The organism is Corynebacterium sp. (assembly GCF_022712275.1).
GTDB lineage: Bacteria > Actinomycetota > Actinomycetes > Mycobacteriales > Mycobacteriaceae > Corynebacterium.
Genome location: NZ_JALAGU010000023.1, coordinates 1 through 57,671, shown reverse-complemented (window position 1 = coordinate 57,671; position 57,671 = coordinate 1). Strand labels below are relative to the sequence as shown.

The window sequence follows — 57,671 nt, the reverse complement described above, 5'->3', positions numbered from 1 at the left end:
CGCCGCGGTGCTGAGAGCATCCGTTCCCAGGGCAGGGTCGGGTGCGGGGCAGCGTCCAGGTCCACCAGCAGGTCCACGGCGCGGGCGAGGTGCCGGAGTTCGTAGTTGTGCACCCCGGTGACGGTGTTCCACCCCCGGACCAGGCGCTCCGGATCCAGATTCACCGTCCCGGCCGGGCTCACGCTGCCGGCCAGCACGGCGGTGCCACCCGTCGCCAGGGCATCGACGCAGGTCCGCACCCCTGCCGGTGCGCCGGAGAGTTCCAGGGAGACATCCACGGCACCGATTGCGGCACCGGTGGAAGTACCGGCGTCCTCCCCGGGGCGCAGCGCCCGGTCAGCGCCCGCGGTGAGGGCCAGTTCCCGGGCCGTGTCCGCCGGGTCGACCGCGATGACCTCGGCCGCACCGGCATACCGGGCGGCGGCCACCGCCGTGATCCCGAGCATGCCGACACCGTTGACGAGGACGCTGCGTCCGGCCAGCGGACCGGCCTTCTCCAGCATCGCCATGACTGTCGCGACCGCACAGCCGGCGGTGGCGGCCCGGTCGTCCGGCAGGTCGTCCGGCACGGTCACCACGGCCAGACCGGCCGGGAGCAGCAGGTGGGTCGACCAGGTGCCGGAGAGCGGCCAGTCGCCGTCGAAGGACTCATGGCCGACCTTGCGGACCCGCTCACATTTGGCGGTGAGGCCCCGGCGGCAGGTCGCGCACTCCCCGCAGGAGGCGGTGACGCCGAAGACCACCCGGTCACCGGGGGTCAGCGGGGTGCCGTCGACGGTGGTCCCGCCGTCCGTCGCCACCACTGTCGCGGTGCCCTCGTGGCCGAGGACGGAGGGGCAGGCGGCGGGGCGTCGGCCGAGGACGCTGTGCCGGTCGGAGCCGCACACCGTCGCCGCCCGGACCCGCACCAGGGTCTCACCTGGTCCGGGGGTCGGCAACGGGACGCTGACCCGCTCGAACCGGGTGCCGCCCCGCCACACCGTGGCCGTCGCGGTATCAGTCACGCGTGGGCACCCGTGCCGGCCGTGGGAATCAGGCCGGGCAGGTCGGCCACGGAATCCAGGACCAGGTCCACACCCTCATCCGTGAAGTCCGCGTCGGCGAGGTGCCCGGTGAGCACACCGACGGAGGTGACCCCGGCGGCCTGCGCCGACCGGACGTCGGAGGCGGTGTCGCCGACACTGACCACGGCGTCCGGGTCGGAGACCCCGACCTTCGCCATGACCGCCCGGATGAGGTGGGGCTCGGGGCGTCCGGCGGGGACCTCGTCACCGGCGGCGGTGGCGTCGATGAGCCCGTTGTCCACCCAACCCAGGGTGCCGAGGATGAGGTCGGTGATCTCACGGGAGAACCCCGTGGTCAGTGCGGTCCGGATGCCGCGGTCGTGCAGGATGCGCAGGGCGTCCTCCACACCGGGCAGTGGCACCGGGGGGTGCTGCGTGTAGGTGTCGGCGAGCTCGGCGCGGAACCAGGTCCAGGCCTCCTCGACGGTCTCCTCCTCGGTCCCGACACCGCCGATACGCAGCAGGTTTTCGATGGCCCAGTGCTTCTCGGTGCCCATCCAGCGCTGGAACTCCTCATCGGAGTAGACGGCGCCGGCCCGTTCGGTCGCCTCCCGCAGGACGCGGTACACCTCGTCGCGGTCGTCGATCGTGGTACCGGCCATGTCGAAGACGGCGAGGGCGGGGACGCTGGTCAGGGGTGTAGTGGAGATCACGGGGAAGATCCTTTCAGGAAACAGGGACAGAGGAACAGGGGACGGGGTCAGCGGACGATCCGGCGCAGCCACAGGGACAGCACCTCGACGGCGAGGACGACCGCGACCATGAGCAGGAGGATCATCGTGACGACATCGAACTGGTTGACCCGGGCCGCATTGAGCAGCAGGAAGCCGATGCCGCCGGCGCCGACGACGCCCAGCAGGGTGGCGGAGCGGATATTGGTGTCCAACAGGTACATGGTGTGCGCGACGATGGCCGGTGCCGCCTGGCGCAGCGTCGCACCGAGGAAGACCTGGGTGCCGGTCGCGCCGGTGGCCCGCACGGCGTCCTGCACGTCGGTGTCGGTCTCCTCGAGGGAGTCCGCGACGAGCTTCGAGAGCAGGCCGAGGGCGCCGACGGCCAGCGCCAGGGTGCCGGCCACCGCGCCGAGTCCGGAGATGACGACGAAGATGATCGCCAGGATCAGCTCGGGGATGCCGCGGAAGACGACGATGAGGACGCGGGCGACCGTACGCACCGCCCGGTTGGTCGTCACATTGGACGCCGCAAGGATGCCCAGCGGCAGCGCCGGGATCGCACCGAGCACCGTGGCGGCCAGGGCGATCTTCACGGTGACGCCGAGTTCGGTGAGCATGGCGTCCATCGCCCCACCGGAGGACGGCGGGAAGAACAGGGCGAGGGTGTCCGGCAGGTTCAGCAGGCCGTTCCACAGCGAGGACGCGGAGATGTCGACCTGCCGGACAGCCGCGACGGTGATGACGAGGACCACGGCGATGCTGGTGAACCGGCGGATCCGGTCGGCGGTCCACGGCGGGGTGAGCCGCTCAGGGGCGCCCTCTGCGGCGTCCTGCTGTGCCTGCTGTGCCTGCTGTGCCTTCTGTGTCTTCGTGGCGTTCTGCGGCATGTCGGAGGCGGCACTGGAACGCCACAGCCGGTCGGCCCAGGAGGTCCGGCCGGCGCTGCCACCGGTGCGGCCGAGCAGGGCGGCACGGGCAGCGCCGGAGATGAGCTCCAGGACCACACAGGCCAGCAGCACGATCAGGGCGAGGGCCATGCCCCGCTGGTAGTCGAGGGAACGCAGGGCGTCCGCGATGGCCAGGCCGATCCCGCCGCCCCCGACGTAGCCCAGCAGCACCGAGGTGCGCAGGTTGATGTCGAAGCGGTGCAGGGCGGTGGCGATGAGCTGGGGCAGCAGAGGCTGCGGCAGAGCGGCGAGGAACTGCTGGCCACGGGTGCCGCCGGCGGCCTCGACGGACTGCCGGGGGCCGTCGTCGAGCTCCTCCAGGGCGTCGGCGTAGAGCTTGCCGACCATACCCACCGAGTGGATGCCCATGGCGAGCACACCGGCTGCCGCGCCGAGGCCGAAGACGCGGAGGAAGAAGATCGCCAGCACGATGTCCGGGACGGCACGGGCCAGGACGATGATGGTCCGGGCGGTGCTGCGTGAGACCTTCCCCCGGGTGGTGGAGGACGCCGCGGCGAGCGCCACCGGCACCGAGAGCAGTACCGACAGGGCGGTGGCGAGGAAGACGACGGCGAGGGTCTCGGCGAGCAGGCTGGCGGTCTCCCCGAACGACGGGAAGTCCAGCGGGAACATCCGCCGCACGAAGGTCACCGCGTTGTCGAGGGACTGTGCGATCGTCGCCAGGTTGATGCCCAGTGAGCTGACCGACCACAGGCCGGCGACCAGCAGCAGGACCATGGCCACACCGCCGGCCACGTTCGAGGGACGCGGCGCCGGGCGCGGCGGAAGTTCGGGGAGGGCGTCGGCGGGGCGCGGGGCGGTGAGCGTCACCGGACGACCTCCTCCGGCACCGCCGCCGGGGTGACCGCGGAGTAGATCTTCTCCGCCTCCTCGGCCTGCAGTCCGCCGGTGTGCCGGTCGAGGACGAGCCGGCCGGCACGCAGACCGATGATCCGGTCGGAGAAGTCGATGGCGAGCTGGACCTGGTGCAGGGAGCACAGGACGGTGAGGTTGTCCTCGACACAGATCTCCCGCAGCAGCGTCATCACCGATTCCGCGGAGACCGGGTCGAGGGAGGCGACCGGCTCATCGGCGAGCATGATGCGCGGCTTCTGCATGAGGGCGCGGGCGATGGCCACGCGCTGCTGCTGGCCGCCGGAGAGGGTGTCGGCGCGCTGGAAGGCGCGGTCGGCGAGGCCGACGCGCTCCAGGTTGGCCAGGGCCTCCCGGCGGATCTGCTTCGGGTACATCATCAGGCTGATGCGGGGGCCGCGCAGCGAGCCGAGGCGTCCGGTGCAGACGTTCTCCAGCACGGACATCGGGCCGATGAGGTTGAAGTGCTGGGAGATGACGCCGACGTCGCGGCGCAGGGCGCGCAGCCCCTTGCAGTCGAGGTCGGCGAGGTCGGAGCCGAGGACGCGGATGCTGCCGGCGTCCGGGGTCTCGGTGCCGTTGACGTGCCGGAGCAGGGTGGATTTGCCGGAGCCGGAGAGCCCGAGCAGGGTGGTGATCTCGCCGGTACGGACGCCGACGGTGACGTCGTCGAGACCGCGGACGGTGGGGGTGTACTGGCGGATGACGTTGTCGAGCTGGACGGCGTAGATGCCGTCGATCTCGCGCTGGAGTTCAGGCGTGGTGTTCACTGTGATGTCCTCTGGTGGCGTCCGTTATCCGATGTTCTTGCAGGCGTCGGCGTCGGTGCCGGCACAGATCTCACGGATGGAGTCGAAGTCGGCGTCGGTGACCGGGCGGTAGCCCCACTCGATCTCCTCGGGGAGGGTGCACTCCTCCTCCGAGTCGCAGATGCCCTCGGCGACCAGGGCGGGCTTGTTGGCCTTGGTCTGCAGGGCCTCGGTGATCGTGGCGATCACGTCGTCGTCGAGGCTGACGTGGTTCACGGCGATCGGGTCCTCGGTGATCGGGTCGGAGGTCCAGACCGGAGTCAGTTCGCCCTCCTTCACCTGCCCGCCGGACTCGAGGGTGGAGAGCATGGTGTCATGGGCGAAGGCGGCGTCGCACTCGCCGTTCCTCAGGGCGAGGAGGGAGGCGTCGTGGCCGCCGGTGAGCTTGCCGGTGACGTCCTCGTCGAGGGTGAGGCCGGCGTCCTTCAGGCCCTTCATCGGCACGAGGTAGCCGGAGGTGGAGGCGGCGTCGACCAGGCAGACGGTCTTGCCCTTGAGATCCTCGAGACCTTTGATGTCGGAGCCGGCGCGGGTGTAGGCGAGTGCCTGGTAGGCGGGGGCCTCGTTCTCGTCGTGGGTGGGGGACGCCACGGGTGTGAGGTCGATGCCGGAGTCCTTGGCGATGACGTAGGAGAAGGGGCCGTAGGAGGCGATGTCGATCTGGCCGGCGCGCTGGCCCTCGATGACGGCGGCGTAGTCGGAGGCGTTCTGGAACTCCACGGTCCGGCCGGTCTCCTTCTCCAGGAGGGCGACGAGGTTCGCGTAGTCACTGTTCACGGAGGAGGAGGATTCCGCGGGCACGGCGGCGAAGGTGATCGCCCCGTCGGCGTCATCGGAAGAACCCCCGCAGGCGGCGAGGGCGGGCACGGTGGCGGCGGTGAGGAGCGCAGCGGCTGCGGCGCGGGTGTGGCGGAGCATGGCAGTCGGGGACCTTTCGGGTGGGGGTCGGGGTGTCCGGATGACCGGGGTTCCGGCATCTATTGTCGGCGGCGGCGAACAGCCTGTCTATACAAGAATGAAGAGTTCACCGAAGTGTCACCGGGAGGACGGATGGCGGTCGTTCAGAAACCGGAGAGGGACTCTCCGGCGAGTGCGAGCTCGGCGACGCCGAAGGACAGTGTCATGCCGATACCGGAGGTGACCACGAGGACGGTCGTGTGCTCGTCCGGGTGCTCCAGTACGAGGTTGGTGTCGGGACTGTCGGCGTAGCGGCCCAGCCAGCGCTGTCGGACGCGCGGGGTGCCGAGGCCCAGCAGATCGGATGCCCGGTCCAGCAGGAGGCCGGCGATGTCCTCGTCGATGAAGGGCTCCGGGCTCAATGAGTAGGCGTGGCTGTCGCCGATGAACAGGTGGTCGGCAGTGCCGGTGGCCATGAGGTTGGCGACGCAGTCGACGAGGCCGGGTTCTCGGACGGCCAGTTCCTCGCGCAGGGCGGGGGCTGAGGGCATCGCGGCGAAGCCGTCGTAGCGGGCCAGGGAGGTGCCGGAGAGCATCGCCAGGTCGGCGGGGACCCCGGCCGGGCGGTCCACCAGGGACATCGCCAGCGAGCAGACCCTGACCTGCCGCTTCTCGGCGAGGTCGGGGAAGAGGGCGGCGAGCCGGTAGCCGGGACAGACGACAACTCGCCCGGCGTGGAAGTCTCCCCGGTTGGTGACCACGGTCCCGTCGGCGACCTCGGTGACCTGGGTGTTCCAGGTGAACTCCACGCCCTGCCCGGCCAGCCACCGGGCGAGGGCGGGGGCGACCTCCCGCGGGTTGACCCGGGCGTCCTGTGGAAGGACCGCACCGGCGACGGTGTCGAGGTCGGGGTTGCCGAGGGCGACCGCGACGGCATCCCCGGTCAGCAGGGTGACCTGGTCGGTGCCGCGGTGGGCGGCGAACTCGCGCAGGATGTCCGCCTCGGTCTCCGTGACGGCGGGGATGGTGGTGCCGGATTCGGCGATCCAGAAGCCGGCGTCCGCGGCGGCGGCGAGCCAACTGGCGCGGGATCTGGCGGCGACCGGCTGGACGATGTCGGCCTGGCCGGTGAAGCAGGCGTGGCCGAAGTTCTGGATGGAGGACCCGACCGGCCGGTCGGCGCTGTCGATGACGCGGACGGTGCGTCCGTCACGGTGGGCGTGCCACGCGGTGGCGAGACCGAGGATGCCGGAACCGACGACGATGAGGTCGGTGCGGGGTGCTGTGCTGTGCATGGACCCATGCCACCACGCGCCTCCGAGGTCCGCAACACTTGTATATACATTTGCCGCGAGATTCACGGGAAGTTCATGCTCCCGTCATGGTCGGGTCGGCTGGACGCCCGCGGGAAGTGGTGAACTGCGCTAGCCTGTATGGACAGCAAGGACGACCAAGGGCAACAGGAACAACTGGAACAACCGGCCAGCACGGACGGCACAGGCGACCCTGTACGACGCACCCGATGAAGGAGTGACCTGGCCATGACCACCACCCGCCAGCAGCACCAGGAGATCGCCGACTACCTGCGCGCCGCGATCTCGGGCGGGGAATTCGCCACCGGGGACGCCCTGCCCACCGAGTCGGACCTCTGTGCCCGGTTCGGATCCTCCCGGGGGCCGGTCCGGCAGGCTATCGCCACCCTGCGGGCCGAGGGGCTGCTCTCCTCGGGTCAGGGGCGTCGCACCACCGTGCTGGACACCGTCCCGGCGCAGTCCTTCGACGGCGTCATCTCCTACACCCAGTGGTGCCGGCAGTGTGGGTTCGTCCCGGGGCAGGACACCCGGAGTGTCTCCCGTCACCCGGCGGACGCCTCCCTGGCCGCCGGATTGGAGATCGCGGTGGGGGACGCGGTGGTCTCGGTGTTCCGGCTGAGGTTGAAGGACGGTGACCCCGCCATGGTCGAGCGACTAAACTATCCGCTGGATGTGGGCGTGCACCTGCTCACCTTTGACACGGACTCCGGGTCGATCTACCAGCGGCTGCTGGATTCGGGTGTGGACATCGACCACGTCACCCGTACCATCGACGCGGTCGGTGCGGACCCCGACGACGCCGAACTGCTCGGTGTGGCCGAGGGGTCGCCGCTGCTCCGGGTCCGACGGCGGGCCTTCACCCGCGCCGGGACGCCGGTGGAATGCTCCGACGACCGCTATCTGCCCGGGACCGCGAGCTTCATCCTCAACTCCACCCGCGGGAACATCTCCCCGTTGTCCATGGTGCCTTCCCCGGCGGAGTGACTCCGGCCGAGGGACGGGGTCCCGGAGTAGGCCGGGAATGCCGCCGGCCGTCGCCGGGTTGGACGGGGAATGACATCTCTCTTCGACCCGCTGAATGCGGGAGCACTGCAACTGGACAACCGCGTCACCATGGCCGCACTCACCCGGCAACGCGCCGGAGAGGACGGTGTCCCCACCGACCTTCACGCGACGTACTACAGCCAGCGGGCCTCCGCCGGCCTCGTCGTGACCGAGGGGACCTTCCCCGCGTTCAGTAACCGGGCCTTCCCGGGACAGGCCGGGATCGCGACTGACGGGCAGGCCGCCGGCTGGGCCACGGTCGCAGAGGCGGTGCACGCCGCCGGCGGGACCCTCGTCATGCAGATCATGCACGGCGGCCGTACCAGCCACCCCGACCTCCTGCGCGGCGGTGAACCCGAGGCGCCCAGTGCGCTGGGTACCGGTGCGCCGGTCCGCGGCTTCTCCGGCAAGCTCGACGGTGTGGTGCCCCGTGAACTGGGCCTTGAGGAGATCCCGCGGATCATCGCGGAGTTCGTCGCCGGTGCGCGGCGGGCGGTCGATGCCGGAGTGGACGGCGTGGAGATCCACGGTGCGAACGGTTATCTGCTGCACGAGTTCACCGCGGCATCCTCCAACCACCGGACCGACGTCTACGGCGGGTCCCCGGAGAACCGGGCCCGACTGACCGTCGAGGTGGTGCGGGCCGTCGCCGAGGAGATCGGTGCGCAGCGGACTGCGCTGCGCATCTCCCCGGAGCACGGCGTCCAGGGGGTGCCGGAGGACGACCGGGCCGATGTCCTGGCGACCTACGGCGCCCTCATCGACGGCCTGCCCGAGATCGCCTACCTCTCGGTGCTGCACGCCGACATCGACGGTGACCTGGTCGCGCACCTGCGCGAGCGCTTCGGCGGCGCCTTCCTGCTCAACAGTGGTTTCGGACGCGTCACGGAGCTGCCGGAGGCGCGGCACATCGTCGAGGACGATCTGGCGGACGCCGTCGTCGTCGGCCGTGAGCTCATCGCCAACCCGGACCTCGTCCGCCGGTGGCAGGAGGGTCTGGAGCTCAACACGCCCGACCAGCCCACCTTCTACGTCGGTGGGGAGCACGGGTACACGGACTACCCGTTCGCTGGGTCGTCGGAGGCCTCGGAGGCCGCGTCCCTGTCGCCCACCGAGGCCTAGGCGCTCCGGCGTCCCTGCCCGTTCGGCGAGGACACTGGACCGGCCCTGAAAAGTGTTACCACGCCGGTGGTCCGTAAAGTGACATTGTCCCAGGTCGCGAAAAGTGTTACCAGTCGGAACCGGTAACACTTCCGGAGCCTGGCACGGAGCCCGGCCGGAAAGTCGGAGAGAACGGATAACCCCTTATCCATTACTCTCGTCGTCGATCAGGAACGGCTCGAGCGGAAACCGCGCAGCCGCAGCGAGTTCGAGACCACGAATACCGAGGAGAACGCCATCGCCACACCGGCGAGCATCGGGTTCAGCAGTCCGAACGCCGCGACCGGGATGAGGGCCACGTTGTAGGCGAAGGCCCAGAACAGGTTCCCGTGGATGGTGCGCAGCGTACGCCGCGACAGCCGGACGGCGTCCACCGCGGAGCGCAGGTCGTTGTTCATCAGGGTGATGTCACTGGCCTCGATCGCCACATCCGTGCCCGCACCCATCGCCAGGCCCAGGTCGGCCTTGGCCAGCGCGGCGGCGTCATTGACACCGTCACCGACCATGGCCACATTCCTGCCGGCGTCCTGCAGCGAGGAGATCTTCTGGACCTTCTGCTCCGGGCGTACCCCGGCGATGACATTGTCCGGGTCGATGCCGACCTCGGCGGCGACGACCTTCGCCGCACCGGCATTGTCGCCGGTGAGCAGGTACGGGGTCAGACCCAGATCGCGGAAGGCGGCGACGGCGTCGGCCGAGTCCTCCTTCACGGTGTCCCGCACGGTGACGACACCGGCCGGCTCACCGTCGACGGTGACGAGCACCGGGGTGGCACCGTCGTCCTGCGCGCCGGTGAAGGCCTCACGCAGCCCAGCCGGCAGATCGTCGGCGGACGCCGGGCGCCCGACCTCGACGGTGCGTCCTTCCACGGTTCCGGTGACGCCGTGACCTGCGGTGGACGCGAAGTCGGTGACCTCAGGGATCTCGCCCTGCTCTGCCGCGACGGTGACGATCGCCTTCGCGATCGGGTGCTCGGAGCCGGACTCCACTGCGGCTGCAAGGCGCAGGGTCTCGTCGGGACCCGTGACCCCGGTGACCGCCATGACGCCCGTGGTGACGGTGCCGGTCTTGTCCATGACGACCGTGTCGACACGCCGGGTGGATTCCAGCACCTCCGGACCCTTGATGAGCAGCCCGAGCTGGGCGCCGCGACCGGTACCGACGAGCAGTGCGGTCGGCGTGGCCAGGCCCAGTGCGCACGGGCAGGCGATGATGAGCACGGCGACGGCGGCGGTGAAGGCGTTGGTGACATCGCCCTCGACGATGAGGTGGGTAATGAGCGTGAGGACCGCGATGACCATCACGACCGGCACGAAGACCTGCGAGATCCTGTCGACCAGACGCTGCACCGGGGCCTTGGTGGCCTGCGCGTCGGAGACGAGCTTCGCCATCTGCGCCAGGGTGGAGTCTTCACCGGTGCGGGTCACATTCACGAGCAGGCGCCCCGAAGTGTTCACTGTCGCACCGGTGACCTTCGACCCGACGGTGACCTCGACCGGCACCGATTCGCCGGTGAGCATGGATTCGTCGACTGCCGAGGTGCCGTCGGTGACCTCACCGTCGGCGGCGATCTTCTCGCCGGGACGCACCACCACGATGTCGCCGACCTTCACCTGGTTCACGGGGACGCGGATCTCCGCGCCGTCGCGGAGCACCGCGGCGTCCTTCGCACCCATGTCGAGCAGGGCGCGCAGTGCCTCGGAAGAGCGTCCCTTCGCCCGGGTTTCGAACCAACGTCCGAGCAGCAGGAAGACGATGACCACGCCGACGGACTCGAGGTAGATCTCGTCCATGCCGCTGTGGACACCGGAATCGACGGCGGGGAAGAGGTGCATCTCCATCGTCATGCCGGTCATACCGGCGTTGCCGAGGAAGAGTGCCCACAGGCTCCACAGGTAGGCGGCGGTCGTGCCGAGGGACACCAGCGTGTCCATCGTGAAGGAGACGTGCCGCAGGTTGACCAGCGTGGCGCGGTGGAACGGGGCGCCGCCCCAGAAGTAGACCGGGGAGATCAGGGTCAGGGCGGCCCACTGCCAGTTGTCGAACTGGAGGGCGGGGACCATGCTGACCAGCACGACGGGGAAGGCGAGGATCGCCGAGAGGATCGTGCGGTGGAGCAGGTCGGCGGCCTCGGCGTCGCGGGCGGCGTCCACCTTGGCCTGGCCGGTCTGTGGGCCACTCTCCGGGGAGGACGCCGCGCCTACGTTGTCCGTGTCTGTGTCGCTCTCATCGGCTGAGCTGTCGGCCATGGTGAAGGCGTCGTAGCCGGTGTTCCGGACCGTCTGGATGACCGCATCGGGGTCGGTCTTCGACGGGTCGTAGTCCACCTTGGCGGACTCGGTTGCGAAGTTGACGGTGGCGTCCACCCCGTCCATCCGGTTGAGCTTGCGCTCGATGCGGGCGGAGCAGGAGGTGCAGGTCATCCCGGTGACGCCGAGGTCGAGCTGCACAAGGTTGACCGGGTCGACCGGGTCGACCGGAGGGGTGGTCCCTACCTGCTGTGTCATTGCTGGTCAGTCCTTTGTGGGGTGTTACTTGACGATGTCGTAGCCGGCTTCGTCGACGGCGGCGGCGACCTGCTCGTCGGTGAAGCCTTCGCCGGTGACGACGACGGCGCCGGTGGCCGGGGTGGCCTCGACAGCGGTGACGCCCTCGATGGTGCCGACCTCCTTCTCGACAGCCGCCTTGCAGTGTCCGCAGCTCATGCCGGTGACGGTGTAGTTCTTCGTGGCCATGGTGGTGATCCTTCCGTGTTGTGTGGCGTGCGCGGGGCCTGTGTGGTCCTGCCGTTCGTCCGATTCCGACGGTATACCCCTAGGGGGTATATTTCAAGGGCGTCGGGAGGGGTGGGGGTGCCGACGGGCAGAGGTGACGCGCAATGATGGGGGACGTGCGGGGCGCCGCGTTCCGCACCTGACTTCTGAATCTTTCAGACGAGAGGAACATCATGTACGGCGAACCTGCATCTGCCGTTCGCACGACACGCTCCGGATCCGCGCAGAACGCCCGCAGGCGACACGGCCTGCGTCGCAGGGTGGCCGCTGTCTCGGCTGCCACACTGCTCGCAGTCGGTGGAGCGACCGCCGTCGCGCCGTCCGCTGCCGCCCAGGGCCTTCCGGAACCCGTCCAGACCTCGTACGACGCTCTGCCTCCGAGCGCGCAGTCGATCGTCGGCAGCATCGTCTGGAGTGGCCCGCTCGCCCTGGCGGCGCTCTACTATTTCGTCTGGTGCCCGATCGTCAACAGTGACAATCCCACTCCCGGCGTCTGCTCGTTCTGACGGCTTTCCCGGGTGGGAGGGGGAGTCTCTGAGGGGTGCCTCAATACCCCGCGGGGGTATACCATCGGCGGCATGAAGATCTCACGTACCCCTGCCCTGGCATCGCTGGTTCTGGCGTCCGCCCTCACTCTCGCGGCCTGCGGAGACGATTCCGACAGTGGACATGACGGCCACGAGGGTCACGACATGGCGGACATGACCGGCATGACCACCGAGGACGCTGACGACGGTGGTATGGGTGACATGCACGACCACGCCATGGACGGCGGTGAGGCGCCGGCCGGTATCGAGGACGCAGTGAATCCGATGTATCCGGTCGGTACCGAGGTGACCGTGCTGGCCGATCACATGGAGGGGATGGAAGGCGCGACCGGCACTGTGACCGGCGCCTACTCGACCATGGCCTATTCGGTGAGCTACACGCCGACCGACGGCGGCGCACCGGTGAGTGACCACCGCTGGGTCGTCCAGGAGGAGCTGGAGAACCCCGGTGACGCCCCGCTCGCCGACGGCACCGAGGTCACACTCGCCGCCGACCATATGAGCGGAATGGAGGGAGCGACCGCCACCATCGACTCCTCGACGCAGGAGACCGTCTACATGGTGGACATCACCACCGATGACGGGATGACGATGACGAACCACAAGTGGGTCACCGAGAGCGAGCTCGCCCCGGCGGACGCGGAGTAGCGCGGAGTAGCGCGGAGTAGCGCGGAGCAGGGGCCGTCCCCTCGCCTCTTCCCCTCCTTCCGCCTGATGTCCGCAACTCACCCTCACCAGCAGGATGAGCAGCGATTTCTGCTCCGGTGAGGGTGAGTTGCGGGATGTGGAGGAGGCGCATGTCGAGAAAGCACCCCCACCGGCAGCTGAACAGAGTTACGGCACCGCCAGCTTTCCCGTGTATTCGATCGGATAAGGATGTTGGAGGAGAACGCGGCGTCCCCATTCGCGGACGCGGCGAGGTCGGGCTCGATGTGGTCGCTGGTTCGATCAGGAAGTCCAAGCAGTTTGTCCGACCGAGGACCGTCGATCTCGTGGAACGTGGGCTGGTGGAGCAGACTTCCGGAAAGCCGCTGCGGTTCCGGTTGACCGGACAAGAGCGGGAATCGCTGGGGCTCTCAGACGAAGAGTGACCCTGCATGTCGGGAAAGCACTCTCACAGGCAGCCGCCGGGGGGTCGCCGGGGGTTCGACGACTGGTGAGGGTGCTGATTCGACGGTGCTGATTCGACGAGGGGGCGGGCGGGGCGTGGTGCCCCGCCCAGACCGGGTACCGCCCTAGATCGGGAGTTTGCGCACCACGAACTGCGGCAGGTTCTTCAGGATCAGCATCACCCAGCGGAACAGCGGGTGGATCCAGATGACGGTCTTCTTGCCGTCCACGCCGGCGGCGATGGCCTTTGCGGCGTCCTCCTTGTCGACGGTGAGCGGGGCATCGTCCAGCCCCTTCGTCATATTGGTGCGCACCTGACCGGGGCGCACGGTGAGCACGCGCACGCCGGTGCCGCGCAGGGCCTCACCGAGCATGCGGTAGAAGCCGTCCACGCCGGCCTTGGTGGAGCCGTAGACGAAGTTCGAGCGGCGGACCATCTCGCCGGCGACGGAGGAGAAGACCACGATCTGACCGTGGCCCTGCTTCTTCATCCGGTCGGCGAGCAGCACGCCCACCGAGACCGCACCGGTGTAGTTGACCTGCGCGGCGAGGACGGCCTGCTTCTGGTTCTGCCACTGCACCTCGTTGTCACCGAGGACGCCGAAGGCGACGATGGCCAGGTCGATGTCACCCTCGATGGAGTCGATGATCTCCTCGTGGGTGTCGAAGGCAGTGGCGTCGAACCCGACGGTCTCGACCGCGGACGCACCGGCGGCCTCACACCGGGCGATCGGGGAGGACATGTCCTCACCGGCACGGGCGGCGAGCACGACGCGAGCCGGGCCACGCGACAGGAACTGCTCGACGACGGCGAGGCCCATGTCGGACGCACCGCCGAGCAGGAGGATGGACTGGGGCTTACCCACAGCGTTGATCATGGAAAAAGTCTCCTAGTTGAGCTCGAGGCGGCGGGACATGTCGGACGCGAAGACGCCCGTCGGGTCGATGGACCGGCGGGTCTCCAGCCAGCCCGGAAGGCCCGGGTACATCCGGTGGAAGTTCTCCGCGGTGGTGCGGGACTCCTTTGCCAGGTAGAGGCGTCCGCCGAACTCCATGACCTGTTTGTCGAGACGGTCGAGGAAGTCGCCCAGGCCCGGACGGATCGGGAAGTCGACGCAGACGTTCCAGCCCGGCATCGGGTAGCTCAGCGGGGCGCGGTTGCCCGGGCCGAAGAGCTTGAAGACGTTCAGTGCCGAGTAGTGGCCGGAGGACTGGATGTCCTTGATGATCTGCTTGAACGGCTCGACGGCCTCCACCGGCACCACGAACTGGTACTGCAGGAAGCCCTTGGAGCCGTAGCCGCGGTTCCACTCACCGATGAGGTCGAGCGGCTGGTAGAACTGCGTGAGGTTCTCGATCTGGTTCCGTGCCGGCTTGCCCATGGCGTAGTAGGCCATACCCACCGCCGACAGCGTCAGCTTGTTGAGCGTGAAGGACGGGAAGATGTCCGGCACGGTCATGAGCTGGGGGGCGTTGAACTTCAGCGGGTCCTTGGCCAGCTTCGGGGCGAACTCCTTGAGCTGGTCGAGGGTGGCCAGCGAACCACGGGAGATCGTGGAGCGTCCCAGCTTCGGCTCCGGCGAGATGCAGTCGAACCACGCCGAGGAGTAGGTGTAGTTGACTTCGGAGCCGTCCGAGTGCGCGGCGATGGTCTCGTCGAGGGTGTTCGTCCGGTCGACGTCGCAGAGGAAGTACGCCGTCTCGGTCTTCGTCATCTCGATGGTGGCGCGCAGGATGACACCGGTCAGGCCCATGCCGCCGACGGTCGCCCAGAACAGGGTGCCGTCCGGGTCGTCGGAGGAGCCTTCCGGCTCCAGGTGCAGGACGCGACCGTCGGCGACCAGCAGCTCTATCGAGCGGACGTGGTTGCCGAAGGAACCGGCGGAGTGGTGGTTCTTGCCGTGGATGTCCGGGCCGATCGCGCCACCGATGGTGACCTGGCGGGTACCGGGCAGGACGGGGACCCACAGGCCGTAGGGCAGCGCGGCCTTCATGAGCTGGTCGAGGGTCACGCCGGCGTCCACGTCGACGATGGCGGTGTCCGGGTCGATCGAGTGGATCGTGTTCAGCGCCTGCATGTCGATGACGAGACCACCGCCGTTCATGGCGGGGTCGCCGTAGGAGCGGCCCATGCCGCGGGCGATGACGCCGCGCTTGAGGTGGTCGGGCTTGTCGGCGTTACTGTCGGCGACCTGTGCGACGGCGGCGGCGATGACGTCGACGTCCGGGGTGGACAGGACCTCTGCGGTGGTGGGGGCGGTGCGTCCCCAACCGGTGAGAGACTGGGTGTGCGTCTGCAATTCCATGCGGACCACACTACAGCCGGGACCGGACGCCTCAGGGACTCTTCCCGGCGGACGGGTGCGGATAGTGACGCATCTTTCACTGCCGTTGATGTACGGATGCCACCACAGGTATGCCATAGTAAGGACATGCTTGGTTATGGCGGCCTCAGTCGTGCTGAGGGCAGGGTTGCCCGGATCGCCCACGAATGGGAGACGCTGCGTGCGGCACATGCACGCGGCGAGATCCCGGTCCCGGTGCTTCTCAGGCGCTTCACCGCCATGGCCGACGAACTGGCCTCCGTCGAGGCCTCACCGCAGCATCCCTCGCTCACTGCGGCCCGAGAATCGGCGGCTGACCTGCGGCACCGCATCATTGTGCACACGGTCACCCTCGCGCCGCATCCGCTGGTGCTGCCCGGTGTCACGCCGTTGCCGCCTGCCGGGCACCCGGTCAGTGGACTGCCGGAGTTGTGGCACCGGCACCGGCATGATCCGGTGCGGCGTCCGTCCCACCAGGACGCCGTGGGTCATCCCGGGCCTGACGGTGCACCGCTCGACGGGGAAGGCGGACGGCTGACCGATGAGTTCCGCGGCCACTGGGTGGATGTCCCCCTGGCCGCCGCCGCGGATCCGGAGACGTCGCTGGCCGAGATCGACTCCCTCACCGACCGCAGCGTGGCCGTGCTGCGCCGGTACGGGGCGGAGACGGTGGAGATCGCCGGGCTGCGCTCCCGGGTCCTGCTCGCGACGGGACGCCTGGAACAGGCCCGTGAACTGCTGGAACTGGTGGGGGAGACTTCGTGCGGGGCGGAGGAACTGGCGGTGGTCAGGGGGACCGTCGCGCTGCTGCGCGGGGACCTGGACACCCTGCTGCGGGTGCTGTGCCACGGGGAGGACACCGGCCGGGCCGATTCCGTGCAGTGGACGCTGCTCACCGCTGCCTCGCTGGTCCCGCTGGCGCACATGGTCGACACCACCACCACGGTCGACCGGATCGCCGGCATCGTCGCCACCGCCACCGGTGTGCCTGAACTGGTGCCCGCCCTGCTGCATGTCGCCGGCTACCTCGCCCTCGCGGGCGCTCCCGAAACCGCCCTGTCGCTGCTGGTGCGCACCGTCGACGTCGTCGACCCGCCGGCGGTGGCCGCCCCGGTACTGCGCGCGGTGGTCGAGACCGGCTGGTCCGCGGATTCCGCCTCCGATCTGGGAGGACGCCGCCTCGTGACCGGTGGCCCGACGGTCCGCGAGCTGGCCGACGAGCTGTCGGAGCGGCTGCGTGAGCAGGCGGTACGCTGTGATACCCGCAACGGCCGGGCGATGTGGACGACGTTGGTGCCGGAGACCCTGGAGTACCCGGTCCCGCTCATCGACGCCGCCGACCTCGCCGGCATCCCCGCCCTGCGCGGTCTGGCCCTGCCGGCGGCCCTGCCCACCGCCTTCCCCTCTGATCCGGCGGATCTGGCGGAACTGCCCGGTGTCGGACCGGTGGACCTGGCGTCCTTCGATGCGACGGACGCACTGTGCGCCACCGTGATGTACACCCTGCTCGGGCTGACGGACGCCGCGGACTGCGTCGTCGACCGGATGCGCGTCCTCACCGCCGATGACGGTGACCCGGTGGTGCTCGATGTCGCCGCGGAGTTCGTCCGTCGTTCCGACTGCGCCGCAGGCCACGGAGTGGGCTGCTTCGCCTGTGCCCGACAGATCGCCCCCTCCTCCAGCGGACTGCTCGCCGAGGTCGACCGCATGGTGCGGGAGTGCGCCTGCGCCGGTACCGCCCACGACGCCCCGGGTCGGGTACGGAACATGACCCGGCTCCGGTCGGGATCCCACCCCCTGGTCAGACGCCTGATCGACCTCGACATCCTGCTCTCCGGTGCACTCCCGACCCGCCCGTCGGTGGAGTACGCGGTGCAGGGGCTGTGGGCCGTGCTGCGGCTGCTGCCCCGGGCCGTCCCGCTGACCGGTGGTGCCCTGGTCGGGGCGGTGACCGGGGAAAACGATGATGAACCCGGTGTCGGCCGGGGCATCGTGGACGCCACCGTCATCACGGCGGTGACGGCATCCGCCCGGTCCCTGCCCGCCCCGCCCTCGGCGTCCCCGCTGGGTCTGGTCGACCATGTCGCCGACCTCGCGGATCTCGCCGACGCCCTGGCCGTCGCCGGTGCCTGCCATGAGGCGTGCGCGGTCTCCGCCGCGGGACTGGCCGCGGTCGGCGGTAACTGGGTGGACACCGGCGTGGCGTCCGGCTGCGCCCCCGGGGAGGCAGGGGCGGACGACGACGGTCCGGTGCGTCTGCTGCGCGCCCGTTCAGCGGCCCTGTCGGCACTGGGGAACACCGCCGGTGCGGACCGCTGCGCCGAGGCCGCCGCGAAGGCCGCGGAGTACCGCGGGCGCTGGCGGCTGGCCGAAGCCTGTCGTGGGGAGGCGGCGACGAGGCGCAGCTAGAACGCCAGAGCGTCGGAGTTCTAGAGCACTAGAGCACTAGAGCGCTAGAGCGCCATGATCTCGCGGATCTCCTCGGGCAGTTCGCCCACACAGGTGATCTGCGGCTTACCGGCCTCCTTGTGCTCCCGCAGTGCCGCATTGACGATCGAGCGGCTGGTGGAGTCCAGGATCGGCAGTTCCTGGGCGATGAGCCGGCCCATGAACTCGTTGACCGGCGCCTCGATGTGCCGCGCCGCCTCGTAGTGGGCCTCCGGGTCGGTGCCGCCGACCACCGCGGTCTGTGCCATGGAACCGCGTTCGCCGGCGGGCTTGCCGTCGTTGGCCTTGGCGATGTTGCGCCGCATCCGGTCCTTCAGCTTGTCCTGCCCACCGCTGCCGTCGCCGTTGCTGCCTGTGTTTCTCCTGCCGAACATGCAGCTCAGCCTACTCCGGCGCGTACGGCCAGGGAACCTGCAGCGGAACCGGCATTGCGCGGTCAGGTGCGTCCTCTACGCTGGGCTCCATGAGTGCCGCACCAGACCTGAACCGAACGCCCGATCTCGCCGTTCTGGGAACGACGACCGTCGGCTACTACCTCGCCCATGACCTCGTCACGACGCCGTGGAAGCGACGACTCGTCAGCCTCGGGGTCCTGGCCGCCGGCGGTGGGACCGCTGTCGCGACGAACCAGGTGCCCCTCCCTGTTCCGCAGCAGGCCGGCACGGGTGCTCCGGCCGCCACCGGTTACGGCGAGACCCCGGCCGCGGGGGCGGGACTGCGGAAGTACCTCGTCCCGGTGACCGTCGGCATTGTGGCGGTCGTCGTAGGGTCCTGGTTCAATGCCAGGGTCGACCGTGTGGCCACCGGCGTCATCACCCGGACCCTCGGCCGGCTCCCGCTGTTCGGGGGCATCTTCCGCCGCCTGCCGTTCACTGTCTGGGGCATCGCCCAGGTCGGTGCCGTCGCCGTCGTGGCGAGACTGTCGGAGCAGAACCCCGCCGTCGCCGCCGACTCCGGTGCCACCACCGGTGCGAAGACACCGGTGACCTCGACCGCGAAGGACGCGAAGTGACCGCTGCCGAGACCGCTCCCGTTACCACGGAAACCGGTACCCGACCACAGGATCCGCCGGTGCTCGTCGCCGCGACCGTCGGTGAGGTCACCGCGGTCTGGCAGGTCGAGGTCGACGCCCGCGTCGTGCTCGGCGAATTCTCCGGCGCCTGGCTCGTCGACGCCGACGGTATCCGTGGATTCGCCGCCGACGCCGACTGGATCGACCAGCGCGGGTCCCGTGACGGGATGCTGGAACTTCTGCTCGCCCGCCCGACCGTCGTCGTCGGCGAGGGCGGGGAACCGCTCACCGGGGACGCAGCCCGCGACTCCTTCGGTTTCCCCACCGACACCGCCGGGACACTGCGGACCGTCGACGTGGCCGCCACGGTGGCTCAGGCCGCTGAGGCCGTCGAGGAGAACAAGGCCACCTTCGCCGAGGCCAACCCCGGCAAGCGGCAGCCTGGCTGGGGCGGTGCCTGGGCGGATGCCGACTTCACTCCGCAACCCGGCCGTGCCCCCGAGGGCATCACCGGGGACACCGCCGAGGCCGTCGTCCGTGCCATGGCGGCGGCCCGTGGCCTGCGCGATCTGGTGCAGAGCTGGAACGCCCTGGACAAGCTCCGGGTGCAGCGTCTCGGCGGCGAGTTGCGTGCGCTGCCGCTGGTCATGAACTGATACGGCCTCAGAAATCGGTCCGCCGTCCCCGGCGAGCTGTCGCGGACGGCGCTACGCTGGGTCGCATGAATGCCCAGCACCTGCCGCAGCGTCGGGGATCCGGACGGGGAGTCGTCCGCGACACCACCCCGTCCGGCGACCCCGGCGGCCTCGCCGCGGTGCTCGAACTGCCGGGGATCGCCCATGCCGCCCGACCCGTCCCACCGGCGGACGCCGCCGACCATGAACTGACCCTCCTGCTCCTGGCCGAGCACCACGTCCCCGGTCTCGGCTGGTTCACCCGCGCGCTCGGACTCAACGGTGCTCTCTCCGTCGCCGAGACCGTCCGTGCGGTCCTGTTGTCCCTGGACTGGCCCGGGGCGTCCACCATGCTCAACGGCGCCGACGGTTCCGAGGCTGCCGACCGGTTGCCGGCGATCACCACCTGGTCCCTGCAGGCCCGGCGCAACGACCGGCTGCGCGTCTACTCCCGCACCGCCGGTCCGATCGGCACGCCGCTGCGTGAGGCACTGGGTCGCGACGGTACCGGCATCCTCGTCGTCGACGGGTACACCGTCACCGTCACCACGGCCGGTGCGATGCCCCGTGACGACCACACCCCCGACGCGGTCTGCCTCGCCGGTGGTTTCGCGCCCGACGGGGACGCCCCGGCTGATCCTGAGTCCTTCCCCGTCCCCGGCACAGTGGACCACCCCGTCGGACTACCGCGCGACGTCGACCTCGCCGCGGTGAATGTCGCCCTGACCGGTGAGGAGACCGTCGCCGAGATCCTCGGTGAGCTCGGCCCGGAGCTGCGTGCCCTGCTGCTCAGTGGGGACCTGTACGAGTTCACCCCGCTGCTCCAGGCCCTCGATCTGGGGCGTCCGGCCCAGGTGGGGGAGGCGACGCGCCGGGTGCTGTCGGGCTTCCCCGTCGAGACGACCCCGGTAGGACGCGCCGCCGCCTGGTCGCGGGTCGTGGCTCTGTCGACTCTGTCGGACCGGGAGACCGTCGACGAGGTCACCGCGATGCTCATGGCGGCTCTCGGATTCACCCGGGCGGACGCCGGCCTCGGTGCCACCGACGACCACCGGTCCTGCGACCCGTTGAGCGCCGAGGAGATCCGTGACCTGTCACGGGAGTCCGGTCATCTGCTTGCGACCTGCGGTGCCGACGTGTGGGAGGGGACCGCGTCCGCCGTCATCCCGCTGGTGCCGAAATGCAGTCTCGTCGACCGGTTGGAGATGTACCGCTTCCTGCTCCAGGCGTGACGCGCCGGGGAACTGACAGGGACGCGCCGGTGTGACGGTTCGTTGAATCAGGGGGCCGCTGAGTAGCGTAGAGCGGTGATTCCCTTTTCCTGCAGCAAGTGAGGACTCCCGTGACCGATGCCGTCACCGAACGGCCGCCCGAGCAGCCGCCCCGGCCTGTCGGGCGCAAACGCCGCATCCTGAAGCAGTTCATCACCTTCGGGATCGTCGGCGCGTCCGGCTTCGTGGTCAACCAGGGCGTCATGGTGCTGTCGAACAAGTTCACCCAGGCAGTGTGGGATTTTGACCAGTACCATCCGTTCGTGAACCTCTTCGGTTCGGCGTTCCACGTGCGCTGGTACCACGTCTTCAGTGTGCTCGCCTTCATCGTGGCGAACATCTGGAACTTCTTCCTCAACCGGCACTACACCTTCAAGGCGAAGAAGGGGACGCCGTGGGTGCGTCCCATGTTCAGCTTCATGCTGGTGGGCATCTTCGGCCTGCTCATCACCCTGCTGGTGCAGACGGCGCTGGTCAACGATGACTCACCCATCGCCCTGTCCCACGCGATCTGGGATGATTCGACGGGGCTGAGGACGCGGGCCTACTGGGGTAACTTCATCGGCGTGATCGTCGCGATCCCGGCGAACTTCCTGTTCAACAAGTTGTGGACCTTCCGGCACAGGCCCGGGAAGGGAGAGGTGAAGGTGAAGAATGTCGGCTGAGGTGACTTCTGTCGCATCCGGTGAACAACCGGGGACGATGACGGTCAACGTCCCGCTGAAGACGCAGCTCTTCCGCTTCATCTGTACTGGTGTCATCGGTGCGGTCGTCGACTTCGGGTCGACGTATCTGCTGCACCTCGCCGGACTGGGCGACGGCCTGTCGAAGACCATCGGCTTCATCCTGGGGACGCTGACCGCGTACTTCATCAACCGGCGGTGGACCTTCCAGGCGGCTCCGTCGACCAAGCGGTTCATCGCCACGATGTGCTCCTACCTGCTGACCTATGTGGTGCAGCTGGGCCTGTACGTGGTGTGCATCCCCTGGCTGGAGGACAACGACTTCTCCGGCTTCTGGGTCCGAGCGATCAGTTTCGTCATTGCCCAGGGCACGGCGACGGTGCTGAACTTCATCATCCAGCGCTGGGTCATCTTCCGGGTGGTGTGACCGGGCCAGGAAGTCACGGACGTGGGTGCCAGTCCTTCATCGGCCGGTCGGTGTCGATCGCCTCGTCCTCCCGGCGGTTACGTCGCAGCCGCTTGAGCAGGTGGCGCACCGTGTCCGCCACCTCGGTCGCGACATACTCCGGTGCTTTGTCGACGCTGAGGTCGGAGTACCGCAACAGGTGGTAGTCCCATCGTGTCGCCTGGTTCCCTTTGCATCTGTCGTTCGTGAAGGTGGTTCGCCTCGCATTCCCTCCTCCGTGGTAGGTGTAGCTGTCGATCTCGGTGAGGAGCCTGACCTCCGGGATCACGATGTCGAAGCAGTAGCCCCTGACCATCACATTCGTCTCGATCGTGATCTCACCTCTGTCGCGCTCGGCTTTCAATGACTTCCTGATCAGTAGTAACGCCTTCTTCTCCAGCCCGCTGGCCGTGCCGATGACTGATCTGTTCCGGATGCTCTCCAGCTTCGCCCGCCCGGTGCCACTGAGGTCTTCCAGGTCCTCCGTCAGTCGAGCACTCCCCGTCAGCCCGGAGTAACCGGTTTCCAGTACCTTGATCGCAGCGTCCTCATCGTCGGTGACCAGGGACGCCGCGATGGCGGCGGGTGTGCTGACCCGGAGGTCCCCCAGGTCGAGCGAGGGTCTGGGAATGCGGCGACGGATGCGGATGCGTGGATCTCTGCGGGTGGAGCTCGGGTGGTCCGCTTCCGCCGGCCACCGCATCGGACCCACCCCCAGCAGGAAGGACGCAGTGTTCCCCGTGTAGACCAGCTTCGGATACGCCGTCGCGTAGGCGGCGAGAGTGAGCCGTGGGGAGGGATCGGTGACGTACCACCCGTTCATCAACTTGTAGAGTGCCTTCTTCGTGACGGCGGCGGCGATTCTCCGGTCATCCCACCCGGCGTCCTTCAGTTCGGCGGTTGTCCAGATCTGCTTGGTCTGTTGTGTGCCCATGTGTTCCCCTCCGCCACGACCCCCTGCCGCGTGCCTCTGCAGTGTAGCGGCGTTGAGTAGAGCGTTCCAGGGGTAGCTGTGCGGAATGTTGGTCCGATTCGGGCGTTCCGGATGTGTCGGCAGTTCCGAATCGGGGCAGTTTTCTGCACCGGCCCCGGCCGGCCCTGCACCAGCCGCGCGAGGACGCGGCCCGCCTACGGCCGGTAGAACTTCTCCTGCTGACCCTTGCGCAGCAGCCGCAGCCACTCCTTGAAACCCTTGATGTCACGCTGCTGGACCAGGAAGTACCAGCCGAAGCGTGCGTACTCCTGGGGCAGCAGCCGACGCATCCCCGGCTGGTTCATGAGGAAACCCCGGTTCCGGTAGGTGAAGTAGCGCTTGAACTCACTGTCCGGGTACTGGGTGTGCATCTTCCCACCGAGGATCGGACGGAACTCGTCGGAGCCGTCCGGGTGCAGGTAGGAGGTGGTCAGGCAGGTGCCGAAGGGCAGGCCGGACCGGACGATGCGGCGGTGGTACTCGACTTCGTCACCACGGATGAACAGGCGGTAGTCCGGCACACCGATCACCTCCATGGCCCTGGCGCTGATCAGTGCCCCGTTGAACAGGCTGGCGATGCCGGGGAGGAAGTCGCCCTGCAGCTCGGAGAGGTAGCGTCGCCAGACCACACCCTGGCGCAGCGGGAAGGCGAGCCGGGCCGGCTCATCGATGTTGCAGACCACGGGAGAAACTTCAGCAAGACCGTTCGCTTCGGCGACGCTGTAGAGCGTCTCCAGCACGTTGTCGTCGGCGGGGCGTCCGTCATCGTCGGCACACCACACAGCGTCCATCCCCAGGGACAGTGCGGTGAGGAAACCGAGGGCGAAGCCCCCGGCGCCGCCGAGGTTGGTCTTCGACGGGACGTAGACGGCACGGTCGCCGGCCACCTCCTCAACGAGAGCACGGACGGCGTCATCTGCACCGTTGTCCACCACAATCACCTTGTCCACCGGGTGCGTCTGGGAGCAGACGATGCCGAGGGACCCCTTCAGCAGCTCGACCCGGTTGTGGGTGACGATGACCGCGGCGGTGGTGCCGGTGCGGTCCAGGAGTGCTGCTGACGGTTCAGACATGGTGCTCATTGTGCCATGCAGGTGGCGGAGACCAGGTCGCCGGCCGGGTGACGCGGTTCCCACCCGGCCCTGACCCGGAGACAGGGTTACGCTCGGAGAGGTACCAGTTCAGGTTCAGACCACCCGTTTCGGAGGACAGCACCGTGAGCCAGACGCCCACCACCGACCAGCCCATTCTCTACCCGGCCGCCCCGTCCGGCGCCTACGCCGCCCTGGCCGGGAAAGTTGCGAGGAGGGTCTGTGCCCGGGCCGCGGCGATGTGCGGGATCACGGTGGGGGAGCGGGAGGACGCCGACCTGGTGCTGCACCGTCCCGGGGACTTCTACGCCCGGCTCGGCGTCCAGGGACTCGTCGGCTTCGGGGAGTCCTATGTCGCCGGGGACTGGGACGCCGCCGACCTGGCGGGCACACTGACGAAACTGTGCCGGAAGATCACCGGGCTGCTGCCGCCGTGGCTGCAGAAGCTCGGCGGGCTGTACACCTCGCGGCGTCCGCTCGGGCAGAAGAACACGGTGGCCGGGGCGAAGCGGAACATCAGCGCCCACTACGACCTGTCGAACGACTTCTTCGCGACCTTCCTCGACGAGGGACTCAGCTACTCCTCGGCCTTCTTCGACAAGCACCCGGAGTATGACCTCGCCACCGCGCAGGACGCCAAGGTCGAGCGTGCCCTGGACCGCGCCGGGGTGGGCGAGGGAAGCCGCGTCCTCGAGATCGGCACCGGCTGGGGCGAACTCTCGCTGCACGCTGCACGGCGCGGGGCACAGGTCACCTCGGTGACGCTGTCGACCGAGCAGGCGGACCTGGCGCGGGAGCGCATTGCGTCAGAAGGGTTCGCCGACCGGGTCGACGTGCAGCTGTGCGACTACCGCGAGGCCACCGGCACCTATGACGCGGTCGTCTCCATCGAGATGATCGAGGCGGTCGGCGCGGAGTACTGGGACGAATACATGCAGGTCGTCCATGACCGGCTGGTGGACGGCGGGCGCGCGGTCATCCAGGCGATCACCATGGAGCATGCGCAGATGCTCGCCACGAAGGACGCCGCGACGTGGATCACCACCTACATCTTCCCCGGCGGAGTGATCCCGAGCGTGCGGGCGCTCAATGAGTCGGCATCGCGTGCCGGACTGTCACTGGGGATGCGGAACAGCTTCGGACACGACTACGCGCGGACGCTGGGGGAGTGGGATGCGGCGTTCCTGGACGCCGCATCCACCGGGCAGGTCGATGCCCTGGGCTTCGGCCCGGACTTCCAGCGGCTGTGGCATTTCTATCTGGCGTACTGCCAGGCCGGCTTCGCCTGCGGCTACATCGACGTGGGGCAGCTGGAGTACGTGCGGTAGGGGGCCGTTCGCCCGACCTACAGCCGGCCGAGGTCCCGCAGGACGTTGCGGACGTGTTCCTGCGCACCGGGCCCCTCGTAGGCGCCGACGATCTCGTCGACGGGACCGCAGGCCTTGATCTCGCCGTGGTTGACCCACAGGGCCGAATCGCACAGCTGAGCCAGGAACTCATTGGAGTGGGAGGCGAAGACCAGGATGCCGGACTTCGCGACCAGGGCGGACAGCCGTTCACGGGCCTTCGCCATGAAGGCGGCGTCCACCGCGCCGATACCCTCGTCGAGCAGCAGGATCTCCGGCTCGATCGAGGTCACCACGCCCAGGGCCAGGCGCACACGCATGCCGGAGGAGTAGGTGCGCAACGGCATGGAGAGGTAGTCGCCCAGCTCGGAGAATTCGGCGATGTCGTCCATCTTCTTCTGCATGGACCGCTTCGACTCACCGAGGAAGAGTCCGCGGATGATGATGTTCTCCCACCCGGAGATCTCCGGGTCCATACCCACACCGAGGTCGAAGACCGGGGCGACGCGGCCCTTGACCACCGCGGAGCCCCGGGTCGGCTCGTAGATGCCGGAGAGCAGCCGCAGCAGGGTCGACTTGCCGGCACCGTTGTGACCGACCAGCCCGATCCGGTCGCCCTCCTTGAGGTGCAGGTTCACGTCGCGCAGTGCCTCGACGACGACGGTGTTTTCGGAGTTGCGGCCGATCGCACCGCCGGCGGCGCCGAGGAAGGCCTTCTTCAGGGAACGGGTCTTGGCATCGAAGATCGGGAAGTCGACGCAGGCGTTGTAGGTGTCGATGGAAACCATGGGATAACTCCTGTACTCGATTAAACCCAGTAGCTGACGCGGGAGCGCCACTGGCGCATGAAGATCATGGCGAAGAGGGTGCCGAGGACAGTGAGGACGCAGACGATCAACCAGGAACGCCACTCCACCGGCTCGTTGATCATCGGTCCACGGACGATGGCCATGTAGTGGTACAGCGGGTTGATCTCCGCGAGGTAGGCCTTGTTGCCGAGGTCACCGATACGGTCCTTCAGGGTGGAGTCCATCCACACGATCGGCGTCATGTAGAACAGCAGCTGCACCAGGGACTCCAGCAGCGGGGCGACATCCCGGAAGCGGGTCGCGATGATGCCGAAGAACATCGTCACCCACACACCGTTGGCGACGAGCAGGGCCAGGCCGGGTACGGCGAGGATGACCTCCCAGCCGACCGGGATCTGGAACACGGCCAGCAGGATCAGCCAGATCGCCAGGTTGTGCAGCAGGAAGAGGAACTGCTTCCACACCAGGCGGTAGACGTGCACGCTCAACGCACTGGGCAGCTGTTTGATCAGGCCCTCGTTGGCGATGAAGACCTGCGAACCCTCGTTGATGCAGCCGGCGATGAATCCCCAGAGGATGAGGCCGACCGCGACGTGCGGCAGGAAGGTCCTGATGTCGATGTCGAAGAGCAGTGAGTACAGCAGACCGAGGGCCGTGGCCATCACACCGGTGGCGATGGTGATCCACAGCGGGCCCAGGACGGAGCGGCGGTAGCGCTGCTTGATGTCCTGCCAACCCAGGGTGAGCCACAGTTCGCGCTGGCCGAAACCGCGCTTGAGATCGTCCCAGGCGGCCCCGTAGGTCTGCGAGGTGGACGCCGGGATCTTGTCTTCGTCGACCCGGGCGACGTAGCGGTCGAACTCCGGGGTCAGCGCGACCGACGGGGCGGTGCTGCTCTCGTTCTCTGAATCTGACACCCGACAAAGGTACCCCGGTCTCCCTCCCCCGGGGCAAAGACGCGGCAGAGGCGAGGTGAAGTCGCGCACGAACGGGGGACGTTTCCAGGGGGGTTTCACTGTGGGATCGAGCACGGCTCTCCGGGGCTTGCGGTGCTGTCAGCCCGGCGCTGTAGGATCGTGCAGACGAGTGACTGTCATAGATTAGAGGTGCGTACAGGCGTGTTCGATTCCGCGAGGGTCCGAGGGCTCTATGTCTCCCAGTCCGACGGGTGGACCTACCTCAACGGCGGAGCGCGTGCCCAGGTCCCGGAGAAGGTGAGTTCCGCAGTGACGCGGGCTTTCCGCACCGCGCCGCTGCAGGCGGACCCCGGCGCCGGCAACGGCACCCGGGGGGACGCCTACATCGACGCTGCCCGTGAGGCCGTCGCCGACCTGGTCGGCGGTACTCCGGAGTGTGTGGTGCTGGGCCCCAGCCGTGCCGTCCTGCTCAACACCCTGGCGGCCTCGGTTCCGGCGAAGCTGCGGATCGGCCGCGAGGTCGTGCTTTCCCGCGTCGACGACCCGGTGAGCAACGCCCCCTGGGAACTGGCCGCAGACCTCTACGGCGCATCCCTCCGCTGGGCCGAGGCCGAGCTGACCACGGGTTCCCTGCCGACGTGGCAGTTCAGTGAGCTCATCGGCACATCGACCTCCATCGTCGCGGTCGCTGCGGCGAATGAGCACATCGGCACGGTGACGGATGTCCGTGCCATCGCCGACCTGCTGCACGCGAAGTCCAACGGGTGGCTCGTGGTGGATGCGGCATCCTACGCCCCCTACCGCTACATCGACATGGCGGAATGGGGTGCGGACGTCGTCGCCCTGGACCTCGCCCCGCTGGGTGGTCCGGAGGTCGGGGCACTGGTCTTCCGTGATCCGGCGATGCTCGCCGAGCTGCGGTTGGCGGAGGTGAAGACCGGTCGGCACTCCACCCCTGATCTGCTGGCCCTGGCGCAGCGCCGGGTCGCGGCCCTGGAGCGTGGTGGGCTGGCCCCCGGTCTGCTCGGTGCCGTCCCGGCGACAGTCGACTTCCTCGCCGGACTGGACGAGGACGCCACGGGAGACCGCCATGAGCGGCTGCGGACCTCCCTGCCGGCCGCGGAGGCGTACATGCACACCCTGGCCCGGCACCTGGTCGACGGGCTGCGGGACTTCGGCGTGGTCCACGTCATCGGTGTGACCGGCGAGGACGACGGCTACGGTCATTCCGGCAGCCACGGGGCCGCCGGTTCCTTCGACAGCGACGGCAGCGGCTACAACTCGGTCGACCGCGTGCCGCGGGTGAGCTTCCTGGTGCCCGGTGTGACGGCGTCCGGCGTGGTCGGGCGGCTGCTCGACAACGGCGTGGTCGCCGAGGTCGTGGGCCTGGAGGACAGCGCCCTCTTCGACCAGATGGGGGTCGCGGAGATGGGTGGCGCCGTGTGTGTCGGCTTCGCACCGCACAACACCCGCTACGACGTCGACCAGCTGGTCCGCGTCGTCGGCGGGATGGTGTAGCGGAGCCTAGCTGGCGTCCTCGTCAGCGACGGTCACCCCGCCGGGGGTCTCCGCGTCGAAGGTGCAGGTGACCCAGTCGCCGTCAGCCATCTCCAGCACGTACTTCCCGGCGTCGACGGTGGTCGGCATGGTCTTGCCGAAGAAGAGGTGGAGCAGGGCGTATCCGCCGATGATGACCGCCAGGGGAATGGCGAGGGTGAGTGTCCAGGCGGCGGCCCCGCTCATCTCCCGGCGCTTCGGTGGGGTCTGCGTGGGCTGCTGGGCTGCACCGTTCGGCTGCTGTCCGTTCTGTGGCGCCCAGTCGGGCTGGCCGGTGAGGGCAGCCCCACCCTGCTGGGGTGGGAACGGGAGTTCGCATACGGTCCCTGGGTGGTCATGCGGGGCTTCTCCTTGACGTTCATCGGTGGCTGCGCTGCCGTCGGCGGTGCCGGACGCAACGCTGACAGTCTACCCGGAAGATGAGGTTTGCCTGAGTGCGCGCCACACCCCTTTTTCGAGGGGAAGGATCGCCCGCAGGCGGGACGACACGCGGGAGAGTCCGGCCCACGGTCGGCGTCCTGCCGACGGGTACGGTGTGCGAGGTAGGTTCCGCAGATGTCGGGGACAGGCCTGAAGACAGGCACGGAACCCGCACAGAACCAGGCACGGAGGCAGGAGAGGTCATGACTGCGTCACAGCCACCGGTACCGGCGGGGACCGGGGACACAGTGGAAACAGGGGAACCGACAGCCTCAGCGCGTGACCTGTGGAGCGTCCGCATCGGCGAGGTCGTCGAGCTGGCCGACGCCGACCGGCGGTCTGTCGTCGTGGCGGGCCGGGTCATTCCGCTGGTCTACCGCTCCGGCACGCCGGACGCCCGCGGCAGGCACGGTAGTCAAGGCAGCCCCGGCGAAGTCCCGGGACGCCAGATCAGTGACCATGACCGGAAGCGACTCGAGGGTCTCGTGGAGTACCTGCGGGTCCGTCCCGACATGGTCCGGGTCGCGGTGCTGCGGCAGTCGGACTGGCCGGTGGCACTGGTCCGTGACCGGGGACTGGTCTGTGGCGTCCTCGTCGTCGATCTCGCGGCGTCGCACACGGCTGCCCAGGTCGCGGCCCGGGCGGTGGGGCCGACCATGTCCCTGGCGGAGATGGCAGACACCCCGGTCGAGTCCGAGGTGTCACTCCGGCAGCGCTACCGCGCGCTGGCGCAGCTCTGCGTCCTGCTCGACACCTTCCGCAAGAACGGTCGCGATCTTGTCGGACTCACCGGGGACGCCGTCCGGGTCGGTGAGCGGGGACGCGACGTCGTCCTCACCGGTGCCGCTGACCTGCAGGTGGGCGTGCTGCTCGCCACCGGGACGGCGGAGCCGACATTCCTCAACGACGCCTCCGTCTTCGCCGGTCTGGTCGTCCGGGTCCTGGTGGGACGCCGCGACGTCTCCGTCGGTGACCTGGACAACCTGCCGCCGGACGTCAGGGCACTGGTGCGTCAGTCCCTGGATGCCGGGGACGGCCCGGCGACTGATGTGGATGACGGGGTACCGGATTTCCTCAGCTGGTGGTCGGTGCTGAAGACCGTGGCGACGGGCGTGATCCGGGGTCCCCGACCGGCTCCCCTTCCGGAGCCGGCCCCGGTCGTCCCGGTACCGGTGGAGTCTGCCCCGCCTGCCCCGCGCCGAGTGCGGGTCAGGGACATGCTGCCGGGCATGGTCACGGTCCTGGGGACATTGCTGCTTCTGGTCGGTGCGCTGGGCCTGCTGGCCGGTGCCCCGGTCTGGGCGTGGGCGCTGGAGGGCGGAGGTGTCATGCTCGCCGTCGGTGGACTGGTCACCGGCGTCCGGGCGATGCACCGCCGTGAGGGGCTCCGCCTCACGCCCCCGTCTACTCCACCGACAGCACGATTGTCCCGGTGATGTCCCCGGCGAGCAGTGCCTGGTGCGCGGCCGCGGCGTCCTGGACCGGGATGACGCGGTCGATGTGGTGGCGGATCGTCCCGTTCTCCAGCAGCGGCCAGACGTGTTCGACGGTCGCGGCGACGACGCGGGCCTTGTCCTCCCGGTCGCGGTAGCGCAGGCCGGTCGCCGAGATACTGCCCCGCTTGTTGAGCAGCCTGCCGATATTGAGTTCGCCCTTCACACCGCCCTGCATGCCGATGATGACGAGGTGGCCGTCCTTCGCCAGGGCCGAGACATTCCGGTCCAGGTACTTCGCACCGATGATGTCGAGGATGACGTCTGCCCCGCCCTCCTCCTTGACGGCCTCGACGAAGTCGTCCTCGCGGTAGTTGATGAGCATGTCAGCGCCGTAGCCGCGGCACACCTCCAGCTTCTTCTCACTGCCGGCAGTCACCGCCACCTGCGCCCCGAGGGCCTTCGCAACCTGGATGGCGAACAGGCCCACACCGCCGCCACCGCCGTGGATGAGCACCAGGTCGCCCTTCCCGACCTCAGCGGTCATCATGAGGTTCGACCAGACGGTGCAGGCGACCTCGACGACGCTGGCGGTGTCCGTCAAACTGTACCCGGACGGCACAGGAAGCAGCTGACCTGCGGGGACGGCGACGTACTCGGCGTACCCGCCGCCGGAGAGCAGTGCTCCGACCTCGTCGCCGGCGTACCAGGGGGTGCCGTCCGGGCGGACGCAGCCGTTGGCGTCCTCGATGACGCCGGACGCCTCGAGGCCGATGATGTCGGTGTCCCCCTTCGGTGGTGGGTAATGGCCCTGGGCCTGGAGAGTGTCGGCCCGGTTGACACCGGCTGCGGTGATCCGCAGCAGGACCTCGCCGTCGGTGGGGGTCGGGGTAGGGGTCTCCTGCCAGGTCAGGGAGGTGGGGTCACTGGTGTCTGTCTGGATGATCGCCTTCATGCCTCTCCAGCGTAACTGCGTCTGCCCCGGCCGGGGTGGGGGGAGCGGTCACGCACCAGCGGGGGAGTCTTTCGGCGGGGACTCGGTGCGCTACACTTGTCCCGCTGTGTCGGCGGCCCCTGCAGGACCGTCCGGCGCACGAGGAGATGTGGCAGAGCGGCCGAATGCACTGGTCTTGAAAACCAGCGACGAGAAATCGTCCGGGGGTTCAAATCCCCCCGTCTCCGCCGTTCACGAAGAGAGATCTGCCACCCCTCAGGTCGCCGGACAGTCCGGAAAACGACCTGAGGGGTGGCAGATCTTGTGTGTGACCGACGGACCGACGCTGTGCAGCTGGATCTGCGGCCTGTGTCGCGATGGATGTCAGCATCACGCAGTCTGAGGTCGGCCCAGCCCCCTATCGAACAGCCTGACGCTGCATGATGCGTACACATGTCCCCGGAGCCCACCCCGGTCCCCTCCTACGCCACCACGTCGACGTAGTCCCCGACCTGCAGGGTGTTGAAGAAGGCCACGGCGTCGTCATGGTTCAGGTGGATGCAACCGTGGGACATCACGTCAGGGGAGCCCTCGTGGAAGGCGATGCCGATGTCGCCCGGGTAGGCGGTGCCGGCCGAGAAGTACACCGAGTACGGCATCGGCGCATCATAGGTGTTCGACCACTCATCGATGATCTTGCGCGTCACCTGGGTCAGCCCGGCCGGGGTCTCGTAGCCGGCGCGTCCGGAACTCATCGGCACCGGACCGCGGGTGATCGTGCCACCGGACTGCAGCCATGCGGTCTGGTTGGTGAGGTTGATGCAGGCCTTCGCCTGGGCGGAGCAGCCGGTCGACGGTCGCGGTGCCGGCTGCGGGGTCGGCGACGGGGAGGGCGCCGGTGCAGGTGCCGGACTGACACCGGGGATGTCCGGCAGGTGCCCGAGGGTGTCGTCGACGGCTCCGTCGACGGCATTCTGCGCGTCGGAGAGGGCGTCCTCCGCCATGCCCTGGAGATCGGTCGCCGACGGCACTGAGGGTAGTGCCGGAGCGGGGCCGGTCTGGGCGGTCGCCGCCGGAGCGAGGGCCAGGGAGCCCGCGACGAGGATGCCGAGTGCAGTGAGAATCGTGCGCATGAACTTCATGATCGAAAACCTCCTGAGTCCCTTCCCAACCTACCCGCCGGAATGCACCCCCGCCCGGCTACTCCAGGACGGTGATCCGCCGCAGTTCCGGCAGTTCCCTCACCTCACCGCCGTCGAGCGCGATCCGCAGCGGCGCTCCGACCGTGCAGTCCAGCAGTCGTGCCCAGGTCAGACGCTCGCGGTGCAGCTCGCGGCGTCCGGTGGTGAACAACCAGGCCGACCGGTCGAGCAGCAGGGAAGCGTCCTCCAGCTCCAGCAGGTAGACGCCGTCGAGCGTCCGGCGGCGCAGCCCGTCCAGTGAGGTCACCGGGGTGTCCTCCCCGGGTGCGGCGATGACCCGGATGGAGGAGACGAGCCCCATCCGGTGCGCGATCCCCTCTGTGTCGGTGATGACCAGGGGCGCTGCGACGTTGCAGCTGCGCACTCCGGAGTGCTCCCACACCACCGGCTGCGGCAGGTCATGGACGGCATCGGTGCGGGACGCCGGGATCCGTCGCACGGCCACCCTGTCGGCCCCGACGGTCACCAGCTGGGTGGCGGTACCGGCGGAGTTCTCGGTCGTGACGAGGTAGCGTCCCGTCGGATCGTCGAGCCGCGCCGGAGTCTCCTCGGCCAGTCGCCGCAGCACGGCGAGCGTCTCCTCGTCGGTGGCGTACCAGTCGGCGCCGTGGGTCTCGAGGAGCCCGAGGAGCCGGGTGAGAGTCAGGTCGGGGCGGGCCTCCCAGAGTCGGATGAGGGCGTCCGTCACCACCGGGATGCGTCGGGGATCTTTCACGCCGCCATCGTACGACCCCCACCCTTCCCACCTATCGGGAAACCCTGGTGAAACTGCGGTGAAATACGTCCGTAACAATAGTTCTGATATGTGAGACTCTAAGTTTTATACAGTGGGACACAACAGATGGAACGATATGCGGTCTCCTGGGCGCTAAGATACATACACAACTTCATGTGGAGACCGCACCCGCGTTCACCTCAGAACTGTGGCATCCGTCACAGTGCAGAGTGGGCACCTGCGGGGGTGAGGAAACCCTGATTTGGCGGCCCCTGACGACGGCCGTATCTGTGAGGGAAACCCACCGGTCCGATGACGGTCCACAGGCAGCGACGCACCACCTCCGTGTCCCGCCCGGACCTCATGCCCCACCACGACTACCCGGAGGCTGACGACCCCATGACTGACGAACAGATCCGTTCCAACTACCCCGCACCGCAGGGCCTCTACCACCCTGCCTACGAGCACGACGCCTGTGGCGTCGCCTTCGTCGCGGACATCCACGGCCGAGCCACCCACGACATCGTGAAGAAGGGCATCCAGGCCCTGGTCAACCTCGACCACCGCGGTGCCGCCGGTGCGGAGAAGAACACCGGTGACGGTGCGGGCATCCTGCTGCAGGTCCCTGACCGGTTCCTGCGCGAGGAAATGGCGGCCGAGGGTGTTGAGCTGCCCCCTGCCGGTGCCTATGCCACCGGTATCGCCTTCCTCCCGGCGTCCCGCATGGCCGCCCTGGACGCCATGCGCGCCGTCGAGGACATCATCGCGGAAGAGCAGCTCGACCTGCTCGCCTGGCGCAAGGTTCCTGTGGACGACTCCTCCCTCGGCGCCATGGCCCGCGACGCCGAGCCGATCTTCTACCAGCTCTTCCTCGCCGGTAAGGACACGGAAGGACGCCAGCTCGAAGGCATCGAACTCGACCGTCGCGCCTGGTTCGTGCGCAAGCGCGCCGAGCGTGAACTCGGCTCCAAGGGTGCCGGTGCAGGCTCGGGTGCGGACACCGTCTACTTCCCGTCACTGTCCGCCCGCACCATCGTCTACAAGGGCATGCTGACCACCCCGCAGCTGCGCGAGTTCTACCTCGACCTGCAGGATGAGCGGATGGAGTCCGCCCTGGCGGTCGTCCACTCCCGGTTCTCCACGAACACCTTCCCCTCCTGGCCGCTGGCCCACCCGTTCCGCCTGCTCGCGCACAACGGTGAGATCAACACCGTCCGCGGTAACGAGAACTGGATGCGGGCGCGTGAGTCCCAGATCCGTTCCGGGATCCTCGGCGACATCGACCGCGCCCTGCCGGTCTGTGACCCCGACGGCTCCGACACCGGGCGCTTCGACGAGGCCCTGGAACTGCTCCACCTCGCCGGACGCTCCCTCCCGCACGCCGTGATGATGATGGTCCCCCAGGCCTGGGAGCGGAACCCCCACATCGATCCGGACGTCAAGGCCTTCTACGAGTACCACTCCTCGATGATGGAGGCCTGGGACGGCCCCGCCGCCCTCGTCTTCACCGACGGCACCGTGCTCGGCTCCGTCCTCGACCGCAACGGTCTGCGTCCCGGACGCATCTGGGTCACGAAGGACGGCCTGGTCATCGGTGGCTCCGAGGCCGGTCTGCTGCCCGTCCCGCCGTCCGAGATCATCGACCGACGACGCATCGAGCCGGGCAAGATGTTCCTCGTCGACACCGCCCAGGGCCGGATCATCCCCGACGAGGAGATCAAGGCGACCATCGCCGACAAGCCCTACCGGCAGTGGGTCGACGACAACATCGTCCGCTTCTCCGACCTGCCCCCGGTGCACTACGAGCCGATGACGCACGAGCGTGTCGTGCTGCGTCAACGCGTCTTCGGGTTCACCGAGGAGGATGTCGACCTCTTCATCCGGCCGATGGCCGCCGCCGGCCACGAGCCGCTCGGCTCCATGGGTACCGACACCCCGGTCGCCGCCCTGTCCGACAGGCCGCGGATGCTCTTCGACTTCTTCGCCCAGCGCTTCGCACAGGTCACGAACCCGCCGCTGGACTCTATCCGTGAGAAGATGGTCACCAGCCTGTTCACCCAGCTCGGTGCGCAGCTCGACATCACCTCCGAGGTACCCGAGGCAGCCCACCGCATCCAGCTCGGTAAGCCGCTGCTGCTGAACTCCACCTTGGCCACCCTGCGTGAGGCCGGGGAGCACGAGGGCTTCGAGGCCTTCCGCTCCGCCGTCATCTCCGGGCTCTACCCGGTCGCCCACGGCGGCCGCGGCATGCGACAGGCCATCGACCGGGTCCGTCGGGAGGTCTCCGCCGCCATCAATGACGGTGCGACGCTGATCATCCTGTCCGACCGTGAATCCAACGGCCGGCTCGCACCGATTCCCTCCCTGTTGCTCGTCTCCGCCGTGCACCAGCACCTGGTCAAGGAGAAGACCCGCACCCGCGCGTCCCTGATCGTCGAGGCCGGTGACGCCCGCGAGGTCCATCACTTCGCGATGATGCTCACCTTCGGCGCGGATGCCGTCAACCCCTACATGGCGATGGAGACCATCGACGAGCTCGGCAAGGACGGACGCCTCGGCGGTCTCGACGTCGAGACCGCCTGCCGCAACTACATCGACGGCTCCTGCGCGTCGGTGCAGAAGATCATGTCCAAGATGGGCATCGCGACCGTGGCGTCCTACCGCGGCGCGCAGCTCGCCGACGTCACCGGGCTGTCCCAGGCCTTCCTCGACGAGTACTTCACCGGTGCGGTCAGCCCGATCTCCGGTATCGGCCTCGACGAGATCGCCGACGACGTCGCCGTGCGTCACCGTTTCGCCTTCCTGCCCCGGCCCGAGGAGGCTGCGCACCGCGAGCTCGAGATCGGCGGCGAGTACAAGTGGCGTCGCGAAGGTGAGTACCACCTGTTCAACCCGGAGACGATCTTCAAGCTCCAGCACGCGACCCGCACCGGAACCTACCGGATCTTCAAGGAGTACACCGAGAAGGTCGACAACCAGGCGAAGAACCTCGCCACCCTGCGCGGCCTGTTCGAGCTGCACTCCGACCGCCCGTCCATCCCCGTCGACGAGGTCGAGCCGGTCAGCGAGATCGTCAAGCGGTTCTCCACCGGCGCGATGAGCTACGGCTCCATCTCCGCCGAGGCACACGAGACCCTCGCCATCGCCATGAACCGGCTGCACGGCAAGTCGAACTCCGGTGAGGGAGGCGAGGACCCGAAGCGCTTCGAGCCGGAGGCCGACGGAACCTGGCGCCGCTCCGCGATCAAGCAGGTCGCTTCGGGACGCTTCGGTGTGACCAGCCATTACCTCAACAACTGCACGGACATCCAGATCAAGATGGCCCAGGGTGCCAAGCCCGGTGAGGGCGGCCAGCTGCCGCCGCACAAGGTCTACCCCTGGATCGCCGAGGTGCGCGTCACGACCCCGGGCGTGGGACTGATCTCCCCGCCGCCGCACCACGACATCTACTCCATCGAGGACCTCGCCCAGCTCATCTACGACCTGAAGAGCGCGAATCCGGACGCCCGTATCCACGTCAAGCTCGTCGCCGAGCAGGGTGTGGGCACCGTCGCCGCCGGTGTGTCCAAGGCCCACGCCGACGTCGTCCTGATCTCCGGGCACGACGGCGGTACCGGCGCGTCTCCGCTGAACTCGCTGAAGCACGCCGGCGGGCCCTGGGAGCTCGGCCTCGCCGAGACCCAGCAGACCCTGCTGATGAACGGCCTGCGCGACCGCATCACCGTCCAGTGTGACGGCCAGATGAAGACCGGCCGCGACGTCATCATCGCCACCCTGCTCGGCGCCGAGGAGTTCGGTTTCGCGACCGCGCCGCTGGTCGTCGAGGGCTGCATCATGATGCGCGTCTGCCACCTGGACACCTGCCCGGTGGGCGTGGCCACCCAGAACCCGGAGCTGCGTAAGCGCTTCACCGGCCAGGCCGACCACGTGGTGAACTTCTTCACCTTCATCGCCCAGGAGGTCCGCGAGTACCTCGCCGAGCTCGGGTTCCGCACCCTGGAAGAGGCCGTCGGCCACGCCGAGTGCCTGCGCAAGGGTGAGGTCGACCCGGCGCACAAGACCGCCGCCGCCCTGGACCTCGACCCGATCTTCGCGATCCCGGACAGCCCGTTCATGCACCAGGACCGCTACCGGACCAGGGCCCAGGAGCACGGCCTGGAGAAGGCACTGGACAACCGTATCCGTACCGACGCGGAGGAGACCATCCGCCGCGTCGCCGCCGGAGCCACGGGAGAGGACGCCACCATCGACCTGGCGTACCCGATCACCAACGTCGACCGTTCCGTCGGCACGATGACCGGGTCGATGGTCAGCCGGGTCGCCGGACGCGACGGCCTGCCGGAGAACACCGTCAACCTGACCTTCACCGGCTCGGCCGGCAACTCCTTCGGCGCTTTCGTACCGAAGGGCATGACGCTGACCCTGGTCGGCGACGCCAACGACTACGTCGGCAAGGGTCTGTCCGGCGGCATCATCGCCATCCGGCCGGATGCCCGCGACGGTGCGGTCGGCCCGCACCAGACCATCGCCGGCAACGTGCTCGGCTTCGGTGGCGTCTCCGGTGAGATGTTCATCGCCGGAAGCGTCGGCGAGCGGTTCTGCGTCCGGAACTCGGGCCTCACCGCCGTCGTCGAGGGCGTGGGTAACCACGGCTGCGAGTACATGACCGGTGGACGCGTCATCGTGCTCGGCCCGGTCGGCGAGAACTTCGGCGCCGGCATGTCCGGCGGTATCGCCTACCTGCTCGACACGGGCGAGGAGGGCTACCGCGAGGAGGTCAAGGGCAGGGTCAACCCCGAGCTGGTGGACGTCGAAGACGTCACCGACGCCGAGGAGATCGACTGGCTCATCGAGACCATCAGCAAGCACCGGCGCCTCACCGGTTCGACCGTCAACGTCAACCCGGCAGCGCTCATCAAGGTCATGCCGCGGGACTACCGCCGCGTGACCCTCACCATCGAGGCCGCGCGTGCCGCCGGACTCGACGACGACGGCGTTGCCGCCGCGATCATGGAGGAAGTGAAGTAGCAATGGCTGATCCGCAGGGTTTTCTGAAGTTCCGCCGCGAAGAGGCGACCCACCGTCCCGTGCCGCTGCGTCTGCTCGACTGGCACGAGGTCTACGACGAGTTCCCCGACGGGAAAGTGCAGACCCAGGCCGCCCGCTGCATGGACTGCGGCGTCCCGTTCTGCCATGACGGTTGCCCGCTGGGCAACATCATCCCGGAGTGGAACGACCTGGTCCGTCAGGGCCGCTGGCGTGAGGCCTATGACCGGTTGCACGCCACCAACAACTTCCCCGAGTTCACCGGACGCGTCTGCCCCGCCCCCTGTGAGGGCGCGTGCGTCCTCGGCATCGGGGATGACCCGGTGTCCATCAAATCGGTCGAGCTGCAGATCGTCGAGCACGCCTTCGACAAGGGCTGGGTGACGCCGGTGAAGGCGTCCTTCTCCACCGGCCAGTCCGTGGCAGTCGTCGGTTCCGGCCCCGCCGGTCTCGCTGCCGCCCAGCAGCTCACCCGCGCCGGCCACGACGTCACCGTCTTCGAGCGTGCCGACCGGATCGGTGGCCTGATGCGATACGGCGTGCCGAACTACAAACTCGAGAAGAAGTGGCTCGACCGTCGTCTCGCCCAGATGGAGGCCGAGGGCACGACATTCCGCACCAACACCTCACCGACCGCTGAGGACCTCGCCCGGTATGACGCTGTCGTCCTCGCCCTGGGCGCCACCATCGGACGCGATGTGCCGGTGTCCGGCCGTGACCTCGATGGCGTCCATCAGGCGATGGACTACCTGCCGCTGGCCACCAAGGTCCAGGAGGGCGACTTCGAGGTCTCCCCGATCGATGCCAGGGGCAAGAAGGTCGTCATCATCGGCGGCGGTGACACCGGCACCGACTGCTTCGGTACCGCGCTGCGTCAGGGTGCTGCGTCTGTGCACCAGTTCGACATCAACCCCGCCCCGACCAAGGACCGACCCGCCGACACCCCGTGGCCGACCTGGCCGCGGATCTGGCGGGTCGCCTCCGCACACGAGGAGGGTGAGTACACCGTCACCGGCAACGAGTCCGCCGACGAGATCGAGGCCCTGGGTCTGGCGTCCCGCGTGGCGGGTGACGCCCTGGGCGAGCGTGACTTCAAGATCAACACCGTCGAGCTCACCGGCAAGGACGGGCACGTCACCGGGCTGAAGGCGGCGCGCTGCGAGCGTACGGACCACGGCCTGGCGAACATCGAGGGCTCCGAGATCGAGATGGACGCCGACCTGGTGCTGCTCGCCGTCGGTTTCGCCTCGGTCGATTCCAAGGGCATCGTCGACGAACTCGGCCTGCGCATCGACGGTCGTGGCCGCGTGGTCCGCGACGACTCCTACCGTGCCCGCTGGATCGAGACCCCCGCCGTGCAGGACGCCGGCTTCGACGCCCCGGTCTTCGTCGCCGGTGACGCCGGTCGCGGCCAGTCCCTGATCGTGTGGGGTATCGCGGAGGGACGCGCCTGCGCCGCCGCCGTGGACCGCCAGCTCATGGGCGAGACCGCCCTGCCGACCCCGGTCGCCCCGACGGACGTGCCGCTGCGGGCGTAGTTCCGCTTCGACGCGCCGGGTCGGGCGCTGCAGGTTGGCCTGAGCCACTGAGAGACCAACCTGGAGCACCCGACCCACGTCTGTATGCCGTCGACCGGTCACTAGAATCCCTCACGTGACCACCGGCGCCCTCCTCAGCATCCTCGTGGCGTGGCTCCTCGCCATCGCCTCGCCCGGCCCCGACCTCGTGCAGCTGCTGCGTGTCGGGGCCGTCCGCCGTAACGGCGTGGCCTGTGCCTTCGGCATCATGAGCGGCAACCTGCTGTGGATCGTGGCCTCCATGCTGGGCCTCTCCGCACTGGTCGACAACGTTCCCGGGATCCTCACCGCACTGTTCCTCGTGGGTGGCTGCGTCCTGGCATGGATGGGGCAGGGCGCACTGCGCGGTGGACTCGCCGCCAGAAGGAAGGACGCCGTGCTGCCCGACGCGGCGTCCTCCCTGCTCTCCACCACGATGGGCACCGCCCAGGCGTGGCGGCTGGGCCTCGTGACGAACCTGTCGAACCCGAAGGCGCTGGTGTTCTTCGGCGCGGTCTTCGCCGGCTTCGTGCCGCCGGACACCTCTTGGGCGATGCGGACCGTGGTGCTGGTGATGATGATGGTCACCGGTGTGGCGTGGTTCGTCTTCGTGGCTGTCGCGGTGTCCGTCCCGGCACTGTCGAAACGCCTGCAGGCAGCCGGAGCGTGGATCGACATCGTCGCCGGAACGGTCTTTCTCATCCTCGCTGCGGTGCTGGTCATCGAGGGTATCGCCCGGTTGCTCTGACCTGCGCTGTAACACTCTGGTCACGATGTGCACCGTCAGTTAGTTAACGCGCGGCACCGGGCATAGGATGGTCCGCATGCACATTCAGGACGTCCCTGTCCGCGGTGACGACATCCGTCTCGGCCAGTTCATCAAGCTCGCGAACCTCGTCGAGTCCGGTGGCACCGCCAAGGAAGTTATCGCTGCAGGTCAGGTGGCGGTCAACGGTGAGGTCGACACCCGCCGTGGCCGCCATCTCCACGTCGGTGACGTGGTGAGCCTGCGTGACCCCGAGGCCGGTGACACCGGCTCTGCAGCACGTGTCGCAGCACCCGTGGACGGCGAAGACGACTACTTCGACGAAGCCACCGCTGATGACGATTTTGACCCGGAAAAGTGGAGGAACCTCTGATGCCCGCTCTCGTTGCCGAACCCGGCATGCCGATCTGGATTGATCTGGCGACGACGGACCTCGAGTCGGCGAAGGACTTCTACGCCGAAGTCCTCGGCTGGGAGTACGACGACCCGTGCGGTGGCTACACCATCGCCAAGAAGCAGGGGATGCCCGTCGCCGGCCTCGGCGAGGTCCCGGACGACAAGTCCTCCCTCTGGGGCATGCTGCTGTTCACCCCGGACATCGACGCCGCCCACGACGAGGCCGTGAAGGCCGGTGCCACCTCGGTGCTCCCCCCGCGTGACGTGGGCAAGCGTGGCCGGATGGCTGTGCTGGTCGACCCCTCGGGCGCGACCGTGGGTCTGAAGCAGCCGAAGGAGAACGAGCCCTTCTTCGCCGCCGGCGAGCCGGGGACCCCGGTCTGGCACGAGCTGCTGGTCGGCGGACACTTCGACGAGACCACCGCCTTCTACCACGAGCTTGCCGGCTGGGACATCCGCGTCCACAACGACACGGACCGCTTCCGCTACGCCACCGGCGAGTACGACGGCGCCCCGCTGGTCGGGCTGTGGGACACTTCCGAGCTCGACGAGAACCCCTCGATGTGGACCCTCTACCTGGGCTGCGTTGACGTGGATGCTGCAGCGAAGAAGGTCAAGGCCGCCGGTGGACGCCTCGTGCGTCAGCCCTGGGACTCGGAACTGGGCCGGATGGTCACCATCGTCGACCCGACCGGTGCGCTGGTGAACCTCTGCGAGATCGCCGAGCCGGAGCCGGAGACCCTGGCTGACTGGCACGAGCCGGACCTGCTGGACCCGGAGAACATGCCCCAGGAGCTCAAGGACGCCATGGACGCCGCCCGAACCGCCGGTGAGACCGCCGCGGAGCAGATGAAGCGCGGCGCCGACTGCGAGTAGTCGGGCACCAGCCGGGTACCCACCCGTCGTACACGAAAACCCTCACCAGCTGAGGTACGTCCGGAGATCCGGGGTGTACCTCAGCTGGTGAGGGCTTTCTGACTGCGTTCTGTGTATGCGTCCTCAGTGCTGCAGGCCTGTGGCTACAGGGCCGGTGCAGCCTCCGCCTCGGGTGCGGTGGCCTCTGCCGGAGCCTCTGCCGGAGCCTCCGCCGGTGCGTCCTCGACCGGGGCGACCTTGTCGGCGCCGTCGGCGATGAGCTGGGCGATGTAGTCCTGTGCGCCGAAGGCGTTGAGCAGGTCCAGGACGTTCTGGAGGGTGATCTTGCCCGAACTGTCGCCGAGGACGCCGGACACCAGCTGCGAGATCTCGGACTCCGGCAGGGTGACGTCGGAGTCACGGGCCTCGGTGCCGGCGGAGGTGATCGCCTCGGAGGTCTCGGCGTCGAAGCCGGCCTCGGTGGCGGAGCCGAACACGGCCTCCGGTCCGACCTCGCCGGCGACCAGGCCGAGCAGGTTGACCAGCATGTCGGTGGTCAGGGGGATGTCGGGGATCGGGATGCCGAGCCCGGCAGCACTGTGTTCCACGGTGTTGGTCAGGCCTGCCTCGGCGACCGCGGCGTCCCGGATCGGGCGCAGTGCGTCGGAGGCGTTGCCCACGGCGGTGCCGGCGGAGGCGGAACCGGCCAGGGCCTGGAGCTCAGCGTCCGACCCGTAGTAGGTGTTCAGGTCGACGTCGGTGATGACGCCGTCCACCTGGCCACTGCCGCTGTACTGCCAGAAGGTCGGGGCGTCCCAGCCTCCCGGGGTCTCCTCGGGCAGCTCGTCGGTGTAGTACGCCAGCCACAGGGGGTACTCGGAGAACTCGGTGGTGTTGCCCATCGAGCCGATCCAGAAGGAGTAGTAGGTGTAGATGATCGGATCGCGACCGGTGAGGGTCTTGATCTCGTCGATCCAGTCACGCACCCAGTTCTGCAGCTGCTCCGGACCCAGGCCGCCGGTCTCCTCGAGGTCAAGGGTCGGGGGGAGGGACGGGCTGACGCCGGTGGAGAGGACCGAGGCGTAGTAACGGGCCTGGGAACGGGCGTCGTACTCGGGACGGGCGTAGTGGTAGCTGCCCGGGGTGACGCCGGCGGCGGAGGCTTTGGCGGAGTCCGAGGAGAAGTAGGGGTTGGTGTAGCCGGTGCCCTCGGTCGCCTTGATGAAGGCGAACGACTGGCCCGAGTCGGCGACGGCCTGCCAGTCGATGGAGGCACCTCCCGGGTGCTGGTGGCCGGCGACGTCGATGCCGTCCAGGTCGGCCCAGGAGGGGGAGGGGAGGACGTCCGTGGCGACAAGCGCGGCGACGGTGGCTGCCGAGCCGAAGAGGACGGTGGCGGTCAGTCGGGCGGGAGTGGTGGTGCGCACGTGGCGGCGCCAGGGAAGAGAACGCATGAGCCACACCATACACACAAATCACGTTAGTCACATCAGTAACATCGGCGTGTCGCGACCATCATCACACCAGGTCATCGAATAACAGGAGTGTGATTTGTTTCCGATGGTGGAGGAAACGCCCAGCGTCCGGACAGGACCGTGGCATGAGAGAGCCCGGCCTGCCGCGGGAAGCGGCGGACCGGGCGGGGGAGAAAAGTTTTCGGTGAAGCCTGACCTGATCAGACGGCGGCAGCGAGGGTGTCCGCTGCCCAGACCACGTCGATGCCGGCAGCCTGGGCGGCGCCGAGGGCGGCACCCGGGTTGGCCAGTACCCAGTCGATGGTCTCGGCGGGGACGCCGTAGTTGAGGGCCGCGGCGTAGGTGGCTTCCGGGTTGGCGGTGAGGGTGGCGATGGTCTCCGGGCTGACACCGGCGGCGAGGGCCACAGCGGCGGCGCCGGAGAAGTCCTGGATCTTGTTGGTGGAGGCGGCCGCGGCGGGGGCTTCGGGGGAGGCGCCGGCGGTGGACGCGATGCCGATACCGGCACCGGCGACAGCGAGGCCGGTGAGTCCGACCATGGAGGCGCGGACCAGTCGGGAGGGGGAACGACGGGTGGACGGGGAACGGTGGGAACCGTGAGGCTGGAGAGACATGGCAGCCATGCTATCGGTTCTTCCTGTCAGCGCAAGCCCGGTATGCAGGTTGAACCTCCGTCCGGATCTCCGTGATGCAGCTACCGGTACCGGGAGGCGGAATTCAGGTACCTGATCTCCGCACCTCGGTACCGGTGGTTGATCTGCTGCACTGTCGGCGCTGCTACTGACGCGGATCCGGCCACTGCGGGGGATGTTCCGGTCCCTGCTGAGGGCCTTGCTGCGGGGCCTGGGGGAACTGCTGCGTCGGCACGCCCGGGTAGCCGGGGAGACGGGTAGCCGGCGGATACCCCGGCATCACCGTCGCACCCGGATAGCCGGGCAGACCAGGCAGGCCGGGCATCCCCGGCACCCCGGCCACAGCCACCGGACGTTTCCGGTAGACGGTCACCACCGGGTACATCCCGGCATCCGCGGCGGCACGGGCCTCCCGGTGACTGTGCACCCAGATGGACGCCAGGACCGCCATACCGCCGACCCACACCAGGGCCATGCGGACCAGGGCGGCCGCAGTGGAGTCCTTCTCCCAGTCCGGCATGAGGTTCCACAGGGCGTGCACCGCGAAACCGGCACCCCAGCCGCCGAGGACCCAGCCGGCCCGCTGCATGCCGGTGAGGTCGGCCCGCAGCAGGGCGACACCGATCGCGTAGCCGACCAGCCCGGTGCACAGCGCGTGCAGCAGCGGTCCGGCGACCAGGCGGATCAGCCACATCTCCAGTACACCCTGCACGTCCGAGACCGCATGGGTCGGGGCGAGGGATATCGCGTACAGCGCATTCTCGAAGGCCTCGAAGCCCACGCCGACCAGTACGCCGGCGACGAGCCCGTGCCACGGGCGGTTCCACCAGGTGCGCCCGGCGAAGAGCAGGAGCACCACACCGAGGGCCTTGGCGGTCTCCTCCGGCCATGCGCCGGCCAGGGACCAGGCGATCTGTGGCATCCCCCACCCGACGGCGAGCTCCGACAGGTGCTCCGAGGACGTGAACCCGCCGAGCACCACACCGCCGGTCACTCCCCACAGAATCGCTGCGAGGGCGAGCAGGACCGGCGTCCCGCGGTAGAGCAGTGTGCGGGAGACGATGAACCAGACCACGGCGGCGAAGACCACGCCGAGGCCGAGGGCGAGCATCGTAGGTCCCGGCCCGGGGAAGAGCATCCCGCCGAGCAGGGTGAATCCGATGACCAGTGCGCACAGGACGGTCACCACCAGCAGGGAGACGGTGAAGACGTCCCAGAAGAACTTCAGACGCGGACGCGCTGTCGGCGGGTGGGAATCGTGCCAGGCGCGTGGTACGGAGACGATCTCCCAGTCGGGTGCCCCGTTCCCGGTCGGCGGAGTGGTCATCGTACTCATCGCATCCTCCACAGCAGGTCAGGCAGCGCAGCGGACACCTGGTGGGGCGAGGCCCCGCTGACCACGAGGGTGTACATCACGTCATTCGGTCCGGTGAAGGCCGCCGCCTGCGCGTAGATACTGTAGCGGGCGACCCGGTGGTAGCCGGAGAACGCGTCGGACGCCGTATCCGGCGCATCATCCGACGCACCACCCGGCGTGTAGTTCACGTCCTGGACGTTACCGCCACCGCCGGCTCCACCGAACCCGCCGAAGCCGTCCTCCGGCGACCAGTCGTTCCAGTCGTCGTCGGAACCGTCGTCGTAGTCGTAGACGAAGGTGTCACTGACCAGGACGTTCTCCACGGAGGACGCCAGATCCGGGTGGAACAGGGAGCTGACGTCCTCACGGACGAAGTCCATCGGGTCCTGGTCTTCCGACCAGGCAGCCCGGACCGCGCGGTCGGCGGAGTGGGCCAGGTCGGAGTCCGTACCCGAGGCGTCCACCCCGGCGGTGCCGACGAGGTCGACGAGTACGGAACCGCAGTCGGCGTAGAGGCTCGCCATGCCCGGCTGCATCCGCGGGGCACTGCAGGAAGAGTCGAGGTCGGACAGGTCCGGAGCCCAGTCGCCCCAGGTCAGGACGGTGTCATTGGCGGCGTCCCCGAGGGTGTCGTAGTCCCCGTCGACGACATCACGGTCGACGGGCAGCGCGAAGGGGACACAGAGGACCAGCAGCGCCACCCCGAGGACACCGAACCACGCCGAGGTACGGCGGGTGCCGGTGGGCAGGGTGAGGTACCGGCCCTCGGGATCAGGGTCCGGGGTCAGGCCAGGGGTCAGACCAGAAGTGGGCGGCGGAGGCACCGGGCCAGGGGACCCGGGCGGGACAGGGGGTTCAGGCGGAACGGCGGCGATCGGCACGGTGAAGTCTCAGTACAGGGTTATCTCGGTACAGGGTTGTCGCAGCCGTCACCAGATGGTGACGCGCTGCTCCTCATCGAGCCACATGCCGTCACCCGCGGAGACCCCGAAGGCCTCGTAGAACTCCGCCACATTCGAGACGACCACGTTGCAGCGGTACTCGCCGGGGGAGTGCGGGTCGATGGCGACGTACTGCGCCGCCATCTGCGGGCGGATCGCGGTCTGCCAGATCTGCGCCCAGCGCAGGAAGAACCGCTGCAGCACCGTGAACTCACCCTCGAGTCCCTCGACCGGGGCCGTCGGTGCGGTCTCCACGGTGACCCCCTGCTCGGCGAGCCAGCGCTTCAGCGCGACCACGGCGATCCCGAGACCGCCGAGGTCACCGATGTTCTCACCCAGGGTGAACTTCCCGTTGACGGTGTGCTCGGTCTGGCCGCGCTCGGCCAGACCGGTGGGAACCAGACCGTCATACTGGCCGACGAGTCTGTCGGTCAGCGCGGTGAACGCCGCCCGGTCTTCATCGGTCCACCAGTCGTTGAGGTTGCCTTCGCCGTCGTACTTGGAACCCTGGTCGTCGAAGCCGTGACCGATCTCGTGACCGATGACCGCACCGATCGCGCCGAAGTTGCCGGCCATGTCCGCATCCGGATCGAAGAACGGCGGACGCAGGATCGCCGCGGGGAAGGTGATGTCATTGCGGACCGGATTGTAGAAGGCGTTGACGGTCTGCGGAGTGGCGAACCACAGCTCCGGGTCGGAGGGCTTGCCGAGCTTGCCGACCTCGAATTCGTGGTTGAACCTGGTGATCCGCCGGTAGTTGTCCATCAGGTCTGCACCGCGCGGGCTGAAACTGATCTCCGAGAAGTCACGCCAGACCTCCGGGTAGCCGATCCGGGCGCGGAAGGTCGACAGCTTCTCCAGCGCCTTCTCACGGGTGGTGGGCGTCATCCACGCCAGATCGCTGATGCGCTCACGGTAGGCGGCGAGCAGGTGGTCGACGAGGTCTACCATCTTCGCCTTGTACTCCGGCGGGAAGTGCTTCTCGACGAAGACGCGTCCCACATCCTCACCGATCGCGCCGTTGACCAGGGTCAGGGCGCGCTTCCAGCGGTCACGCTGCTCGGTGGCACCGGAAAGCGTCCGGCCGTAGAAGTCGAAGGACGCCTCGGAGAACACCCGCGGCAGTTTGCCAGCACGGGCGGTGACGACGTGCCAGTAGGCCCACAGCTTCCACTCGTCCAGGTCGTGGGCGGAGTATCCCTCGCCGCCGGCCGCGCCGGGCACGAGGGTGGCGACGTGGTCCAGGTAGCTCGGTTGGGAGACGATCACCGAGGGTGAGTTCTCCTCGGTGATGCCCACGCCGTCGAGCCAGGCGGCGAAGGGGAAGCCGGTCGGCAGGTCCGCGTGGGTGGTGGGGTTGTAGGTCTTCTCCGCGTCCCGACTGGCGACCGTGTCCCAGTGGCCCTTGGCCAGGTCGGTCTCGAAGGCGATGAGGGCGTCGGCGGCCTCCTGGGCGGCGGCTGCGCCCGTACCGGCGAACCGGCCCGGACGCTCCTGGGCCTCGGTGAGTTCCAGGTAGCGGGCGACGAAGCCGCGGTAGGCCTCGCGGGTCCCGGCGTGCTGGTCCTCGCGGTAGTAGGCCTCGTCCGGCAGTCCCAGGCCGGTCTGCACCAGGTAGGGGACCTCGATGCCGTCACCGGAGCGACCGGCGTCCTTCTCGGTCCAGAATCCGAGGACACCGCCCACGCCGCTGCGGTCCAGCTGCGCCAGCACATCGACAAGCTCTCCGATAGAGGATGCCGCGCGCACCGGGTCGAGGTCCGCGTCGAGTACCCCGAGGCCCGCGGACTCGATGCCGTTGTCACCGTCCTCGTCCATGAAGGAGGAGTACAGCGCGCCGATGCGGGTGTCCGGGTCGGCCCCCTCGACGATGGCCTTCACATCCAGTTCTGCACGGTCGCGCAGCGCGTGGAAGGTGCCGTCGACGGCGCGGTCGGCGGGGATCTCGTGGGTCGCCAGCCAGGTGCCGTTGACGTGCCGGTAGAGGTCGTCGGCGGCCGTGGGGGTCGGCCGAACGGCCTCGGTGATGTTCTCGGGGAGCTGGTGGGCGGCCTGGGCAGATTCAGTCATGCCCACCACTCTAAGGACGCCGCGACGCCCGCGCTCCCGGAGGGGCCACCGAGCCGGTCAGCTCATGGTGAACTTCATCGGCCCCTCGGACCACAGACCCGAGCGGGTGTGCTCCTCGGTGGTGAGCTCGGCCTCCTTCGGCAGCTCGCCGGTGGAGGACTCGAACGGGGTGAGACGCATGAGGATGCCCCAGTCACGCTGCCAGTCATCCTGGAGGTAGGTCGGCATCTCCTCGCTCGTGGTGGTCATCTGGACCAGGCCACCGGCACCGCCGCCGTAGTAGTCCTGCACCGGGGAGTGACCCTTCTCGGCGGAGTGGTCCGGGGCGATGCGGAAGGTCGGGACCTCGGCGACGCCGGCCCAGTGATCGTAGGGTCGCTGGCAGGGGAACTGCAGCGGGGTGGCCCAGTCGATGAGGGTGGGCTCGTCCGGTCCGACGACGTCATTCATGCTGACCAGGGTCGGGACACGCGGCGGGGTGACCGCCAGCCACTGGTCGGCGGTGACGTTCTTGTCCTTGGCGACGATGCGGACGACGTCGGCGTCCTCCGGCAGCCACTCCATCGGGACGCGCAGGTTGCGCCACTGCGGAGAGGTCTCGATGTCGAGCGGGACGATCGAGCCCATCGGCTCGAAGGAGTCGTCACCGGTACCGCCGGTGGACTTCCCGTACTCGATGGTCAGCTCCTGGCCGTACTGGAAGACACCGTTGAGGTCGTCGTGGGCGATCTCGCCTGCGGCGGAAACGACGAGCAGCGGGGCGTCCTCCCGGCGTTCCGGCAGGGAGTACCAGGAGCTCGTGGTGTTCGCGACCTCCTGCAGGCCGTCGGTGTAGGAACCGACGACCGGGACGCGGGTCGGGTCGATGCCGAAGGGCAGGGTGGCGAAGGAGCCGTTGATACCGGCCTCGGTCTGCAGACCACCGGCGGTGCCGTCGGTGGTGGCGTCATCGTCGGAACTGCCGAAGGTGTTTCCGGCGGTGGCGGAGGTCGCCGGGGTGCCGGTGCCGTCGTCGTCGCCGGAGTCCTGGATGCGGTCCGGGATGTTGTTCGAGGCGAAGCCACGGGTGGAGTCGCTGACGAGGGAATCCTTGAAATCGGTGCCGTCGGCGGGGGTGAGGAAGGAGTCGTTCGTGTCGGACTCGACGCGGACGTCGGAGGCGGCATTGCACTTGTCGCCGGTCAGCGACATGAGATTGCCCTTGCCCACCGAGTACGCCGGCCACTGGGAGATGAAGCCCTTGCCCAGCGAGCCGAGGTTGAACACCACGACCAGGGCGGTGAGCACGGCGATAGGGGCGGCGGCGACACCGCCGAGCTGGCGGGCACGGTCCCGTTCCTTGTCGGTTGCCTCGGCGACCTCGGCGGCGGTGGTGGCCTTCGCCTCACGGATGTCGGCGAGGAAGCCGATGACCACACCGACGAGCATGACGACGACCGAGCCGATCATCATCACCGTGGAGATCTCGATTCCGGCGATCTGCACCGGCTTGTCGAACCACGGCACGCCGAAGCTGGACATGTACCACCAGCCGTTCGTGCCGGACAGGGAGAAGGCGAACAGCAGCAGGCAGGCACCGATGAACAGGATCCGGTTGCGGGCCGAGCGCATCGCCATGGTGGACGCCGCGACCGCCGCCAGGGCGGCCAGTCCGGCGGCGATGCCGGCGTACACGCCGAAGTGGTGGGTCCACTTGGTGGGCGTGAAGGTCATGAAGAACATCGTTCCGATGACCACGAGGGTCAGCCGGACGGCCGGGCCGTTGGCGGTGCCCGGGACGCGACGGTTGCGCAGCATCGAGGCGACGACGACGCCGAGGCAGAGCAGCATCATGAGGACGCTGAACCGGCGGGGGAAGGAACCGTCGACAGTCTGCTTGAGGAGTTCGGTGTAGCGGGAAGGCTCGTCGTACCAGGACAGGGACGGGCCGACCGCGCCGCGGACGCGGATCGACTCGATGACGGTCGACAGGGTCTGGTCGCCGAAGACACAGATGAGCACGGCAGTGCCGGCTGCGAGGAAGGGGGCGATCTGTGCCATGACGGCGCCGAAAATCTTCTTCTTCGGGGATCCCTTCGGCGCACCCAGGGCAGGCAGCCGGCGGATGACGATGCGGATGAGCCCGGACAGGGCGGCGAGCAGGGCGGCGACGGCCATGAGGCCGGTCGGGCCGGCGGCCAGGGACAGCGAGGCGACGATGACGCCGAACGCGGCGGGCAGCAGTCGGCTCGTCGCGATGGCGCGCTCCATACAGACCCAGGTCAGCAGTGCGCCGAGGGCGATGACCGGCTCCGGACGAAGTCCGTTGTTGAAAGTCATCCAGAAGACGAGGAAGACCGCGGCAGCGGTCCAGTGCGCGACCCTGCGGTTGTTCAACGGCGCGCCGAGGCGAGGCAGGACCTCACGGGACAGCAGCATCCAGACGAGGAATCCGGCGAGCAGACCGGGCAGACGCATGAACGTCGAGGCGTCGGAGATGCGGGTCATCACAGCGAGCAGGTCGTAGTACGGGGCGCCGAAGGGGGACTCCGGCACACCGAACCAGCGGTAGTAGTTCGCCATGTAGCCGGATTCGTGGCTGGCCCGGGCCATGGTGAGCAGGTAGCCGTCGTCAGAGGTGTTCGCGCCGATGAAGTACCAGATCAGCAGGATGCCGCCGACGATGCCGTCGAGCCAGCGCGGTCGCCACCAGTTCGCCGGCAGGAAGCGGCGGTGGGTGCGGGTCCGGCCGTCGAGGCAGTCGATGCGGTGGAGTGACCACAGGGCGATGACAGTGAATAGGAGGCCGAGGACCGCGGCGGCGATCTTCATGGCAGAGGGGGATGAGGTGAATCGGGAGTCGATCGTGACATCCACGTTCAGCCCGGCGTCCACGGCAGCCTGCGTGTTCTCCGGGGTGTCCGTCAGCTCGGTGTAGATACCGGTGAGCATCGGACGCATGTCGTCGGGTGCGAGGCCGTCGAGCACCGCGCCGTCGGAGGATTCCCGGGCGGCACCGGAGACATCGGCGATCTCCGCGGCGCCGGTGGCGTCCGGGACCCAGGCACGGGTGCCGTCGGCGGAGGAGGAGATGCGCAGCACCGCGTCCGAGGGGAGGTCGGTGAGGGTGGCGTTGTCGATCGACAGCAGGACCGAGTTGCGGTTGATGACGTCGAGGCCGTTGTCCGTGGAGCGGACGAACAGGCCGCGCAGCGTCTGGTCCTCGGAGTCCTCCGGGACGGTGGACAGCACCGTCGTCTGGCCGTCGTTGAGGTCACGGACCTCGGAGACCGGGATGGTGATGTCCAGGTCCTGTGCCTGGTAGGAGACCAGCGGGGAGGTGACGCTGCGCAGGTCACCGCCCTGCGGCCAGGAGTAGCTCGACTGGACCTGCTGCACCGGGAGCAGCGGGATCAGGCAGAACATCAGCAGGCCGAGCAGGCCTGACACGATCGCTGTGAGCTTCAACCTGGAAGGGTTCACCGGGGTGGCCGGCGTGCCGGTCGGGTCCTGTGGCGAATGGGACGCGTCGGGGGCTGCTTCATCGACTCGTGACATAGGTGCACATGTTACGTCAGTACCGCAGTGCGTCCTAAGTGGTTGGTGCTATTGCGTCACTCTCGTACCGCCAGCACGAACGGTCCGATCTGACGCAGCGTCCACCCCTCGCTGAATGCGCTGGCATGGAAGCTGACCGGGCGGAACCGGACATTGGGGTCGTTGGGGTAGATGTCCTCGGAGATCCGGTAGGAGAAGGAGTCGATCTCACCGCTGCCGTCGTCCTCGAGCTGACCGCGCAGCAGCAGGGCGTCCGGTGAGCGCCAGCCCCGGTCACGGTCCGCGGCGTCCATCGCCTCACGGAGTTCGGTCGGGTCGTCGATCTGCGTCCACCGCTCGATCTCCGCGTTGCGCTCCTCGTACTCACCCAGCGGGTTGGCGTAGTGCGAGGAAATCGCCTGGAAGACCGGGTAGGAGTTGTAGGCCACGAAGCTCTGCTCGTCGGTGAGGACGACGGTGTCCGCCGGGTTGTCACCGCGCAGTTCGCGGATCGCGGCGTCGACCTCGTTGAAGTAGACGGTGGAGTCCGCCGGGAGGGTGTCGCCACGCTCGGCATCACCGTCGGTGTCGGTGTACGCCAGGTCGATCTCGTCACGCAGGTGCAGCGGCACGGACACGGCGTACACGGCGGTGGCGAACACCAGCAGGACGCCGAGCACTGCGGTGACCTGCGGCGCACGCTGCGGGGTGACGAGAACGGGGTAGGCCTTCGCCACACCCGAGCGGCGCAGCTGCTCCAGGGCGAGGACGCCACCGGTGACGAGGAACAGGGAGATCGGCAGTTCCATACGGAAACCGAGGAGGGTCGTCCCGCGCAGCGGCATGATCATCGACAGGACCACCCAGGCGTAGGCCACGACCAGTCCGGAGAGCAGGCACTGCACGGTGCGGTCACGGAAGTTCAGCACCATCCACACGATGCAGACCAGGGACAGGGCGCCGACGACCGAGAACTCGAAGAACGGGGTCGGGAGTTCGGTGCCGATCTCCGGGAGATAGTGCTGGGCGCGGCCGGTGGAACCGTGGGAGGAGGTCAGCAGGGAGTAGAGGTACGGGCCCCAGCCGATCAGTGCGATGATGCCGGAGCCGACGCCCACGGTCACCAGGCGTAGCAGGGGCGGCCAGGGGGAGGTGCCGGCGTCGGCGCGGCGTCCCTTCCAGGCCTGCCAGGCGATGACGAGGGCGACTAGCGTGACGGACGCCGCGGAGATCCCGGTGTAGAGGGTGTAGAGGTTCGCCGAGACACCGAGGTAGATGATGAGTCCGGCCATCGCAGCCCGGGAACCGCGCATCGCACGGCCCGCGATCGCCGCGGCGGCGGGCATGCCGACGGCGACGATGGCGGCGTAGGGCTCCTCGGGGGCGACGTAGAGGAGGGTCACGGTGGTCGCCGCCGCGATGATGCTGGCCAGCGGCAGGGAACCGGTGATCCGGTGCCACACGGGGACGAGGACGGACGCCGCCACCGCGAGGGTGATCAGGGCCCAGGGTTGGAAGGCTGCCCAGCCGGAGAGGCCGGCGAGCTTCGCGAACATCCCGCCGGTGAGGAACCAGAGGCGCGGGTAGAAGCTCGGCATGTCCGGGTAGGCCATGTCGCCGAAGCCGGGGTCTTCGGTCATGCGGGTGAGGAACTGGGTGCGGAACGCCTGGTCGACGCTGATGCCGCCGAGGTAGAGCCGGGTCGCGGCCAGGGGGATGCCGATCAGGGTGATGACCAGGGCGGCAGGGGCGAGCCAGCAGACGAGGGTGCTGAGGACGGTCTTCCACCGGGGTGTCGCGGCGCCCGAGGTGCCCGGGGTACGCGGGTGGAGCATCCGGTAGATCACCAGGCCGAGGACCGCGAGCACGAGGATCGCCCCGGCGCTGGCGAGCGCCTTGGTGACGTTCGAGTTGGAGAACGCGGGCAGGTGGGTGCGGGCCAGGACGATCCACGCCGCCAGCGTCACCAGGGCGGCGAGGACGCCGGCCCCGACAACCTGACCCACGAAGTTCAGGGCACCGGGACGGGGCGAACCGGTCCGGGTGGTCGCCGGGGTGCTCTCCGTGGCACTGTCCGGGACGGTGTCCGTGGCACTGCCTGTATCGCTGCCCGGGGAATTCGACGCGCTGGTGGAGGCGGAGTCTGTCATGGTCGTGATTGTTCCACACCGCGCTGGGCTCCCGGGGTAGGGGCGCGTTCCGGTACCTGCCGGATGTCAGGACCGGTATCGGGTGAGCTCCACTGTCGCTACCGGTACCGGGGTGCGGTGATCAGGTACCTGAATTCAGCGCCCCGGTACCGGTGGCTGCACGGGGCGCAGAAAAGCCGGGCTCAGTGACCCCGCGGATTGTGCAGGATGCCCCGGATCCCGGAGTGGAAACCGTCGCGCAGGTGGATGCGCTGGTTCTCCGACAGGGTGACCTCGTGGAGGGTCTGGCAGGCGAACTGCACGAGCGGTTGGTTGATGGCCTGGGGCAGGCCGCCGCCGGAGAGGGTGTGGACATCATCGCGCTGGTCGGCGGTGGCGGCGTGCTCGTACCACCACACCGCGTACTGCTGGCCGACGTCGAAGGGGCTCTGCTCACCGGTGCTCTGCCAGATCTCGTTCGGCAACGGGACATAGCGGCTGCGCATCCGACGCCGCGGCGCCATCATCGACGGGTTGGGGCGCGCCGCCGGGGTGTCGTCGGCGGATTCCGGGGCACCGCCCGGGGTCAGCGGGGCGGGTGCAGGGTCTTCGACCTTCGGCGCAGCGTCCCTGGGGCCCCTGGCTTCGGCATCTTCGGTCTCGGCGCCCTTGGTCCCGGACGCCGCGTCGGTTGTCGCGGCAGCGTCTGTCGCGGTGCCCGGGACCGGCTTCTCGGCGACCTCGGCGACTGCGGCGAACTCAGTGTCCTCCACTGGTGCGGGGGCGGCCGGATGCCGCTTCTTCTTCCTCAGGTCGGGCACGACTGAGGTGCCGCTGAGATCTTCGACGGGCTGGGCGTCCCCCAGGGGCTTGTGCCGTGCCTGGCTCTCCGGTGCGGGTTCAGCGGCGGCCGTGTCCGGGGTGGCGCCCCCGGTGGCCCCGGTGCACTCCGTGGCGTCGGCCGCGTCCTTGTCCTCCCCGGCGGTGCCGCAGACGGAGGTGGGCAGCGGGCCCTCGAGGATCTGGAGGCGCATGCAGTCGCGGAAGTCCTCGCGCGGATCGAGGATGGTGGTGGAGTCGCAGGCGAAGCGCAGGTTGGAGGACATGGAGTCCCAGCCGAAGCCGTAGAGGTGGACGCGCACGCCGGCGTCGACGGCCTCCTCGACACCGGGGATCATGTCAGCGTCACCGGAGACGAGCACGATATCGCTGCAGGTGCCGGTGAGGGCGGCCTTGACCATGTCGGCGACCAGGCGGGTGTCGACGCCCTTCTGGGTGCGTCGGTCGCCCCACTCGATCAGCTGGCCGGTGCGCAGCTGCACGCCGGGTTCGGAGCGCAGTGCGCGCTGGTAGCGGTGGGGACCGGAATCGGGGATGCCGTCATACCAGTTCTGCCGGTGAACGGGCTGGTCAAACTGGTTGACGGCCATCCGTTGGATGACGCTGACCACCTCAGGTAGGTCTATCTCCAACTGTGATCTCGCTCCAGTCTCCCAGGAGTTGTAGAAGCTCGCGAGAAGGTAGGAGGTGTCCACGAAAACAAGGGTTCGCTCAAGCATGACTGTCAGTCCTCAATCACAGTTATCGGAAAATGTGTAGGCCCCAGTGTGCCCCAAGGGGGACGGGGCAGGGGGAACACCGGTCCACCGAACCCTTGTCACGGGTACGTGTTGCGCTCTGGGTTGGTTACTGGAGTAACCAACCCACTCACTACCGCTCACCACAACGAGGACGCGCCGGGAGGACGGTCATGGACGAGACCACCGCACCGCTGTTCCGGCAGATCGCGGACCTTGTCGAGGACTCGGTCGTCGACGGTTCCCTCGCCGAGGGGGACCGTGCGCCGTCGATGAATGAACTGGCGTCCTTCCACTCCATCACTCCGGCGACCGCCCGCAAGAGTCTGCAGCTGCTGGTGGACCGCGGCATCCTCGCGAAGCGGCGTGGCCTGGGAATGTTTGTCGAACCGGGTGCCCGCGACCGTGTCCTCGACCGTGTCCTCGACCGCGTCCTCGACCGCGTCCTCGACCGGCGCCGTGAGGCCATCGCCGCCGACTACCTCACCCCCTCATCGATGAGGCCCGCTCCCTCGGGCTGACGCGCGCCGACCTCCACGAGCTCGTGGAAAGCACCGCAGAAGGCAGAGGACTGGAACCATGGCTCTCATACCGACGCCGCCTTCCACCTCCGCGAGGTCACGAAAAAGTGCGGGCGCACCACCGCGCTGGACGCTGTGACCTGCGAGATCCCGCTCGGACACGTCCGCGGTCTCATCGGCCGCAACGGTGCCGGTAAGGCGACGCTGCTGCGGACCCTCGCCGGGCAGATCCGCGTCAGCGGCACACTGACGCTCGGTGAGGAGGGTGATGCGTCCCCCGGTGTGGGACAACCGTGGCGTCCTCGACCACCTCGTTCCCGCCGGCGCGGACGTTCCCTATCCGCCGAACATGTCGGTGCGGACGCTCATGGACATCGCAGCCGCCCGGTGGACCAGCTGGGACGAGTCCTTCGCCACGGAGCTGGTCGGGCGCTTCGGAGTTGACCCGAAAGCCCGGTTCCCCTCACTCTCGCGCGGACAGGAGACCCTGGCCAGCCTGGTGATCGGGCGGGGAGTCCGCGCGCAGGTCACACTGCTCGACGAGCGCTACCGGGGCTTTGACATCCAGAGACATCCAGAACCGTGATCTCCGCTACAGCGTCCTTCTCGGCGAGATCACTGCGGATCCGGACCGCACCTGGATCATCGCCCCCCGCCACGTGGAGTACACCGAGCTGGGCGTCCGCGCCCACGACCTCGGACTGTGGCTCAGCGAACCGGATCCGGAGCACGCGGTGCTGGCGCGGGGCGGTGGCATGGGGCTCGTGCCGCTGCTGACCCGGCTGGCGTCGCGCTGTTCCATGCGCGAAGTCCGGGGCATGGCGAACTGGTGCCAACGTAAAATCGTCTCCGACCAGCAGGTTTGTGGCGCTGAGGGGTGCTGTGTAGATTATGTCTGGTCAGCGCGACCGATACCGCCGGTCACCGGCCCGAGAGGGACGAGGACTGAGGCGGAGGACAACGGCGCTGGAACGTGTACGTCACATCGGGTAACGGACTGTTTACCCGGCGGACATCTTCGGTTTGCCCTCGTGCACCGGGTGTTGTACAGTATCGGTCACAGCCGCTTCGGAGCTCGCCTGATCAAGGGTGAGTGATTCGTTGTGTGCGGATGTTGTTTGAGAACTCAATAGCGTGATGAATCAAGTTTTTGTCGCATGGTCGGCAGATGATGACTTGGGTTGGTGCCGGCACGTGGGTGACTGCGTGTTAAATACTGAATCTCAGGTCTGTTCTGTCGGTTGTTGTGACCGGCGCATGGTTTCCCGGTCCCCCGACCGGGAGCATGCGTGGATATTCATTTTTTGGATGTCAGCAGTTCAGTATATTTATTTTTGCCAGTGATGGCTCTTTATGGGGTTTATTG

At 68.5% G+C, this 57,671-nt stretch carries 46 protein-coding genes, 1 tRNA gene and 2 pseudogenes (1 of these 49 running past the window's edge); 22 read left to right on the top strand and 27 right to left on the bottom strand.

Annotated elements, in window-relative coordinates:
- The 6 genes from Q0A27_RS04865 to Q0A27_RS04840 form a co-directional block, all read right to left on the bottom strand.
- Positions 1–1,004, bottom strand: partial view of a zinc-binding dehydrogenase gene (locus Q0A27_RS04865; RefSeq protein WP_291473936.1) — the 5' portion only. Its footprint begins 88 nt before the window's first position; only the first 1,004 of its 1,092 coding nucleotides appear in the window; it begins with the start codon at positions 1,002–1,004; its stop codon lies beyond the left edge, outside the window.
- Positions 1,001–1,717 (bottom strand): phosphonatase-like hydrolase, encoded by a 717-nt coding sequence (locus Q0A27_RS04860; protein ID WP_291473935.1) that lies wholly within the window; start codon positions 1,715–1,717, stop codon positions 1,001–1,003. The genes Q0A27_RS04865 and Q0A27_RS04860 overlap by 4 nt, the downstream gene beginning before the upstream one ends.
- A 47-nt stretch (positions 1,718–1,764) precedes the next feature.
- Entirely contained in the window at positions 1,765–3,423 is a 1,659-nt protein-coding gene (phnE, locus tag Q0A27_RS04855; protein ID WP_291473979.1) for a phosphonate ABC transporter, permease protein PhnE, read from the bottom strand.
- A gap of 89 nt (positions 3,424–3,512) precedes the next feature.
- Positions 3,513–4,334: a phosphonate ABC transporter ATP-binding protein gene (gene phnC / locus Q0A27_RS04850; RefSeq protein WP_291473978.1), complete on the bottom strand. Its 822-nt coding sequence runs from the start codon at positions 4,332–4,334 to the stop codon at positions 3,513–3,515.
- Positions 4,335–4,352: 18 nt separating this feature from the next.
- The gene (locus tag Q0A27_RS04845) at positions 4,353–5,285 is read right to left on the bottom strand and encodes a phosphate/phosphite/phosphonate ABC transporter substrate-binding protein (protein ID WP_291473934.1); all 933 of its coding nucleotides are present in this window, start codon (positions 5,283–5,285) and stop codon (positions 4,353–4,355) included.
- Between the two features lie 143 nt (positions 5,286–5,428).
- The gene (locus Q0A27_RS04840; RefSeq protein WP_291473933.1) at positions 5,429–6,559 is read right to left on the bottom strand and encodes a TIGR03364 family FAD-dependent oxidoreductase; all 1,131 of its coding nucleotides are present in this window, start codon (positions 6,557–6,559) and stop codon (positions 5,429–5,431) included.
- Between the two features lie 246 nt (positions 6,560–6,805).
- Here Q0A27_RS04840 and Q0A27_RS04835 point away from each other — a divergent pair, with 246 nt between their 5' ends.
- Both Q0A27_RS04835 and Q0A27_RS04830 read left to right on the top strand, forming a co-directional pair.
- On the top strand, positions 6,806–7,561 hold the full coding sequence (locus Q0A27_RS04835; RefSeq protein WP_291473932.1) for a GntR family transcriptional regulator: 756 nt from the start codon (positions 6,806–6,808) through the stop codon (positions 7,559–7,561).
- A gap of 69 nt (positions 7,562–7,630) precedes the next feature.
- Positions 7,631–8,743, top strand: a complete 1,113-nt coding sequence (locus tag Q0A27_RS04830; RefSeq protein WP_291473931.1) for an alkene reductase — start codon at positions 7,631–7,633, stop codon at positions 8,741–8,743.
- Positions 8,744–8,949: 206 nt separating this feature from the next.
- On the opposite strand, the gene Q0A27_RS04825 is transcribed toward Q0A27_RS04830, so the two are convergent.
- Positions 8,950–11,289 (bottom strand): cation-translocating P-type ATPase, encoded by a 2,340-nt coding sequence (locus Q0A27_RS04825; protein WP_291473930.1) that lies wholly within the window; start codon positions 11,287–11,289, stop codon positions 8,950–8,952.
- 24 nt (positions 11,290–11,313) lie between these two features.
- Complete coding sequence (locus tag Q0A27_RS04820; RefSeq protein WP_066585109.1) at positions 11,314–11,517, bottom strand: heavy-metal-associated domain-containing protein; 204 nt, start codon at positions 11,515–11,517, stop codon at positions 11,314–11,316.
- Positions 11,518–11,729: 212 nt separating this feature from the next.
- On the opposite strand from Q0A27_RS04820, the gene Q0A27_RS04815 reads away from it, so the two are divergent.
- A complete protein-coding gene (locus tag Q0A27_RS04815) occupies positions 11,730–12,062 on the top strand; it encodes a hypothetical protein (RefSeq protein ID WP_291473929.1) in 333 nt (110 codons plus the stop codon).
- Between the two features lie 78 nt (positions 12,063–12,140).
- Positions 12,141–12,752 (top strand): YdhK family protein, encoded by a 612-nt coding sequence (locus tag Q0A27_RS04810; RefSeq protein WP_291473977.1) that lies wholly within the window; start codon positions 12,141–12,143, stop codon positions 12,750–12,752.
- A 587-nt stretch (positions 12,753–13,339) separates the two neighbouring features.
- Here Q0A27_RS04810 and Q0A27_RS04805 read toward each other — a convergent pair.
- Together Q0A27_RS04805 and Q0A27_RS04800 are read right to left on the bottom strand one after the other, a co-directional pair.
- On the bottom strand, positions 13,340–14,092 hold the full coding sequence (locus Q0A27_RS04805; protein WP_291473928.1) for a decaprenylphospho-beta-D-erythro-pentofuranosid-2-ulose 2-reductase: 753 nt from the start codon (positions 14,090–14,092) through the stop codon (positions 13,340–13,342).
- A gap of 12 nt (positions 14,093–14,104) precedes the next feature.
- Entirely contained in the window at positions 14,105–15,520 is a 1,416-nt protein-coding gene (locus tag Q0A27_RS04800) for an FAD-binding oxidoreductase (protein ID WP_291473927.1), read from the bottom strand.
- A 126-nt stretch (positions 15,521–15,646) separates the two neighbouring features.
- On the opposite strand from Q0A27_RS04800, the gene Q0A27_RS04795 reads away from it, so the two are divergent.
- Positions 15,647–17,947, top strand: coding sequence for a hypothetical protein (locus tag Q0A27_RS04795; protein WP_291473926.1), 2,301 nt, complete (start codon positions 15,647–15,649; stop codon positions 17,945–17,947).
- A 44-nt stretch (positions 17,948–17,991) separates the two neighbouring features.
- Here the strand turns inward: Q0A27_RS04795 and Q0A27_RS04790 are convergent, their stop codons facing one another.
- Positions 17,992–18,360: a hypothetical protein gene (locus Q0A27_RS04790; RefSeq protein ID WP_291473925.1), complete on the bottom strand. Its 369-nt coding sequence runs from the start codon at positions 18,358–18,360 to the stop codon at positions 17,992–17,994.
- A gap of 89 nt (positions 18,361–18,449) precedes the next feature.
- Between Q0A27_RS04790 and Q0A27_RS04785 the strand changes: the two genes are divergently transcribed.
- The 5 genes from Q0A27_RS04785 to Q0A27_RS04765 all read left to right on the top strand — a co-directional run bounded on the left by Q0A27_RS04785 (position 18,450) and on the right by Q0A27_RS04765 (position 22,053).
- Positions 18,450–18,998: a hypothetical protein gene (locus Q0A27_RS04785; protein WP_291473924.1), complete on the top strand. Its 549-nt coding sequence runs from the start codon at positions 18,450–18,452 to the stop codon at positions 18,996–18,998.
- Positions 18,995–19,654 carry an N-acetylglucosamine-6-phosphate deacetylase gene (locus tag Q0A27_RS04780; protein ID WP_291473923.1) on the top strand — a complete coding sequence of 220 codons (660 nt, stop codon included), beginning with the start codon at positions 18,995–18,997 and terminating at the stop codon, positions 19,652–19,654. The genes Q0A27_RS04785 and Q0A27_RS04780 overlap by 4 nt, the downstream gene beginning before the upstream one ends.
- 65 nt (positions 19,655–19,719) lie before the next feature.
- Positions 19,720–20,904: a hypothetical protein gene (locus Q0A27_RS04775; protein ID WP_291473922.1), complete on the top strand. Its 1,185-nt coding sequence runs from the start codon at positions 19,720–19,722 to the stop codon at positions 20,902–20,904.
- Positions 20,905–21,014: 110 nt separating this feature from the next.
- Positions 21,015–21,608: a GtrA family protein gene (locus Q0A27_RS04770; RefSeq protein WP_291473921.1), complete on the top strand. Its 594-nt coding sequence runs from the start codon at positions 21,015–21,017 to the stop codon at positions 21,606–21,608.
- A 1-nt stretch (position 21,609) separates the two neighbouring features.
- The gene (locus Q0A27_RS04765) at positions 21,610–22,053 is read left to right on the top strand and encodes a GtrA family protein (RefSeq protein WP_291473920.1); all 444 of its coding nucleotides are present in this window, start codon (positions 21,610–21,612) and stop codon (positions 22,051–22,053) included.
- Between the two features lie 13 nt (positions 22,054–22,066).
- Here the strand turns inward: Q0A27_RS04765 and Q0A27_RS04760 are convergent, their stop codons facing one another.
- Together Q0A27_RS04760 and Q0A27_RS04755 are read right to left on the bottom strand one after the other, a co-directional pair.
- Positions 22,067–23,005, bottom strand: a complete 939-nt coding sequence (locus Q0A27_RS04760) for a hypothetical protein (RefSeq protein WP_291473919.1) — start codon at positions 23,003–23,005, stop codon at positions 22,067–22,069.
- A 194-nt stretch (positions 23,006–23,199) separates the two neighbouring features.
- Positions 23,200–24,117: a glycosyltransferase gene (locus tag Q0A27_RS04755; protein ID WP_291473918.1), complete on the bottom strand. Its 918-nt coding sequence runs from the start codon at positions 24,115–24,117 to the stop codon at positions 23,200–23,202.
- 143 nt (positions 24,118–24,260) lie between these two features.
- Between Q0A27_RS04755 and Q0A27_RS04750 the strand changes: the two genes are divergently transcribed.
- Complete coding sequence (locus Q0A27_RS04750) at positions 24,261–25,463, top strand: cyclopropane-fatty-acyl-phospholipid synthase family protein (protein WP_291473917.1); 1,203 nt, start codon at positions 24,261–24,263, stop codon at positions 25,461–25,463.
- A 17-nt stretch (positions 25,464–25,480) separates the two neighbouring features.
- Here Q0A27_RS04750 and Q0A27_RS04745 read toward each other — a convergent pair whose 3' ends face one another.
- Both Q0A27_RS04745 and Q0A27_RS04740 read right to left on the bottom strand, forming a co-directional pair.
- Entirely contained in the window at positions 25,481–26,269 is a 789-nt protein-coding gene (locus tag Q0A27_RS04745) for an ABC transporter ATP-binding protein (protein ID WP_291473916.1), read from the bottom strand.
- A gap of 20 nt (positions 26,270–26,289) precedes the next feature.
- Positions 26,290–27,162, bottom strand: a complete 873-nt coding sequence (locus Q0A27_RS04740) for an ABC transporter permease (protein WP_291473976.1) — start codon at positions 27,160–27,162, stop codon at positions 26,290–26,292.
- Between the two features lie 246 nt (positions 27,163–27,408).
- Here Q0A27_RS04740 and Q0A27_RS04735 point away from each other — a divergent pair, with 246 nt between their 5' ends.
- Positions 27,409–28,725 (top strand): aminotransferase class V-fold PLP-dependent enzyme, encoded by a 1,317-nt coding sequence (locus Q0A27_RS04735; RefSeq protein WP_291473915.1) that lies wholly within the window; start codon positions 27,409–27,411, stop codon positions 28,723–28,725.
- Positions 28,726–28,731: 6 nt separating this feature from the next.
- On the opposite strand, the gene Q0A27_RS04730 is transcribed toward Q0A27_RS04735, so the two are convergent.
- Positions 28,732–28,950, bottom strand: a complete 219-nt coding sequence (locus tag Q0A27_RS04730) for a hypothetical protein (protein WP_291473914.1) — start codon at positions 28,948–28,950, stop codon at positions 28,732–28,734.
- Positions 28,951–29,387: 437 nt separating this feature from the next.
- Between Q0A27_RS04730 and Q0A27_RS04725 the strand changes: the two genes are divergently transcribed.
- Positions 29,388–30,620: a hypothetical protein gene (locus Q0A27_RS04725; RefSeq protein WP_291473913.1), complete on the top strand. Its 1,233-nt coding sequence runs from the start codon at positions 29,388–29,390 to the stop codon at positions 30,618–30,620.
- On the opposite strand, the gene Q0A27_RS04720 is transcribed toward Q0A27_RS04725, so the two are convergent.
- Positions 30,589–31,572 (bottom strand): NAD(P)H-quinone oxidoreductase, encoded by a 984-nt coding sequence (locus Q0A27_RS04720; protein WP_291473912.1) that lies wholly within the window; start codon positions 31,570–31,572, stop codon positions 30,589–30,591. The two genes, Q0A27_RS04725 and Q0A27_RS04720, sit on opposite strands and share 32 nt — an antisense overlap.
- 142 nt (positions 31,573–31,714) lie before the next feature.
- Between Q0A27_RS04720 and Q0A27_RS04715 the strand changes: the two genes are divergently transcribed.
- Positions 31,715–31,799 (top strand) — tRNA-Ser (locus Q0A27_RS04715).
- Positions 31,800–32,033: 234 nt separating this feature from the next.
- Here Q0A27_RS04715 and Q0A27_RS04710 read toward each other — a convergent pair.
- Together Q0A27_RS04710 and Q0A27_RS04705 are read right to left on the bottom strand one after the other, a co-directional pair.
- Positions 32,034–32,693, bottom strand: a complete 660-nt coding sequence (locus Q0A27_RS04710; RefSeq protein ID WP_291473911.1) for a L,D-transpeptidase — start codon at positions 32,691–32,693, stop codon at positions 32,034–32,036.
- 58 nt (positions 32,694–32,751) lie between these two features.
- Positions 32,752–33,468 carry a hypothetical protein gene (locus Q0A27_RS04705; protein ID WP_291473910.1) on the bottom strand — a complete coding sequence of 239 codons (717 nt, stop codon included), beginning with the start codon at positions 33,466–33,468 and terminating at the stop codon, positions 32,752–32,754.
- Positions 33,469–33,867: 399 nt separating this feature from the next.
- On the opposite strand from Q0A27_RS04705, the gene gltB reads away from it, so the two are divergent.
- From gltB to Q0A27_RS04680, 5 genes are all read left to right on the top strand, one after another.
- On the top strand, positions 33,868–38,496 hold the full coding sequence (gene gltB, locus Q0A27_RS04700; RefSeq protein WP_291473975.1) for a glutamate synthase large subunit: 4,629 nt from the start codon (positions 33,868–33,870) through the stop codon (positions 38,494–38,496).
- 2 nt (positions 38,497–38,498) lie between these two features.
- A complete protein-coding gene (locus tag Q0A27_RS04695) occupies positions 38,499–40,052 on the top strand; it encodes a glutamate synthase subunit beta (RefSeq protein WP_291473909.1) in 1,554 nt (517 codons plus the stop codon).
- A 115-nt stretch (positions 40,053–40,167) separates the two neighbouring features.
- Positions 40,168–40,818: a LysE family translocator gene (locus Q0A27_RS04690; RefSeq protein ID WP_291473908.1), complete on the top strand. Its 651-nt coding sequence runs from the start codon at positions 40,168–40,170 to the stop codon at positions 40,816–40,818.
- 76 nt (positions 40,819–40,894) lie between these two features.
- Positions 40,895–41,209 (top strand): RNA-binding S4 domain-containing protein, encoded by a 315-nt coding sequence (locus Q0A27_RS04685; RefSeq protein WP_291473907.1) that lies wholly within the window; start codon positions 40,895–40,897, stop codon positions 41,207–41,209.
- Entirely contained in the window at positions 41,209–42,108 is a 900-nt protein-coding gene (locus Q0A27_RS04680) for a VOC family protein (protein WP_291473906.1), read from the top strand. The genes Q0A27_RS04685 and Q0A27_RS04680 overlap by 1 nt, the downstream gene beginning before the upstream one ends.
- Positions 42,109–42,251: 143 nt before the next feature.
- Here the strand turns inward: Q0A27_RS04680 and Q0A27_RS04675 are convergent, their stop codons facing one another.
- The 8 genes from Q0A27_RS04675 to Q0A27_RS04640 all read right to left on the bottom strand — a co-directional run bounded on the left by Q0A27_RS04675 (position 42,252) and on the right by Q0A27_RS04640 (position 55,766).
- A complete protein-coding gene (locus tag Q0A27_RS04675) occupies positions 42,252–43,541 on the bottom strand; it encodes a glycoside hydrolase family 25 protein (protein WP_291473905.1) in 1,290 nt (429 codons plus the stop codon).
- A gap of 221 nt (positions 43,542–43,762) precedes the next feature.
- Complete coding sequence (locus tag Q0A27_RS04670; protein WP_291473904.1) at positions 43,763–44,176, bottom strand: hypothetical protein; 414 nt, start codon at positions 44,174–44,176, stop codon at positions 43,763–43,765.
- A gap of 163 nt (positions 44,177–44,339) precedes the next feature.
- On the bottom strand, positions 44,340–45,530 hold the full coding sequence (locus Q0A27_RS04665; RefSeq protein WP_291473903.1) for a PrsW family intramembrane metalloprotease: 1,191 nt from the start codon (positions 45,528–45,530) through the stop codon (positions 44,340–44,342).
- Positions 45,527–46,375 carry a hypothetical protein gene (locus tag Q0A27_RS04660; RefSeq protein WP_291473902.1) on the bottom strand — a complete coding sequence of 283 codons (849 nt, stop codon included), beginning with the start codon at positions 46,373–46,375 and terminating at the stop codon, positions 45,527–45,529. Before Q0A27_RS04660 ends, Q0A27_RS04665 begins: the two co-directional genes overlap by 4 nt.
- A gap of 105 nt (positions 46,376–46,480) precedes the next feature.
- A complete protein-coding gene (locus tag Q0A27_RS04655) occupies positions 46,481–48,562 on the bottom strand; it encodes a M13-type metalloendopeptidase (RefSeq protein WP_291473901.1) in 2,082 nt (693 codons plus the stop codon).
- A 57-nt stretch (positions 48,563–48,619) separates the two neighbouring features.
- Positions 48,620–52,099 carry an arabinosyltransferase domain-containing protein gene (locus tag Q0A27_RS04650; RefSeq protein WP_291473900.1) on the bottom strand — a complete coding sequence of 1,160 codons (3,480 nt, stop codon included), beginning with the start codon at positions 52,097–52,099 and terminating at the stop codon, positions 48,620–48,622.
- 56 nt (positions 52,100–52,155) lie between these two features.
- Positions 52,156–54,228 (bottom strand): galactan 5-O-arabinofuranosyltransferase, encoded by a 2,073-nt coding sequence (locus tag Q0A27_RS04645; protein ID WP_291473899.1) that lies wholly within the window; start codon positions 54,226–54,228, stop codon positions 52,156–52,158.
- Between the two features lie 182 nt (positions 54,229–54,410).
- Positions 54,411–55,766: an NYN domain-containing protein gene (locus Q0A27_RS04640; protein WP_291473898.1), complete on the bottom strand. Its 1,356-nt coding sequence runs from the start codon at positions 55,764–55,766 to the stop codon at positions 54,411–54,413.
- Positions 55,767–55,957: 191 nt separating this feature from the next.
- On the opposite strand from Q0A27_RS04640, the pseudogene Q0A27_RS04635 reads away from it, so the two are divergent.
- The 3 genes and pseudogenes from Q0A27_RS04635 to Q0A27_RS04625 all read left to right on the top strand — a co-directional run.
- Positions 55,958–56,358, top strand: a pseudogene (locus Q0A27_RS04635) (GntR family transcriptional regulator); the annotation flags it as partial.
- A gap of 82 nt (positions 56,359–56,440) precedes the next feature.
- Positions 56,441–56,551, top strand: a pseudogene (locus tag Q0A27_RS04630) (ATP-binding cassette domain-containing protein); the annotation flags it as partial.
- A gap of 22 nt (positions 56,552–56,573) precedes the next feature.
- Entirely contained in the window at positions 56,574–56,891 is a 318-nt protein-coding gene (locus Q0A27_RS04625) for a hypothetical protein (RefSeq protein ID WP_291473981.1), read from the top strand.
- The last annotated feature ends 780 nt before the right edge of the window (positions 56,892–57,671 follow it).

Coding starts and splice junctions, on each gene's coding strand:
- Q0A27_RS04695 (WP_291473909.1), top strand. CDS start 38,499: ATGGCTGATCCGCAGGGTTTTCTGAAGTTCCGCCGCGAAGAGGCGACC.
- Q0A27_RS04790 (WP_291473925.1), bottom strand. CDS start 18,360: ATGTTCGGCAGGAGAAACACAGGCAGCAACGGCGACGGCAGCGGTGGG.
- Q0A27_RS04730 (WP_291473914.1), bottom strand. CDS start 28,950: ATGAGCGGGGCCGCCGCCTGGACACTCACCCTCGCCATTCCCCTGGCG.
- Q0A27_RS04720 (WP_291473912.1), bottom strand. CDS start 31,572: ATGAAGGCGATCATCCAGACAGACACCAGTGACCCCACCTCCCTGACC.
- Q0A27_RS04725 (WP_291473913.1), top strand. CDS start 29,388: ATGACTGCGTCACAGCCACCGGTACCGGCGGGGACCGGGGACACAGTG.
- Q0A27_RS04825 (WP_291473930.1), bottom strand. CDS start 11,289: ATGACACAGCAGGTAGGGACCACCCCTCCGGTCGACCCGGTCGACCCG.
- Q0A27_RS04785 (WP_291473924.1), top strand. CDS start 18,450: ATGAGTGCCGCACCAGACCTGAACCGAACGCCCGATCTCGCCGTTCTG.
- Q0A27_RS04670 (WP_291473904.1), bottom strand. CDS start 44,176: ATGTCTCTCCAGCCTCACGGTTCCCACCGTTCCCCGTCCACCCGTCGT.
- Q0A27_RS04680 (WP_291473906.1), top strand. CDS start 41,209: ATGCCCGCTCTCGTTGCCGAACCCGGCATGCCGATCTGGATTGATCTG.
- Q0A27_RS04795 (WP_291473926.1), top strand. CDS start 15,647: ATGCTTGGTTATGGCGGCCTCAGTCGTGCTGAGGGCAGGGTTGCCCGG.
- Q0A27_RS04650 (WP_291473900.1), bottom strand. CDS start 52,099: ATGTCACGAGTCGATGAAGCAGCCCCCGACGCGTCCCATTCGCCACAG.
- Q0A27_RS04640 (WP_291473898.1), bottom strand. CDS start 55,766: ATGCTTGAGCGAACCCTTGTTTTCGTGGACACCTCCTACCTTCTCGCG.
- Q0A27_RS04840 (WP_291473933.1), bottom strand. CDS start 6,559: ATGCACAGCACAGCACCCCGCACCGACCTCATCGTCGTCGGTTCCGGC.
- phnE (WP_291473979.1), bottom strand. CDS start 3,423: ATGGTCCTGCTGCTGGTCGCCGGCCTGTGGTCGGTCAGCTCACTGGGC.
- Q0A27_RS04830 (WP_291473931.1), top strand. CDS start 7,631: ATGACATCTCTCTTCGACCCGCTGAATGCGGGAGCACTGCAACTGGAC.
- Q0A27_RS04845 (WP_291473934.1), bottom strand. CDS start 5,285: ATGCTCCGCCACACCCGCGCCGCAGCCGCTGCGCTCCTCACCGCCGCC.
- Q0A27_RS04820 (WP_066585109.1), bottom strand. CDS start 11,517: ATGGCCACGAAGAACTACACCGTCACCGGCATGAGCTGCGGACACTGC.
- Q0A27_RS04710 (WP_291473911.1), bottom strand. CDS start 32,693: ATGAAGTTCATGCGCACGATTCTCACTGCACTCGGCATCCTCGTCGCG.
- Q0A27_RS04760 (WP_291473919.1), bottom strand. CDS start 23,005: ATGGGCACACAACAGACCAAGCAGATCTGGACAACCGCCGAACTGAAG.
- Q0A27_RS04755 (WP_291473918.1), bottom strand. CDS start 24,117: ATGTCTGAACCGTCAGCAGCACTCCTGGACCGCACCGGCACCACCGCC.
- Q0A27_RS04775 (WP_291473922.1), top strand. CDS start 19,720: ATGAATGCCCAGCACCTGCCGCAGCGTCGGGGATCCGGACGGGGAGTC.
- Q0A27_RS04685 (WP_291473907.1), top strand. CDS start 40,895: ATGCACATTCAGGACGTCCCTGTCCGCGGTGACGACATCCGTCTCGGC.
- Q0A27_RS04805 (WP_291473928.1), bottom strand. CDS start 14,092: ATGATCAACGCTGTGGGTAAGCCCCAGTCCATCCTCCTGCTCGGCGGT.
- Q0A27_RS04815 (WP_291473929.1), top strand. CDS start 11,730: ATGTACGGCGAACCTGCATCTGCCGTTCGCACGACACGCTCCGGATCC.
- Q0A27_RS04665 (WP_291473903.1), bottom strand. CDS start 45,530: ATGAGTACGATGACCACTCCGCCGACCGGGAACGGGGCACCCGACTGG.
- Q0A27_RS04800 (WP_291473927.1), bottom strand. CDS start 15,520: ATGGAATTGCAGACGCACACCCAGTCTCTCACCGGTTGGGGACGCACC.
- Q0A27_RS04835 (WP_291473932.1), top strand. CDS start 6,806: ATGACCACCACCCGCCAGCAGCACCAGGAGATCGCCGACTACCTGCGC.
- Q0A27_RS04645 (WP_291473899.1), bottom strand. CDS start 54,228: ATGACAGACTCCGCCTCCACCAGCGCGTCGAATTCCCCGGGCAGCGAT.
- Q0A27_RS04675 (WP_291473905.1), bottom strand. CDS start 43,541: ATGCGTTCTCTTCCCTGGCGCCGCCACGTGCGCACCACCACTCCCGCC.
- Q0A27_RS04655 (WP_291473901.1), bottom strand. CDS start 48,562: ATGACTGAATCTGCCCAGGCCGCCCACCAGCTCCCCGAGAACATCACC.
- gltB (WP_291473975.1), top strand. CDS start 33,868: ATGACTGACGAACAGATCCGTTCCAACTACCCCGCACCGCAGGGCCTC.
- Q0A27_RS04625 (WP_291473981.1), top strand. CDS start 56,574: ATGCGTCCCCCGGTGTGGGACAACCGTGGCGTCCTCGACCACCTCGTT.
- Q0A27_RS04745 (WP_291473916.1), bottom strand. CDS start 26,269: ATGGTTTCCATCGACACCTACAACGCCTGCGTCGACTTCCCGATCTTC.